The sequence below is a fragment of the Plantibacter sp. Leaf314 genome, assembly GCF_001423185.1.
GTDB lineage: Bacteria > Actinomycetota > Actinomycetes > Actinomycetales > Microbacteriaceae > Plantibacter.
On the sequence record NZ_LMOB01000001.1, the window covers coordinates 798444 to 854819 of the forward strand.

At 68.7% G+C, this 56376-nt stretch carries 54 protein-coding genes, 2 tRNA genes and 1 other RNA gene (2 of these 57 running past the window's edge); 18 read left to right on the plus strand and 39 right to left on the minus strand.

All coding sequences use genetic code 11. The features are described 5' to 3' along the window. The 6 genes from ASF68_RS03735 to ASF68_RS03760 all read left to right on the plus strand — a co-directional run. Window positions 1-722, plus strand: partial view of a DNA polymerase Y family protein gene (locus ASF68_RS03735; RefSeq protein ID WP_056006994.1) — the 3' portion only. Its footprint begins 874 nt before the window's first position; 722 of the gene's 1596 nt are visible here — the last part of the coding sequence; its start codon lies beyond the left edge, outside the window; the stop codon is at window positions 720-722. Window positions 723-766: 44 nt separating this feature from the next. Further along, a complete protein-coding gene (locus ASF68_RS03740; RefSeq protein WP_056006997.1) occupies window positions 767-4189 on the plus strand; it encodes an error-prone DNA polymerase in 3423 nt (1140 codons plus the stop codon). A 154-nt stretch (window positions 4190-4343) separates the two neighbouring features. Further along, complete coding sequence (locus tag ASF68_RS03745; protein WP_082455846.1) at window positions 4344-4820, plus strand: DapH/DapD/GlmU-related protein; 477 nt, start codon at window positions 4344-4346, stop codon at window positions 4818-4820. A gap of 102 nt (window positions 4821-4922) precedes the next feature. After that, a complete protein-coding gene (locus tag ASF68_RS03750; protein ID WP_056007003.1) occupies window positions 4923-6494 on the plus strand; it encodes a polysaccharide biosynthesis tyrosine autokinase in 1572 nt (523 codons plus the stop codon). After that, window positions 6491-7105 (plus strand): hypothetical protein, encoded by a 615-nt coding sequence (locus ASF68_RS03755; RefSeq protein WP_056007006.1) that lies wholly within the window; start codon window positions 6491-6493, stop codon window positions 7103-7105. The genes ASF68_RS03750 and ASF68_RS03755 overlap by 4 nt, the downstream gene beginning before the upstream one ends. Next, the gene (locus ASF68_RS03760) at window positions 7102-7833 is read left to right on the plus strand and encodes a GntR family transcriptional regulator (RefSeq protein ID WP_056007009.1); all 732 of its coding nucleotides are present in this window, start codon (window positions 7102-7104) and stop codon (window positions 7831-7833) included. The genes ASF68_RS03755 and ASF68_RS03760 overlap by 4 nt, the downstream gene beginning before the upstream one ends. 77 nt (window positions 7834-7910) lie before the next feature. On the opposite strand, the gene ASF68_RS03765 is transcribed toward ASF68_RS03760, so the two are convergent. The 4 genes from ASF68_RS03765 to ASF68_RS03780 all read right to left on the minus strand — a co-directional run bounded on the left by ASF68_RS03765 (window position 7911) and on the right by ASF68_RS03780 (window position 11466). Continuing rightward, a tRNA-Gln gene (locus ASF68_RS03765) sits at window positions 7911-7982 on the minus strand. Between the two features lie 91 nt (window positions 7983-8073). Then, window positions 8074-8994: an NAD(P)/FAD-dependent oxidoreductase gene (locus tag ASF68_RS03770; protein ID WP_056007013.1), complete on the minus strand. Its 921-nt coding sequence runs from the start codon at window positions 8992-8994 to the stop codon at window positions 8074-8076. Further along, window positions 8991-10511 (minus strand): glutamate--tRNA ligase, encoded by a 1521-nt coding sequence (gene gltX, locus ASF68_RS03775; protein ID WP_056007016.1) that lies wholly within the window; start codon window positions 10509-10511, stop codon window positions 8991-8993. Before gltX ends, ASF68_RS03770 begins: the two co-directional genes overlap by 4 nt. Continuing rightward, window positions 10504-11466: a LysR family transcriptional regulator gene (locus tag ASF68_RS03780; protein ID WP_056007018.1), complete on the minus strand. Its 963-nt coding sequence runs from the start codon at window positions 11464-11466 to the stop codon at window positions 10504-10506. The genes gltX and ASF68_RS03780 overlap by 8 nt, the downstream gene beginning before the upstream one ends. An 81-nt stretch (window positions 11467-11547) precedes the next feature. Between ASF68_RS03780 and ASF68_RS03785 the strand changes: the two genes are divergently transcribed. Continuing rightward, window positions 11548-12633 carry an aminotransferase class V-fold PLP-dependent enzyme gene (locus ASF68_RS03785; RefSeq protein ID WP_056007021.1) on the plus strand — a complete coding sequence of 362 codons (1086 nt, stop codon included), beginning with the start codon at window positions 11548-11550 and terminating at the stop codon, window positions 12631-12633. On the opposite strand, the gene ASF68_RS03790 is transcribed toward ASF68_RS03785, so the two are convergent. The 4 genes from ASF68_RS03790 to ASF68_RS03805 form a co-directional block, all read right to left on the minus strand. Next, on the minus strand, window positions 12630-13394 hold the full coding sequence (locus tag ASF68_RS03790; RefSeq protein ID WP_056007024.1) for a fumarylacetoacetate hydrolase family protein: 765 nt from the start codon (window positions 13392-13394) through the stop codon (window positions 12630-12632). The genes ASF68_RS03785 and ASF68_RS03790 overlap by 4 nt on opposite strands. Window positions 13395-13472: 78 nt before the next feature. Further along, the gene (locus tag ASF68_RS03795; RefSeq protein ID WP_082455848.1) at window positions 13473-14606 is read right to left on the minus strand and encodes a branched-chain amino acid aminotransferase; all 1134 of its coding nucleotides are present in this window, start codon (window positions 14604-14606) and stop codon (window positions 13473-13475) included. Between the two features lie 43 nt (window positions 14607-14649). After that, window positions 14650-15705 carry a 3-isopropylmalate dehydrogenase gene (locus tag ASF68_RS03800; RefSeq protein WP_056007027.1) on the minus strand — a complete coding sequence of 352 codons (1056 nt, stop codon included), beginning with the start codon at window positions 15703-15705 and terminating at the stop codon, window positions 14650-14652. 101 nt (window positions 15706-15806) lie between these two features. Then, window positions 15807-17330 (minus strand): MFS transporter, encoded by a 1524-nt coding sequence (locus tag ASF68_RS03805; protein WP_235526748.1) that lies wholly within the window; start codon window positions 17328-17330, stop codon window positions 15807-15809. Window positions 17331-17444: 114 nt separating this feature from the next. Between ASF68_RS03805 and ASF68_RS19315 the strand changes: the two genes are divergently transcribed. Continuing rightward, window positions 17445-18002, plus strand: a complete 558-nt coding sequence (locus ASF68_RS19315) for a TetR/AcrR family transcriptional regulator (RefSeq protein ID WP_056007033.1) — start codon at window positions 17445-17447, stop codon at window positions 18000-18002. Window positions 18003-18064: 62 nt separating this feature from the next. Here ASF68_RS19315 and serA read toward each other — a convergent pair whose 3' ends face one another. From serA to ASF68_RS03825, 3 genes are all read right to left on the minus strand, one after another. After that, window positions 18065-19657 carry a phosphoglycerate dehydrogenase gene (gene serA, locus ASF68_RS03815; RefSeq protein WP_056007036.1) on the minus strand — a complete coding sequence of 531 codons (1593 nt, stop codon included), beginning with the start codon at window positions 19655-19657 and terminating at the stop codon, window positions 18065-18067. Window positions 19658-19772: 115 nt separating this feature from the next. Then, window positions 19773-20144, minus strand: coding sequence for a hypothetical protein (locus ASF68_RS03820; RefSeq protein ID WP_157580189.1), 372 nt, complete (start codon window positions 20142-20144; stop codon window positions 19773-19775). A gap of 5 nt (window positions 20145-20149) precedes the next feature. After that, complete coding sequence (locus ASF68_RS03825; protein ID WP_056007042.1) at window positions 20150-20719, minus strand: hypothetical protein; 570 nt, start codon at window positions 20717-20719, stop codon at window positions 20150-20152. Window positions 20720-20789: 70 nt separating this feature from the next. Between ASF68_RS03825 and ASF68_RS03830 the strand changes: the two genes are divergently transcribed. Continuing rightward, entirely contained in the window at window positions 20790-21176 is a 387-nt protein-coding gene (locus ASF68_RS03830) for a DoxX family protein (RefSeq protein ID WP_082498472.1), read from the plus strand. Between the two features lie 45 nt (window positions 21177-21221). Here the strand turns inward: ASF68_RS03830 and ASF68_RS03835 are convergent, their stop codons facing one another. The 6 genes from ASF68_RS03835 to ASF68_RS03860 all read right to left on the minus strand — a co-directional run bounded on the left by ASF68_RS03835 (window position 21222) and on the right by ASF68_RS03860 (window position 27182). Further along, entirely contained in the window at window positions 21222-21977 is a 756-nt protein-coding gene (locus ASF68_RS03835) for a copper homeostasis protein CutC (protein WP_056007045.1), read from the minus strand. A 53-nt stretch (window positions 21978-22030) separates the two neighbouring features. Further along, complete coding sequence (locus ASF68_RS03840; RefSeq protein WP_056007049.1) at window positions 22031-22945, minus strand: carbohydrate ABC transporter permease; 915 nt, start codon at window positions 22943-22945, stop codon at window positions 22031-22033. Next, window positions 22942-23946 (minus strand): carbohydrate ABC transporter permease, encoded by a 1005-nt coding sequence (locus tag ASF68_RS03845; RefSeq protein WP_056007053.1) that lies wholly within the window; start codon window positions 23944-23946, stop codon window positions 22942-22944. Before ASF68_RS03845 ends, ASF68_RS03840 begins: the two co-directional genes overlap by 4 nt. Beyond that, complete coding sequence (ngcE, locus tag ASF68_RS03850; RefSeq protein WP_056007057.1) at window positions 23943-25349, minus strand: N-acetylglucosamine/diacetylchitobiose ABC transporter substrate-binding protein; 1407 nt, start codon at window positions 25347-25349, stop codon at window positions 23943-23945. Before ngcE ends, ASF68_RS03845 begins: the two co-directional genes overlap by 4 nt. 95 nt (window positions 25350-25444) lie before the next feature. Next, entirely contained in the window at window positions 25445-26224 is a 780-nt protein-coding gene (locus ASF68_RS03855; RefSeq protein ID WP_056007060.1) for a sugar isomerase domain-containing protein, read from the minus strand. Window positions 26225-26234: 10 nt separating this feature from the next. Beyond that, a complete protein-coding gene (locus tag ASF68_RS03860) occupies window positions 26235-27182 on the minus strand; it encodes a MurR/RpiR family transcriptional regulator (protein WP_056007063.1) in 948 nt (315 codons plus the stop codon). A gap of 90 nt (window positions 27183-27272) precedes the next feature. On the opposite strand from ASF68_RS03860, the gene ASF68_RS03865 reads away from it, so the two are divergent. From ASF68_RS03865 to ASF68_RS03875, 3 genes are all read left to right on the plus strand, one after another. Then, entirely contained in the window at window positions 27273-28301 is a 1029-nt protein-coding gene (locus ASF68_RS03865; protein WP_162239336.1) for an N-acetylglucosamine kinase, read from the plus strand. Further along, window positions 28298-29299 carry a Gfo/Idh/MocA family protein gene (locus tag ASF68_RS03870; RefSeq protein WP_056007068.1) on the plus strand — a complete coding sequence of 334 codons (1002 nt, stop codon included), beginning with the start codon at window positions 28298-28300 and terminating at the stop codon, window positions 29297-29299. Before ASF68_RS03865 ends, ASF68_RS03870 begins: the two co-directional genes overlap by 4 nt. Before the next feature lie 121 nt (window positions 29300-29420). Further along, window positions 29421-30743: an alpha-L-fucosidase gene (locus ASF68_RS03875; protein ID WP_056011326.1), complete on the plus strand. Its 1323-nt coding sequence runs from the start codon at window positions 29421-29423 to the stop codon at window positions 30741-30743. Between the two features lie 88 nt (window positions 30744-30831). Here ASF68_RS03875 and ilvC read toward each other — a convergent pair whose 3' ends face one another. Genes ilvC through otsA form a run of 6 tightly spaced genes read right to left on the minus strand, consistent with a single transcriptional unit; the run spans window position 30832 to window position 38261 of the window. Then, on the minus strand, window positions 30832-31860 hold the full coding sequence (gene ilvC, locus ASF68_RS03880; protein WP_056007071.1) for a ketol-acid reductoisomerase: 1029 nt from the start codon (window positions 31858-31860) through the stop codon (window positions 30832-30834). A 48-nt stretch (window positions 31861-31908) separates the two neighbouring features. Beyond that, on the minus strand, window positions 31909-32418 hold the full coding sequence (ilvN, locus tag ASF68_RS03885; protein ID WP_056007074.1) for an acetolactate synthase small subunit: 510 nt from the start codon (window positions 32416-32418) through the stop codon (window positions 31909-31911). A gap of 2 nt (window positions 32419-32420) precedes the next feature. Beyond that, entirely contained in the window at window positions 32421-34226 is a 1806-nt protein-coding gene (locus tag ASF68_RS03890; protein WP_056007077.1) for an acetolactate synthase large subunit, read from the minus strand. A gap of 42 nt (window positions 34227-34268) precedes the next feature. Further along, on the minus strand, window positions 34269-35963 hold the full coding sequence (gene ilvD, locus ASF68_RS03895; RefSeq protein WP_056007079.1) for a dihydroxy-acid dehydratase: 1695 nt from the start codon (window positions 35961-35963) through the stop codon (window positions 34269-34271). Between the two features lies 1 nt (window position 35964). Then, window positions 35965-36786 (minus strand): trehalose-phosphatase, encoded by an 822-nt coding sequence (gene otsB, locus ASF68_RS03900; RefSeq protein WP_056007081.1) that lies wholly within the window; start codon window positions 36784-36786, stop codon window positions 35965-35967. Next, a complete protein-coding gene (otsA, locus tag ASF68_RS03905) occupies window positions 36783-38261 on the minus strand; it encodes an alpha,alpha-trehalose-phosphate synthase (UDP-forming) (RefSeq protein WP_082498642.1) in 1479 nt (492 codons plus the stop codon). The genes otsB and otsA overlap by 4 nt, the downstream gene beginning before the upstream one ends. Window positions 38262-38423: 162 nt before the next feature. Here otsA and ASF68_RS03910 point away from each other — a divergent pair, with 162 nt between their 5' ends. The 3 genes from ASF68_RS03910 (at window position 38424) to ASF68_RS03920 (ending at window position 40157) form a co-directional block, all read left to right on the plus strand. Further along, window positions 38424-39257, plus strand: a complete 834-nt coding sequence (locus tag ASF68_RS03910) for a sugar phosphate isomerase/epimerase (protein WP_200936391.1) — start codon at window positions 38424-38426, stop codon at window positions 39255-39257. A gap of 4 nt (window positions 39258-39261) precedes the next feature. Continuing rightward, window positions 39262-39450, plus strand: a complete 189-nt coding sequence (locus ASF68_RS03915; protein ID WP_056007086.1) for a hypothetical protein — start codon at window positions 39262-39264, stop codon at window positions 39448-39450. Window positions 39451-39632: 182 nt separating this feature from the next. After that, the gene (locus ASF68_RS03920) at window positions 39633-40157 is read left to right on the plus strand and encodes a hypothetical protein (protein WP_157580193.1); all 525 of its coding nucleotides are present in this window, start codon (window positions 39633-39635) and stop codon (window positions 40155-40157) included. 369 nt (window positions 40158-40526) lie between these two features. On the opposite strand, the gene ASF68_RS03925 is transcribed toward ASF68_RS03920, so the two are convergent. After that, window positions 40527-40599, minus strand: a tRNA-Lys gene (locus ASF68_RS03925). Window positions 40600-40744: 145 nt separating this feature from the next. Between ASF68_RS03925 and ASF68_RS03930 the strand changes: the two genes are divergently transcribed. Together ASF68_RS03930 and ASF68_RS03935 are read left to right on the plus strand one after the other, a co-directional pair. Then, on the plus strand, window positions 40745-41548 hold the full coding sequence (locus tag ASF68_RS03930) for an inositol monophosphatase family protein (protein WP_235522555.1): 804 nt from the start codon (window positions 40745-40747) through the stop codon (window positions 41546-41548). Between the two features lie 63 nt (window positions 41549-41611). Further along, the gene (locus ASF68_RS03935; RefSeq protein ID WP_056007092.1) at window positions 41612-42595 is read left to right on the plus strand and encodes a DNA topoisomerase IB; all 984 of its coding nucleotides are present in this window, start codon (window positions 41612-41614) and stop codon (window positions 42593-42595) included. Here ASF68_RS03935 and ASF68_RS03940 read toward each other — a convergent pair. From ASF68_RS03940 to prfB, 12 genes are all read right to left on the minus strand, one after another. Next, window positions 42592-42957 carry a hypothetical protein gene (locus ASF68_RS03940; RefSeq protein WP_056007095.1) on the minus strand — a complete coding sequence of 122 codons (366 nt, stop codon included), beginning with the start codon at window positions 42955-42957 and terminating at the stop codon, window positions 42592-42594. The two genes, ASF68_RS03935 and ASF68_RS03940, sit on opposite strands and share 4 nt — an antisense overlap. 15 nt (window positions 42958-42972) lie before the next feature. Next, the gene (mnhG, locus tag ASF68_RS03945; RefSeq protein ID WP_056007098.1) at window positions 42973-43350 is read right to left on the minus strand and encodes a monovalent cation/H(+) antiporter subunit G; all 378 of its coding nucleotides are present in this window, start codon (window positions 43348-43350) and stop codon (window positions 42973-42975) included. Beyond that, on the minus strand, window positions 43347-43610 hold the full coding sequence (locus tag ASF68_RS03950; protein WP_056007101.1) for a monovalent cation/H+ antiporter complex subunit F: 264 nt from the start codon (window positions 43608-43610) through the stop codon (window positions 43347-43349). The genes mnhG and ASF68_RS03950 overlap by 4 nt, the downstream gene beginning before the upstream one ends. Next, complete coding sequence (locus ASF68_RS03955) at window positions 43610-44179, minus strand: Na+/H+ antiporter subunit E (protein WP_056007104.1); 570 nt, start codon at window positions 44177-44179, stop codon at window positions 43610-43612. The genes ASF68_RS03950 and ASF68_RS03955 overlap by 1 nt, the downstream gene beginning before the upstream one ends. After that, window positions 44179-45747: a Na+/H+ antiporter subunit D gene (locus ASF68_RS03960; RefSeq protein WP_056007107.1), complete on the minus strand. Its 1569-nt coding sequence runs from the start codon at window positions 45745-45747 to the stop codon at window positions 44179-44181. Before ASF68_RS03960 ends, ASF68_RS03955 begins: the two co-directional genes overlap by 1 nt. Further along, window positions 45744-46223, minus strand: a complete 480-nt coding sequence (locus ASF68_RS03965) for an NADH-quinone oxidoreductase subunit K (protein WP_056007110.1) — start codon at window positions 46221-46223, stop codon at window positions 45744-45746. The genes ASF68_RS03960 and ASF68_RS03965 overlap by 4 nt, the downstream gene beginning before the upstream one ends. Further along, window positions 46220-49150, minus strand: a complete 2931-nt coding sequence (locus ASF68_RS03970; RefSeq protein WP_056007112.1) for a Na+/H+ antiporter subunit A — start codon at window positions 49148-49150, stop codon at window positions 46220-46222. Before ASF68_RS03970 ends, ASF68_RS03965 begins: the two co-directional genes overlap by 4 nt. 139 nt (window positions 49151-49289) lie before the next feature. After that, window positions 49290-49658: a transfer-messenger RNA gene (gene ssrA, locus ASF68_RS18440) on the minus strand. Between the two features lie 136 nt (window positions 49659-49794). Then, window positions 49795-50271 carry an SsrA-binding protein SmpB gene (gene smpB, locus ASF68_RS03975; RefSeq protein WP_056007115.1) on the minus strand — a complete coding sequence of 159 codons (477 nt, stop codon included), beginning with the start codon at window positions 50269-50271 and terminating at the stop codon, window positions 49795-49797. Between the two features lie 111 nt (window positions 50272-50382). Next, entirely contained in the window at window positions 50383-51297 is a 915-nt protein-coding gene (ftsX, locus tag ASF68_RS03980) for a permease-like cell division protein FtsX (RefSeq protein ID WP_056007118.1), read from the minus strand. Then, window positions 51294-52604 carry a cell division ATP-binding protein FtsE gene (gene ftsE / locus ASF68_RS03985; RefSeq protein WP_056007120.1) on the minus strand — a complete coding sequence of 437 codons (1311 nt, stop codon included), beginning with the start codon at window positions 52602-52604 and terminating at the stop codon, window positions 51294-51296. The genes ftsX and ftsE overlap by 4 nt, the downstream gene beginning before the upstream one ends. Before the next feature lie 100 nt (window positions 52605-52704). Next, window positions 52705-53814 (minus strand): peptide chain release factor 2, encoded by a 1110-nt coding sequence (gene prfB, locus ASF68_RS03990; RefSeq protein WP_056007124.1) that lies wholly within the window; start codon window positions 53812-53814, stop codon window positions 52705-52707. A 46-nt stretch (window positions 53815-53860) separates the two neighbouring features. Between prfB and ASF68_RS03995 the strand changes: the two genes are divergently transcribed. Further along, complete coding sequence (locus ASF68_RS03995) at window positions 53861-55129, plus strand: MFS transporter (RefSeq protein WP_056007127.1); 1269 nt, start codon at window positions 53861-53863, stop codon at window positions 55127-55129. A gap of 24 nt (window positions 55130-55153) precedes the next feature. On the opposite strand, the gene ASF68_RS04000 is transcribed toward ASF68_RS03995, so the two are convergent. The 3 genes in view from ASF68_RS04000 to ASF68_RS04010 are tightly spaced (at most 49 nt apart) and all read right to left on the minus strand, a layout consistent with a single transcriptional unit that may run on beyond the window. Further along, window positions 55154-55618 carry a hypothetical protein gene (locus tag ASF68_RS04000; RefSeq protein ID WP_056007129.1) on the minus strand — a complete coding sequence of 155 codons (465 nt, stop codon included), beginning with the start codon at window positions 55616-55618 and terminating at the stop codon, window positions 55154-55156. Next, window positions 55615-56028: a TadE family protein gene (locus tag ASF68_RS04005; RefSeq protein WP_157580195.1), complete on the minus strand. Its 414-nt coding sequence runs from the start codon at window positions 56026-56028 to the stop codon at window positions 55615-55617. The genes ASF68_RS04000 and ASF68_RS04005 overlap by 4 nt, the downstream gene beginning before the upstream one ends. A 49-nt stretch (window positions 56029-56077) precedes the next feature. Beyond that, window positions 56078-56376, minus strand: the 3' portion of a protein-coding gene (locus tag ASF68_RS04010; RefSeq protein ID WP_235526749.1) for a TadE/TadG family type IV pilus assembly protein. Its footprint extends 127 nt past the window's final position; only the last 299 of its 426 coding nucleotides appear in the window; its start codon lies beyond the right edge, outside the window; the stop codon is at window positions 56078-56080.

Here is a 56376-nt window from a genome sequence, read left to right on the forward strand (position 1 = left end):
CCGCGATCACGATCAGCATGCGCAGCGAACGTGGCGAGCGCTCCACCCGGACCTGGTTGCATCCGCGTTGGTTCACCGCCGGTGACGTCCTCGACCGGGTGCGATGGCAGCTGCAGGGCTCATCGAACATCGACCACGGACTCGCCTCCCCCGTCGAGCTCGTCGAGGTCGTCCCGGAGACCCTCGACGACGCTGCGGAACACGAGGAAGGTCTCTGGGGCAGTGGTCCGGACGAACGCATCCACAGCGGGCTCGCCCGGGTCCAGAGCATGCTCGGTCACGACGGTGTCCTGACTGCCGTGCCGTCCGGTGGGCGTCTCCTCCTCGACCGCCGCATCCTCGTCCCCTGGGGCAGTGTCCCGCCGGGTGGCGGGACCGCCGTGGCCGAACGTCGGAGCCGGCCGTGGCCCGGTACCATCCCCGGAGCAGCTCCCACGACCGTGTTCGACATCGCGGTTCCGGTCGAGGTGGTAGACGCGACGGGCAGAACGGTGGAGGTCGGCGAGCGCGGCACGCTGAGTGCACCACCCGCACGGTTCTCCGCCTTCTCCCACTGGCACGTCGTCGACGGTTGGGCCGGCCCTTGGAGCATCGACGAACGGTGGTGGGACGACGACGCCCACCGACACGTCCACCGTCTCCAGGTCGTGGACGACGAAGGCGACGCCTGGCTGCTCCTCCTGGAGGCGCAGCACTGGAGAGCCGAAGCACGGTACGACTGACCACATCCAGCCAGCACCCCAGCAGCATGACGAGAGGAACCCCCATGGGATGGAACAATCCCCCGGTGTCGTGGTCGGAGTTCGAGCGTCGCCTGTCCGACGCGAGCCGGCCGGCCGCCCTCCCGCTGGGGGCGGACGGCGGCGACAGCCCGGCCTGGTCCCGGAAGCGCGAGCCGTACGCCCCGGAGCCACCCAAGCCTCGGCCGGCGTCGACGACGGTCCCGTACGCGGAACTCCACGCGCACTCGAGCTTCAGCTTCCTCGACGGTGCGAGCCCCCCTGAACGTCTCGTCGAGGAGGCCGCAGCACTCGGGCTGCACGCTCTCGCCCTCACCGATCACGACGGGTTCTACGGGGTCGTCCGCATGGCCGAGGCGGCTGAACGGTTCCCCGACCTCCGGACCGTCTACGGTGCGGAGCTGTCGATCGGACTCGACCGGCCGCAGAACGGCGTCCCGGATCCCGTCGGTCATCATCTGCTCCTGCTCGCCCGTCGGGCCGAGGGCTATCACCGCCTCGCCGGCGCGATCACGGACGCGCAGCTCGCCGAGGGCGCTGAGAAGGGACACCCGATCTACGACCTCGAGCGACTCGCCGCGTCCGTCGCGGGCTTCGTGACCGTCCTCACCGGATGCCGGAAGGGATTCGTCCGCACGGCATTGCGCGAACAGGGTATGGAGGCCGCGGCCGCCGCGGTCGACCGACTCGTCGCGCTGTTCGGTCCGGAGCACGTCGTCGTGGAACTGAGCGACCACGGCCATCCGGAGGACTCGGCGGAGAACGACGCGCTCGCCGAGATCGCCGCCCTGCTCGACCTCACCGTCGTGGCGACCGGGAACGTCCACTACGCGACCCCTGATCAGCATCGGCTGCAGACCGCGTTGTCCGCCGTCAGAGCCCGTCGGAGTCTCGAGGAGCTCGACGGTTGGCTGCCTGCCGCCGGTGCCGCTCATCTCCGGAGCGGTGCCGAGATGGCGGCGCGGTTCGCGAGATACCCCGGGGCGGTCGCACGAAGCGTCGAACTCGCCGACGACCTCGCGTTCAGTCTGCGGGCCGTCCGCCCGAACCTCCCCCGCCAACGCGTCCCGGAGGGGCACACCCCGATGAGTTGGTTGCGGCACCTCGTCCTCGAAGCCGTCCCCGTGAAGTACCCGAACGCCACGCCGGAGCACCTCCGACGCATCGACCGCGAACTCGAGGTCATCGAGCAGAAGGACTTCCCCGGGTACTTCCTGATCGTGCACGACATCGTGAGCTTCGCCCGCAGCCGTGGCATCCTCTGTCAGGGCCGCGGCTCGGCCGCGAACTCGGCCGTCTGCTATCTGCTCGGGATCACCGCCGTCGACTCGATCTTCTACGAGTTGCCCTTCGAGCGGTTCCTCTCCAGCATGCGCGAGGAGGAGCCCGACATCGACGTCGACTTCGACTCGGACCGCCGCGAGGAGGCCATCCAGTACGTGTACGAGACCTACGGACGCCGCAACGCGGCCCAGGTCGCCAACGTCATCAGTTACCGGCCGAAGTTCGCCGTCCGGGACACGGCGAAGGCCCTCGGCTACAGCCCCGGCCAACAGGACGCCTGGTCCAAGCAGGTCGAGCGCTGGGGTGGTGTGATGTCGAGCACCGACCACGACATCCCGGACCGCGTCGTCGGCCTCGCTCAGGAGATGCTGACCCTGCCCCGGCATCTCGGCATCCACTCCGGCGGCATGGTGCTGACCGACCGCCCGGTCGGCGAGGTGTGCCCGATCGAACACGGTCGGATGGACGGCCGTACGGTCCTCCAATGGGACAAGGACGACTGCGCCTGGATGGGACTCGTGAAGTTCGACCTCCTGGGCCTCGGCATGTTGTCGGCCATCCAGTACTGCTTCGACCTCGTCGCCGAACACACCGGAGAGCGCTGGACGTTGGAGACCATCCCGAGGGACGAAGCGGGGGTCTACGACCAGCTCTGCCGGGCCGACACCATCGGCGTGTTCCAGGTGGAGAGCCGTGCACAGATGGGGATGCTCCCCCGGCTTCTCCCCCGACGGTTCTACGACCTGGTCATCGAGGTGGCCATGATCCGCCCGGGCCCGATCCAGGGTGGCGCCGTGCACCCCTACCTGCGACGGAAGACCGGCCAGGAACCCATCACCTACCTCCACCCGAGCCTCGAGCCGGTCCTCGAACGCACCCTCGGCGTCCCCCTGTTCCAGGAGCAGCTGATGCAGATGGCGATGGCCGTCGGCGGGTGTTCCGCCGAAGACGCCGACCTGCTCCGGCGGGCGATGGGATCCAAGCGCGGCGAGGAGAAGATCGAGAGCCTCAAGGACACGCTCTATCTCGGCATGGCCGGTAACGGCATCGTCGGCGCGGACGCCGATGCGGTCTACGCGAAGATCCAGGCCTTCGCGAACTTCGGCTTCGCGGAGAGCCACTCCCTGAGTTTCGCCCTGCTCGTCTACGTGAGCGCGTGGTTGCGACTGCACTACCCCGGCGCCTTCCTGGCGGCACTGCTCCGCGCGCAGCCGATGGGGTTCTATTCGCCCATGACCCTGGTCGCCGACGCCCGACGACACGGCGTCCCGGTGCTCCGCCCCGACCTGCACCGCTCGGGGGCTCAGGCCGGCCTCGAGGCGCTCGATCCGGACGCGGACCCGGGCACGCCGATCGCCCCCGGGGGACGCCCTCGCTGCCTCGAACAGGAGCAGGGACCGACGGGCGACTTCGACCCGCACCTCCCGGACGACTCCGCCGGCCACCGGCGCGACGGAGGACTCGCCGTCCGACTGGGGCTCTCCTCCGTCCAGGGGATCGGTGAGGAACTGGCGAAGCGCATCGTCGCCGAGCGGGAACGCGGCGGGCTCTTCTCGAGCCAAGCCGATCTGGCGAGGCGGATCGGCCTCAGCTCGTCCCAGTTGGAGGCGCTGTCCGCGGCCGGCGCCTTCGAGGGGTTCGGGCTGACGCGTCGCGAGGCGATGTGGGGTGCCGCCCAGGCGAGCAGACACCGACCAGATCAGCTCGAGGGGACGTTCACGACGGTGCAACCGCCACTGCTACCGGTCCCGACACCGGCCGAGCAGCTGATCTCCGACATCTGGGCGACCGGGATGTCGACCGACGACCATCCCATCCGTCATGTACGGACTGAGCTGCGGCGTCGAGGTGCCCTGCGATCCGACGAACTCCTGACGGCGCAGACGGACCGCCGCGTGGAGGTGGGGGGCATCGTGACGCATCGTCAGCGACCGGCGACTGCGAGCGGGATCACCTTCATGAACCTCGAGGACGAAGCCGGGCTCGTCAACGTGATCTGCAGCGTCGGTGTCTGGAACCGGTATCGCCGGGTGGCGAGGGAGGCCCCGGCCATGGTGGTCCGGGGCATGTTGGAGCGCTCACCGGAGGGGATCGTCAACCTGGTGGCGGATCGCCTCGAGGCTCTCCGGATCGGGGCGAACACCCGCTCGCGGGACTTCCAGTGAGCGGTTCCGACCAATCCACATCCCGGTGGGATTCCGAACTCCTCCTACAGCAGAACACGAGACTCATGGGATTCCCAGGCACGGCCGGGGAAGGAATGACCGGGAGCTTCCGGGCGTTGTCCCCAGTGTTGAGTAGACCAGAAGGGGGTCACCCATGGCGAGAGTGTACGAAGAGATCGAAGGCCGCACCGGTGAGGTGGAGCGATACCGCCACCACCCGAACGGCAAGGGCATGGTCGCAGCTCGTGCACTGATCGATCCGACGGCGTTCATCGAACGGACGACGTTCGTCGAGGCGGACGCGGACATCCGCGCCAATGCCTGGATCGGTGCCGGGACCTGGATCGATCGGTCCGCAGTGATCGGTGAGGGTGCCTTCATCGGCGCGAACGTCCACATCGGCGAGCGCTGCGTCATCGGTCGCGGCGCCAGGGTCGGAAGCGATGCGCGCTTGGGGGCGGACGTGCACGTCGCGCACGGCGCCAGCGTCGATCGAGATGCCCGGGTGGCCGATAGCGCCCTCGTCGGCGCAGAACGTCCCGTCATGACGGAACCGACCGTCCGGCAGACGAACCGCGCGCCACGTCGGCCTCGCGCGAGCGGCACCGACCGGTTCGGCAAGGCGGCCTGAGCACTCGTTCCATCACCCCGTGAAGGGCCCGGACTCGATGAGTCCGGGCCCTTCGTCGTCGTTCCACCACGTGCCAGACATCCGATATGCTAATATACCAGGATGGATCTCAAGGATTACCTGCGCATCTTCCGCCACCGGTGGCTGCTCATCGTCGCCATCACAGCCGGCATCGCGGCGCTGGCCCACGGGTACACCCTCGTCACCAAGCCCGTCTATCAGTCGACGGCCCAGTTGTTCGTCGCCGTCAAGAGCGGCGACTCGGTGGGCGAACTCAACCAGGGCAACACCTTCGCGCAGAGCCGCGTCTCCTCCTACGTCATCCTGGCGACCGGCTCCACCGTGCGCACCATGGTGGCCGAACGGCTCGACCTCGACCCCGCCACCCTGGTCGGCGCGATCTCCGCAGCCAACCCCGCCCAGTCGGTGCTGATCAACATCTCGGCCCTCGACAGCGACCCGGTGGCGGCGGCCCGCATCGCCAACACCGCCTCCGAGGTCCTCGTCGACCTGGTCGACGACGTCGAGAGCACTGATGCCGCATCGTCGACCGATGCAGCCGGAGGCCCGACCCCGGTCGGACTCACGATCGTCGAGCAGGCGTCACCGCCCTGGTCCCCGGTCGCACCCAACCCGCTGCAGAACCTCGCCGTCGGCGTGTTCATCGGTCTCGCCCTCGGCGTCGGAACCGCGCTCCTCATCGAGGTCCTGGACACCCGGCTGCGCGGCCGAGCCGCGATCGAGAAACTCACGGACACCAGCATCCTCGGCACCTTCACGGCCGAGCCCGCTGATACACCGCAGCTCATCCTCGGCTCGACGGAGAGTTACAGCCGGCGGGCCGAGAGCTTCCGCCAGCTCCGGACCCACCTGCAGTTCGCCTCCATCGACGGCGGGCTCCGAAGCGTCATGGTCACGTCCTCCATCCCCGGCGAGGGGAAGACCACCACCGCGGCGAACCTCGCTCTCGTCCTCGCCGAGGCGGGGAACTCGGTCCTCCTCGTCGACGCCGATCTGCGACGCCCCCGCCAGCACGAGCTGTTCGGATTGGAGGGCTCGGTCGGGCTGACGACGGTCCTCACCGGACGAATCAGCCTCGACGAGGCGGCGCAGTCCGTCAACGGCGCCGGACGTCTGGCCGTCCTCACCTCCGGGGAGCTCCCACCCAACCCCAGCGAACTCCTCGGGTCTGCCGCCATGGAACGAGCCCTGGCCGAGATGGAGCGCACCTTCGACGTGGTCGTCGTCGACACCCCGCCACTCGTGAACGTCTCGGACCCCACCGCACTGTCGACGCTCGCGAGCGGTGTCCTGCTCGTCGCCTCCGCCGACGGACGCCTGCACCGCGACCAGCTCCGTCAATCCCTCGAGAACCTGAGTTTCGTCCAGGCCAAGCTCCTCGGCGTCGTCCTCAATCGTGTCGAGGCCTCCCGTGGCGGGCAGTCCTACTCGTACTCCTACTACGACCGGATCCCGGAACCCGGGACGACCGCCCCGAAGCGACGCACCCGTCGGAAGACCGCGCCCACGGATGCGCCCGACACCCGCCGTCCCGCTGCGGCACCCGCTCTCCGACGCACGCCCGAACAGCAGCAGGCGCAACGCGAGCTGCCCGGAGTGACGCCCCCGGTCGACAGCTCGTCGAGCCGTCGATCACGACGGGAACGAGTATGAGCGCGACGCCAGACCCGACACCGACTCGGATCCTCATGGTCTGCACAGGCAACATCTGTCGTTCTCCGTACGCCGGGTTCCTGCTGGCCGGCGGGCTTCGCGACATCGACGCGTCCGGGTTCGAGGTGCGGAGTGCGGGGACGAGGGCGATGGGCGGACAACCGATCGATGCCTCGAGCATGGCCCTCCTCGGACCACTCGCCGCTGCGACCGACGGGTTCGTCGCGACGCAGCTGACCGCGGAGATGATCCGTCGCCAGGACGCCGTTCTGACGATGACGAGGGACCAGCGTGGCGCCGTTCTCCGCCTCCAGCCCGATGCGTTGCGGAGGACCTTCACCCTGCGGGAGTTCGGTCGGCTCCTCGACACCGTAGAGATCGCCGAGCTCCCCCGGGACCGCGCGGAGCGGTGGCGACGGCTCCTGCCCGAACTGGCGGCGAACCGGACGAGCGCACGCATCCCGGACCCGGCCGACGACGACGTCATCGACCCCTTCGGTCAGGGCGAATCAGCCTTCCGGGAGATGGCCCGGCAGATCGCGCCGGCGACGGAGCGCATCGTCGCTTTCGAACGGACCGCCGCCGACCTCGCCGAGCGGGATCCCGAATGAACGCCCCGTCGGTCCGGACTGATCCGGTCTCGGATCGCCGTCTCCTGCGCCAGAACGTCTTCGAGCGTCTCCTGGCGGAGATCATCGACGGCCGACTGGCACCAGGACGCCGCCTCCGGGACGACGAGCTCACTGCGCTGCTCGGCGTGTCGAGGACGCCGCTCCGGGAAGCCCTGGCCCGACTCGACGGCCTCGGCCTCGTGCAGACGGCTCCCAATCGGTTCACGCGGGTGGCTCCGCTCGCCAGTGGGTCGCTGTTCGAGGTGATCGACCTGCTCGACGCCCTCGTCCCCCTGCTGGTGCAGCGCATCGTGGAGCGGCTCGATGACGACACCCTCCTCGAGGCGGAGTACCTCGAGCGGCGGATCGCCCGGCTCCCGGTCGAGGAGACGACGCGGGCGGTGGGTCTGCTGTTGAGCTTCGGCGAAGGACTGCTCGACGACCTCGAACTCATCCCCTCGGTCATCACATCAGCGATGATCGCGCTCGTCCGGTACGCGGTGCAGCGACCGGTGGTCCTTATCGACGCCGGCGGGATCCCAGCCGTGCAAGCGGTCCTGCAGGCACTCCTCGACCACGACCCCGCGGCGATGAACCGTCATGCCGAAGCGTTCCTGCGTCGACTCGCCGGAGCGATCCGCGCGACCTGGTCGGATGCGGGAGCGAGCGCTCCGGATGGGGAGTCCGCGGATCAGCAGCAACGCCCGGAGCCGGTCGAGGAGGCCTGACCCGTCCGACGCGACCCTTGATCCAACGACGAAGGCCCGCGATGTTCGCGGGCCTTCGTCGTGATGCTGCTGTCTTGCTGGGGTACCTGGACTCGAACCAAGAACAACTGAACCAGAATCAGTCGTGTTGCCAATTACACCATACCCCACTGTCTGAACCGAAGCCCCGACCGAAGAACAACACTAGCCTACGGAGCCGATCGTCTCAAATCGGTGCGTTCCGGGCGCGTCGCGGCAGGTTCAGCTGGGCACGCCGGCGAGGTCCCGGTTGAGCGCTCGAGCCACCCGCGCACCGTTTCCGGCGGCCACGATGAGCTGTTGCGGGCCGGGTGGTGTGATGTCGCCGGCGGCGTACACCCCGGGCACGGTCGTGCGGCCCCAAGCATCGACGACCACATAGCCGTCGGTGTCGCGGTCGAGCGCGAGCGGCAGCAGGTACTCGAGCGGAGCGGACCATTCCGGCCGCACGAACCCGCCAGACCGCTCGATGAGCGTCCCGTCGGCGAGCATCACCCCGGAGAACCCGTCGCGACCGCCGGCCAGCTCGGCGACCGCACCGCGCTCGACCCGGATGCCCGCAGACGCCAACGCGGCCTCCTCCGGCTCGGTGACGGTGTCGGACCCGTTGGTGAAGACGATGAGATCGGACGACCACTGCGCGATGAGGATCGCCCACTCGGCCAGGTCTGCCGACTCGCCGATGAGGGCGAGCGGTGCGTCCGCCTTCTCGAACCCGTCGCACTCGACGCAGCTGTGCAGGTCCGTCCCGTAGAACGCCCGCATGTTCCCGACCTTCGGCAGGGTCTCCGTGAGCCCGCTGGCCACGACGACGGTGCGGGTCACGACGTCGCGGTCCGGCTCGCCACGGACGCCTTGGGCGACGACCCGGAATCCGTCAGGAGTCGCCTCGACCGTCTGGACCGCCGCGAACTGGATCTCGGCGTTCGCGTAGGCCGCGACCTCCTCGCGCCCCAGCCGCCGCAGATCGAGCGGCGGGACACCGTCGCGCGTGAGGAAGCCGTGGGAGCGGAGCGTCGCGGCATGGCGTGGACGGTTGCCGTCGAGCACGAGGACTCGACGCCGCGCCCGAGCGAGGTTCAGCGCGGCAGAGAGCCCCGCCGGGCCTCCACCGATCACGACGACGTCGTAGGCGTCGCTCATGACGCGAGGTGCGCGGAGAGCCGATCCAGTCGCGCGATCGATTCCGTCTTCCCGAGGATCTCGAGGGATTCGAAGAGCGGCGGCGAGATCCGGCGACCGGATGCCGCGACGCGGAGCGGACCGTAGGCGATCCGGGGCTTCAGGCCGAGCCCCTCGATGAGCGCGCCGGCGAGCGCCTCCTGGATCGAGGCCGCGGTCCACTCGGCCGCGGGGATGAGCTCGAGCGCACCGATGGAGGCCGCGAGGACCTCACCCGCGTTGGCGGGGAGCCCCCGCAGCGCGTCGTCCTGGTAGTCGAGCTCGGCGGCGCCGACGAACAGGAACCCGAGGAGCGCCGGGACCTCGCCCAACAGCGCGATGCGCTCCTGCACGAGCGGTGCGGCCTGCTCGAGGATCGCCTGCTGGACATCGGGAACCGGCTCGCTCACCACGCCGGCATCCACGAGATACGGGACGATGCGGCCGAGGAAGTCCGCGGGCTCCAGCAACCGGATGTGGTCCCCGTTGATCGATTCCGCCTTCTTGAGGTCGAACCGGGCCGGGTTCGGATTCACGTCGACGACGTCGAAGGCCGCGATCATCTCTTCGATCGAGAACACGTCCCGGTCGCCGCTGAGCGACCACCCCAGAAGCGCGAGGTAGTTGATGAGCCCCTCCGGCACGAAGCCGCGGTCCCGGTGGTGGAAGAGGTTCGCCTCGGGATCGCGCTTCGAGAGCTTCTTGTTGCCCTCCCCCATCACGTAGGGCAGGTGACCGAACCTCGGGACGAAGGTGGTGAGGCCGATGTCGATGAGCGCGTGGTACAGCGCGATCTGACGAGGCGTCGACGGCAGCAGGTCCTCGCCGCGGAGCACGTGGGTGATCTGCATGATGGCGTCGTCGACGGGGTTCACGAGGGTGTAGAGCGGCTTGCCGTTCGGACGCACGAGGACGAAGTCGGTGAACGAGCCGGCCGGGAAGGTGATCTCGCCGCGGACGAGGTCGTCGAAGCTGAGGTCGTCGTCCGGGACCCGGAGGCGGAGCGCCGGCTCACGACCTTCAGCTCGGAAGGCTGCACGCTGCTCGTCGGTGAGGTCGCGGTCGAAGTTGTCGTAGCCGAACTGCTTCGGTCGCCCCGCCGCCTCGTTGCGCGCGTCGATCTCCTCGGCGGTCGAGAAGCTCTCGTAGAGGTGCCCGGCCGCGGTCAGTCGCGCGATGACGTCGGCGTAGATGTCGCTGCGCTCGGACTGCCGGTACGGCGCGTGGGGTCCGCCGACGCCGACACCCTCGTCCCAGTCGAGCCGCAGCCAGGTCAGCGCGTCGACGAGCTGTTCGTAGCTCTCCTCGCTGTCGCGGGCCGCGTCGGTGTCCTCGATACGGAAGACGAGCTTGCCGCCCGTGTGGCGGGCGTAGGCCCAGTTGAACAGGGCCGTGCGGACGAGGCCGACGTGCGGCGTGCCGGTCGGTGACGGGCAGAACCGGACGCGGACGTCGGAACCGGAAGCCGTGGAGAAGGGGTGCGTAATCGTGTCAGACATCGACTGTCATCCTACTCGGGCCACCCACGGACGCGGCGATGCGCAGGAGTGCCGCGACCGCCGGGATGCGGTCCGCATGCGCCGCGCTCACGAGGTGCAGCGCGCGATCGTCTCCGTTCCGCGTCGGCCGGACGACGACGCCTTCGGGGAGCCGGGCCGCCGAAAGTGCGAGCGACGGGAGGAGTGCGACGCCGAGGCCTGCCGCGACGAGCGCGGTGACGGCGATCGCGTTGTCGGTCTCGTGGGCGATGTCCGGCTCGAAGCCGCTGGACCGACAGAGTCCCAGGAGGTGACCACGACACCGCGGGCAACCGGCGATCCACCGCTCGCCGGCGAGCGCCGCGAGGTCGACCTGCTCGTCGGCCGCCCGCGGATGGTCGATCGGCAGCACGAGACGCATCGGATCGGAGCCGAGGCGGTGCACCTGCAGCCCGGCGGCGCTCGCACGGTGCGGATCGTCGGGATCGCCCGGATAGCTGAAGGTGATCGCCACGTCGGCCTCACCGGCTCGGACCGCCGCCACGGCTTCCGGCGGTTCGGCCTCGACGAAGGAGACGCCCACACCCGGAACCTCGTCCGACACGCGCGCGAGCAACCGCGGGACGAGCATGGAGGAGGCCGAGGGGAAGGCCACGAGCCGCACCCGTCCGCTCCGCAGCCCGGCGAGCGCCGCCACCTCCTCCGTGGCCGCCCGGAGCGCGCGGTCCACCGCTTCGGCGTGCTCGGCGAGGATCCGGCCCGCGTCGGTCAGGCGGACCCCACGGCCGACGCGCTCGACGACCGGCATGCCGAGACGTTGCTCGAGGCGTCTGAGGTGCTGACTCACGGCCGGTTGGCTCGATCCGAGCTGGTGGGCGGCGGCAGTGATCGAGCCGGTCGCTGCGATGGCCCCGACGACGAGCAGGGACCCCGCGTCGAGCGACGTCGAGGCGGGGAGGGGGGTGAGGGCCGACATGGAAGAAGCATAATGCAGCGTTATGAATCGCATCGTGAGCCTGTCCTTGTCCTATGGATCGTCGACGAAGACACTGGAGCCATGGCCCCCACGACCTTCGACGAAGCGCGGACCTCCTTCCCCGAGGGGTCCGGCTATCTGGCCGCATGCACGCTCGGGCTGCCGACGATCGGGACGGTCGACGCCTTGACCGCCGACCTCTCGGCCTGGCAGGAGACCCGAACGGACGCCGCGTCCTACGGACGGGTCGTCGAGGACGTACGCCGTTCGTACGCGGATCTGGTCGGCGTCTCCGTGCGCGACGTCGCGATCGGGTCTCAGACCTCTGCCATGGTCGCGATGATCGCGGCGTCCGTCCCCGACGGAGCCGAGGTCCTCTGTGTCGAGGGTGATTTCAGCTCGCTCGTCGCGCCGTTCCTCATGCAGGCACACCGAGGCGTCAGGGTGCGTCACGCGCCCCTCGCCGAGCTCGCCGACCACGTCGACGCGTCGACCTGGCTCGTCGCCTACTCCGCGGTCCAGTCGGCGACCGGGGCGGTCGCGGATGCGACGGCGATCCGGGCGGCTGCGCGGGCACACGGCGCACTGACGCTCAACGACCTCACGCAGGCGGCCGGCTGGCTCCCCGTCGACGCCGCCGCCGACGACATCACGGTGTGCCACGCCTACAAATGGCTCTGCGCTCCCCGAGGGGTGGCGTTCCTGACGGTGCGCGAAGCCGTCCTCGACCGCCTGCGACCGAGTCAGGCCGGCTGGTATTCGGGCGAGGACGTCTGGTCCTCGTGTTACGGCCCGTCGCTGCATCTCGCCGACAGCGCACGGCGCTTCGACGTCTCCCCCGCCTGGCAGGCCTGGGTCGGTGCCGCACCGGCCATCGCCCTCTTCGCGGAGCTCGACGCGTCGGCTGTGTACACCCACGACACCGGGCTGGCAGCGGCACTCCGGGCGGGCATCGGCGACCGCCGATCCCTCCTCACCGGTACCCCCTCGGCCATCGTGACCTGGCTGGATCCGGACGGCGAGGATCTCCGCGCCATGCAGTCGGCCGGGATCACCGCCTCCGGCCGGGCGGGTCGGGCCAGGGTGGCGTTCCATCTCTGGAACACCGACGACGACGCCGCTGCGGTACTCGACGCCCTCGAGACCCGGCCGGCCCGGATGCTCTAGGGGCGGCGACCGGTGTTGCGCAGGATCCCGATACCGGAGACCTCGACCTCCACGACCTGACCGTCGGTGAACTCTCCGACGCCGGCCGGTGTCCCGGTCAGGATGACGTCGCCCGGGAGGAGCGTCCAGACGGACGAGGCGTACTCGACGATCGCACCGATCGAGTGGACCATGTCCGACAGCGGTGCGTGCTGGCGGACCTCGCCGTCGACGCGCGTCTCGATGGTCGCACCGTCGAAGGAGAACTCCGTCTCGATGTACGGGCCGAGCGGGCAGAACGTGTCGAAGCCCTTCGCCCGTGCCCACTGGCCGTCGGCCTCCTGCAGATCGCGTGCCGTGACGTCGTTGGCGATCGTGTAGCCGAAGATGACCTCGTCTGCGCGCTCTGCGCTCACGTTCTTCGCGACGCCGCCGATGACGATGGCGAGCTCACCCTCGAAGTCGATGCGCTCGGACTGCTTGGGGAACACGACCGCGTCGCCAGGACCGACCACCGAGGTGTTGGGCTTCAGGAAGAGGAGCGGCTCGGAGGGAGCCTCCCCGCCCATCTCGGCCGCGTGGTCACGGTAGTTCTTGCCGACGGCGACGACCTTGGAACGAGGGATGACCGGCGCGAGCAGGACCGCATCCGCGAGCGGGACGCGCTCCCCCGTCGGTTCGAAGCCCGAGTAGAGCGGATCGCCGTCGAGGACGACGAGATCCGCATCGTCGATGATGCCGTAGCGGATGGCCTGATCGTGACTGAAGCGAGCGATTTTCACCAGGCCAGCCTATCCCGAGGGACGCGGAGGACACGGAAGCCCCGCACGAGGTGCGGGGCTTCCCAGGGTGCTCGGAGCCTATTCGGCGCTCGAGGACGTCTCAGCGTCGAGTCGGGTCATCCACCCGTGGCGGTCCGGCAGACGTCCGTACTGGATGTCCGTCAGCTCCTGCCGCAGGGACATCGTCAGTTCTCCGGCGGGTGCGTCTGCGTCTCCGACGGTGAAGTCCCGTGCCTTCAGCTGCGCGATCGGGGTGACGACCGCGGCGGTGCCACAGGCGAACACCTCGACGATGTCGCCGCTCTCGACGCCCTCACGCCATTCGTCGATCGTGACCCGACGACGCTCGACCGGGTGACCGCGGTCCGCAGCGAGCTGGAGGATGCTGTCGCGGGTGATTCCTTCGAGGATCGAGTCGGACTCGGGCGTGACGAGGGTGCCGTCCTTCTTGACGAGCACGACGTTCATCCCGCCGAGCTCCTCGATGTAGGTCGCCTCCTGCGCGTCGAGGAAGAGGACCTGAGCGCAGCCCTGTTCGTAGGCCTCAGCCTGCGGCAGCAACGACGACGCGTAGTTCCCACCCGTCTTCGCCGCACCGGTGCCGCCCTTGCCGGCGCGGCTGTAGTCGGTCGACAGCCAGATCGACACGGGCGTCACGCCTCCGGTGAAGTAGGCGCCGGCCGGGCTGGCGATGACGTAGTAGTTCACCTTCTTGGCGGGGCGGACGCCGAGGAAGGCCTCCTTGGCGAACATGAAGGGCCGGAGGTACAGGCTGGTCTCCGGCGCGGACGGCACCCACGAGCCGTCGACCGCGATGAGCTGCTTGATCGACTCGACGAAGTACTCGACGGGGAGCTCCGGCAAGGCGAGTCGCTTGGCCGAGCGCTGCAGGCGTCGGCCGTTCGCGTCCGGCCGGAACGACCAGATGGACCCGTCGGCATGGCGGTAGGCCTTCAGCCCCTCGAAGATCTCCTGGGCGTAGTGCAGGACCGCGGCGGCCGGATCGAGTGAGATCGGGCCGTAGGGCTGGACACGGGGCCGGTGCCAACCGCCGTGCTCCGACCAGCAGATGTCGACCATGTGGTCGGTGAAGTGCTGGCCGAACCCGGGGGCGGCGAGGATCGCGTCGCGCTCGGCCGCCGGCACGGGCTGCTCGTTCGGGGTCACGGTGAAGGCGAGTTCGCGCCGTGCCATGGGGAGGTTGATCGTCATGATGGTGTCTTCCGTCTGGATCTGCGTGTCAGGTGGGCGTCGTCTACCGCTTCGCCGCGAGGGCCGCGATCGCATCGCCGACCTCGGTCGTCGAACGCGCTGCGCCCGTGCGGGCGGCGATGTCGGCGGTGACGGCAGTGGCCACTCGTGCCGCCTCGGTCTCGAAGCCGAGATGCGACAGCATCAGGGAGACGGAGAGGATGGCGGCGGTCGGATCGGCCAGCTGCTTCCCGGCGATGTCGGGCGCCGATCCGTGGACGGGCTCGAACATGCTCGGGTACGTGCCGTCCGGGTTGATGTTTCCCGAGGCCGCGAGACCGATGCCGCCGCTGATCGCGCCGGCCAGATCGGTGAGGATGTCGCCGAAGAGGTTGTCCGTGACGATGACGTCAAATCTAGCAGGATCGGTGACGAGGAAGATCGTGGCGGCGTCGACGTGGAGGTAGTCGACCGCCACGTCGGGGAACTCGGCGGACACGGCGTCGACGACGCGCTTCCAGAGCGATCCGGCGAAGACCAGGACGTTGGTCTTGTGCACGAGGGTCAGCTTGCCCCGGCGAGCCACCGCGGCGGCGAACGCGTAACGGACCACGCGCTCCACGCCGTAGGCCGTGTTCACCGAGACCTCGTTCGCGACCTCGTGCGGCGTTCCTTGGCGGATCGCCCCGCCGTTGCCGACGTAGGGCCCCTCGGTCCCCTCGCGGACGACGACGAAGTCGACCGCCCCGGGCTCGCGCAGCGGGCTGGGCACCCCCGGGTACACGACGGTCGGTCGCAGGTTGACGTAGTGGTCGAGGCTGAAGCGGAGCTTCAGGAGCAGGCCGCGTTCGATGTTCGCGTTCGCGAGCCGGGGGTCGCCGGGCACGCCGCCGACGGCGCCGAGGAGGATGGCGTCGTGCGAGGCGATCGCGGCGAGGTCGGCTTCGGTCAGCACCTCGCCCGTCTCGAGGAATCGGGCGGCACCGAGGGAGAACGGGGTCTGCTCGAATCGCGCCTCGCCGCCCTCGATCGCGGCGTCCAGCACCTTGAGCGCCTCGCCCACGACCTCGGGACCGATCCCGTCGCCGGGGATGACTGCGAGCTTGACGGTGCGGGACATGGGACTCCTGAGGGTGCGACGACGGTGTGCGCCCAGCTTAACGCCTGGCACCACGACGCGGTCGTGCCACCCGAGCCCGGGTGGCACGACCGACGCGCGCCTTACCGGACGCGGCGCAGACCGATCGCCGCGACGAGCATGGCGGCGACGATGAGGCCGACCCCGATCCAGGCCGCGACGCCGACGCCGCTGTCGAAGGCGTGCCGTGCCGACTCCATCAGCGCACCGGCCAGGTCGCCCGGGAGCTGCTCCGCGACGGTCGCCGCTCCACCGAGGGTCTCCCCCGCCGCCTGCTGCTGGACGGCGGTGAGCCCGTCCGGCAACACCACCGAGGAGCGGTAGGACGCGGTGAGCACCGTCCCGAGGGTCGCCGTGCCGAGGACCGCACCGAGTTCGTAGGCGGTCTCGGACACGCCGGACGCGGCACCGGCCTTCTCCGGCGGTGCGCTCGCGATCACGAGTTCGTTCGACACCGTCTCGGCGGATCCGATGCCGAGGCCGAGCGCGACGAACGCGAGTCCGATCCCGAAGGCCGAGACGTCGCCACCGGTGATCGCGATGGACGCGTATCCGACGGCCGAGACGACGAGGGCGACGGGCACGACGATCCCCGGGCGGACCCGCTTCGAGATGGGCACGATCACGAGACCGGCGACGATCATCACGATGAGACCGGGCAGCAGGACGAGGCCGGCGTCGAGTGGCGCCAGACCGAGGACCAGCTGCAGGTGCTGCGACACGAAGAACAGACCACCGACGAGCGCGGTCACGCTGAGCAGGTTGATGACCACGGCGCCACTGAACGAGGCTCGCCGGAAGAGACTGAGATCCAACAGCGGGTGCTCGAGCCGGAGCTGTCGCCGGATGAACAGGATGCCGCTCGCGACGCCGACGACCATCGAGACGACGGTGACGACGTCGAAGCCGGCCTCGGCCAGGTGCTTGACGCCGAACACGAGCGGAGTCATCGTCACGAGGATGAGCACGATGCTCGGAACGTCGATGCGACCCGGATCCGGGTCCTTGGACTCGGGGATGAGGAACGGTGCGAGCACGACGAGCGGCAACAGTACCGGCACCGCCAGCAGGAACACCGCGCCCCAGGCGAAGTGCTCGAGGATGACACCACCGACGATCGGTCCGAGCGCACTGCCGGCGGCGAACCCGCTGGCCCACACGGCGATCGCGAACCGTCGCTGGTCGCGGTCGAGGAAGATGTTCCGCAGGAGCGAGAGCGTGGACGGCATCAGCATCGCGCCGAAGAACCCGAGGGCAGCCCGGGCCGCGATCAGGAGCTCTGCGCTGGGCGCGAAGGCGGCAGCGACGGAGACGACACCGAAGCCGATGGACCCGATGAGGAGGAGCCGACGGCGACCGATCCGGTCGCCGAGGCTACCCATCGACACGAGCAGGCCGGCGAGGACGAGCGGGTAGACGTCGACGATCCAGAGCAGCTGCGTCCCGGTCGGGGTGAGCGCGCTCGAGATGGCGGGCAACGCGAAGTTCAGGACCGTGTTGTCCACCGACACCAGGAGCACGGGGAGCATGAGGACGGCGAGCGCGAACCAGGCTCGTCGACCGGCGCGCGGAGCGAGGACGGCGGTGGGTTCGGTTGCGGTGGACACGATGACCTCTTTCGGAGCGTGGAGAACGGCGCCGGTCGGGCGCCGCCCGCTCGACTATACCGTCCAGCCGGTATAGTATCAAGACGAACCCGACCAGCCGAATACGATGGAGCCATGGCGAAGCAGACCGCAGCCCGAGAACGCGTCCTCGACGCCTTCGCCGACCTGCTCATCGAACAGGGCGAACGCGCTGCGACCCTCGATGCCGTCGCCGCCGCGGCCGGGGTCTCCAAAGGTGGACTGCTCTACCACTTCGGCAGCAAGGACGCCCTCGTCGACGGCCTCATCGAGCGACTCGCGGAGATGAGCGAGGCCGACACGGCGCGGATGCTCGCGGCCCCGGAGGGCGTCGTCGAGTACTTCGTGCGGACCTCCGTCGACTGCGGCACCCCGTTCGACCGGACGATCATCGCCGTCGCGCGGCTGGCGCAGGGACAGCACGCGCAGGCGAGCGAGGCCATGTCCCACATCCGGCGCAGCTGGCTGCGCACCGTGGAGGACGCCGTCGGCGATCCCGACACCGCCCGCGCGATCGTGCTGATGTCGGACGGCCTCTACGCCAACACCGCACAACTCGGCATGGGGGTCAGCGACCCCGACGAGGGCAGTGACGAGTCGATCGAACGGCTGCTCGCCGTCATCGCGCGGCTCCTGCCCGCACCCTCCCACTGACCGTCCGGAGACGACGACGCCCCACCCCGGCACCGACCGGGGTGGGGCGTCGTCGATGGGTGCTACTGCTCGGTGATGTCGATCTCGCGCAGGAGCGTGGCGTCGATCGTCTCGCGGATGACCTCGAGCACGTCGTCGGCGACGGGTGAGTCGACCGTCAGCACGCTGAGCGCCGGTCCGCCGGCCTCGTGCCGGGCGATCTGCATGCCGGCGATGTTGATGCCGGCCTCGCCGAACCGCTGGCCGTAGACCGCCACGATTCCGGGACGGTCCGTGTAGACCATGACGATGTGGTGCTTGGCGAACGGCACCTCGACGTCGTACCCGTTGATCTCGACGATCTTCTCGATCTGCTTCGTCCCGGTCAGGGTGCCGGAGACGGAGATCTGCGATCCGTCGCTCAAGGCGCCGCGCAGCGTGATGACGTTCCGGTACTCCTCGCTCACCTCGTCGGTGAGGAGTCGGGCGACGACGCCGCGCTGCTCGGCCAACAGCGGCGCGTTCACGTAGGACACCGTCTCGCTGACGATGTTCGTGAAGATCCCCTTGAGTGCGGCGAGCTTCAGAACGCTGACGTCGTAGCCACTGAGCTCGCCGTGCACCTCGACGTCGACGCTCGTCAGCGACGAGGTCGACAGCGAGGCGAACACCTGTCCGAGCTTCTCCACGAGCGGGATACCGGGACGGACGTACGGGTCGATGACGCCACCGGCGACGTTGACCGCGTCGGGGACGAGTTCGCCACCGAGGGCGAGTCGCACGGATTTGGCGACGGACACGCCGGCCTTCTCCTGTGCTTCGTCCGTCGAGGCGCCGAGGTGCGGCGTGACGATGACGTTCTCGAGGCCGAGCAGCTTCGTGTCCGTGGGCGGCTCGGTGACGAAGACGTCGAGACCGGCGCCGGCGATCACACCGTTCGAGAGCGCCTCGTAGAGGGCGTCCTCGTCGATCAGACCACCGCGGGCGACGTTCACCACGTAGGCCGTCGGCTTCATGAGTGCGAACTGCGGGCCGGCGATCATGCCCGTCGTCTCCGGCGTCTTCGGCATGTGGATCGTGATGAAGTCGGACTGAGCGAGCAGTTCGTCCAACGTGACGAGCTGCACGCCGAGCTGCTGCGCACGCGCCGACGTGACGTAGGGGTCGTAGGCGATGACGTTCGTGCCGAACGCCTGGAGGCGGGCGGTGATGAGCGCGCCGATCCGACCGAGACCGATGATGCCGATGGTCTTCTCGTACAGCTCCGTGCCGGTGTACTTGGAACGCTTCCACTGGCCCTGGGCGAGCGCGGCGTGGGCTGCCGGGATGTGGCGAGCGAGGCTCAGGATGTGGCCGACGGTGAGTTCGGCCGCGGAGATGATGTTCGACGTCGGCGCGTTGACGACCATGACACCCGCCGTCGTCGCGGCCTTGATGTCGACGTTGTCGAGGCCGACCCCGGCGCGGGCGATCACCTTGAGACGGGTCGCCGCCTGGATCGCCTCCTCGTCCACCTTGGTGGCGGAACGCACGAGGATCGCGTCCGCATCGGCGATGGCGTCGAGCAGCGCAGGGCGGTCCGTCCCGTCGACGGAGCGCACCTCGAAGTCGGGCCCGAGGGCGTCGACGGTGGCTGGTGAGAGTTCTTCGGCGATCAGTACGACCGGTTTCGACACGGAACGGTTCCTTCGCAGTAGCAGTGGGGTGGGCAGCGCGTCGGTGTCCGGCGGCCGTCGCAAGCCTATCGGAGGCGCACTCGGCGGTTCGTCGTGTGACGCCGCCGCCGGTGGTTCAGGCGGAGAGGTCGATGAGCTGCTGGGCGCCGAACATCGCGAGGATCGACAGTGAGACGGCCGCGACCACGCAGAGCGCGACGAGGTATCTGACCGCCTGCTCCCCCAGTGAGCGCCCGCGACCCGTCCGGTACGCGATCGCGAAGGCCACGATCGGGAGGAGGAGGCCACCGATGAGGACCACCCAGCCGAGCGGGAGGACCGGGACGCCGAGGCCGTCCGCCGTTCCGAGGATGCCGACGAGGTTGCCGACGCCTTCGAAGACGTCGTAGGCGAAGAACAGGCCGAACAGGACGGCGATGCACCAGCTGAGCCAGGAGGGGCGAGGGGTGGTGGGCTTCGGAGCGGTGTCCGCACGGGTCGAGGGCATCGCGATCACACTCCTCGGAGGAACGGCCAGGGCAGGATGAGCAGGACGCCGAGGAGGAGCATGGCGATCCGGACGAGTGGCCTGCCGCCACGCGTCAGCCAGAGGGTCGCGGCCATCCAGACGGGTCCGGCGGCGACCGCCAGACCCTGCCCGAGGTCGAACATGAAGCGGCCGACCGCGTCGCTCGGGGGTGCGGCGTCCGGCCGGAACGCCGAGATGAGCCAGCCGACGCTGTAGAGCAGGAACACGCCGCCGAAGATGCCGAGGGTCACGAGCATCACCGAGCTCATCTGCTCACGCTCCGCGACGGCAGGCCCGGCCGGCACCCGATCGGCTGCAGCCACCTCGTCCGGCTCGGACTGCTGCTCGGCCTCCACGGGGGTCGCCGGAACGGAGGCCGAGGGAATGGGGGCCGAGGGGACCGATTTGTCGAGCCGCGCGGCCGGAGCGGGGGTCTCGAGCGCCTCACTCGAGGGCGCTCCTCCTCGGCTTCGCTCGCCTGACGCTGAAGGGTCGAGCGTCGGATCGTCGTCTCCGGCCCAGCTCAGCGCGTCGTCGTCCCGCTGCTCCGTCATGCCGCCAGCCTATCGTCGCTGAAGCGTCCTCAGGTGCGACGGCCGGCCCGCGACGGAGCACAATGGCACGGTGAACCCGTTCTCCATCCTGCAGTCCATCCTGACGATCGTCCTCGCGCTCATGTTCGTCGGGATGGGCCTCCTCCACTTCCTCCCCGGCCCGGGGAGGACCATGGCCGCGATGATCCCCGACCGGCTCCGCGGCACGACTGTCACCCCACGGATGCTGGTCCTCTTCACCGGCGTCTGCGAGATCGCCGGCGGTCTCGGCCTGCTGATCCCGGCGACGAGGATCGCCGCGGTCTGCTGCCTGATCGTGTTCCTCATCGCCGTCTTCCCGGCCAACGCCGCCGCCGCCCGGCAGCCCGCCCGGTTCGGTCGCCTCGCGGTCCCCCTCGTGCCGCGGCTGATCGGCCAGCTCGTGCTGATCGCCGCACTCGTCGCCGTGGCGATCTGACGACCCGGACCGATCAACCTGCTGCCGGCGGACGGCCGGCGACCGTCACACCGCGACGGCGGCGCGGCGGACCGCTGCGACGGCTCGGGCGACCGTCGTCGCGTCGGTGATGTCGTAGCTCGGGGATCCGCCGCCAGGACCCGTCTCGGTGACCCGCCCGGCCCGGCGTCGGGCGGAGAGGTGCACCGCGTCGACCCCGGCTCTGGCGAGCGTCGGGATCGCGTCGATCGTCACTCCCCCGCCGGCCATGATCTCCATCGAGCCGTCACCGTTCGACGCCATCGCCGCGAGCTTCTCCGCGCCGTCGATGCTCGCTCGCGCGCCACCCGACGTCAAGAGGCGGTCGACCCCGGCGTCGCGGAGCTCGTCCGCGGCGCGGACCGGGTCGAGCGTCGCGTCGACGGCACGGTGGAACGTCACGGCAAGCGAACCGGCGGCCTGCCGTAGTTGCGCCAACGCCTCCGTGTCGATCGTGCGATCGGCCCGGAGGGTGCCGACGACGATCCCTGCAGCACCCGCCGCCTCCAAGGCGAGGATGTCGCCCGACATGACCTCGATCTCGGCCGGTGTGTAGACGAACCCGCCTTCACGAGGCCGGACCAGGACGTGGACGAAGTCACCGAGCCCGGCCTCGTCCGCCGCCCGGACCGCGGCCATGACGAGGCCGATGGACGGGGTGAGCCCGCCGGACCCGAGGGCCTGGCAGAGCTCGACCCGCTGTGCACCCTCGCGGATGGCGATGCGGACCCCCTCGAGGTCCTGGACAGCGATCTCGACGGCGATTGGCGACTGGGAGCTCATTCGGACCATTGTTCCAGGGATCCCCTCGGTGGCATGACGCGCACGCCGATGCGCTACTTGTCCGTGCCCTGCGAAACCGAACCCTGCAGCTGACGCTGGAAGATCAGATACACGATGAGCACGGGGACGACGGTGATGACGGACGCCGCGAAGAGCGCACCGAAGTCCACCGAATACCCGGCCTGAGCCGCGAACGACGCCATGCCCTGCGTGAGGACGTAGTTCTGCGGGTTCGAGTTGAGCGCCACCGGCAGGAGGAACTGGTTCCACAGGCCCACGAAGTTGAGGATCGCGACGGTCGCGAGCCCTGGCCGCGCCATCGGGAGCATCACCTGGAAGAACGTCCGCCACTCCCCTGCTCCGTCGATCGCGGCCGCCTCGGCGATGGAGACCGGCAGCGACTTGAAGAAGGAGAAGAGGAAGAACACGGTGAACGGGAAGGCGAACGCCGCGTACGTGAGGATGAGTCCCGGGAGCGAGTTGAGCAACCCGAGGCTCTGCAGCACGAAGAACAACGGCACGATCGCGAGGAACACCGGGAAGGTGAGACCGGCGAGCATCAGATAGTAGATCGCTCGGCTCCCGAAGAAGCGGAACCGCGCCAGCACGTACGCGCACATCGAACCGAACAGCATGGTCACGATCAGGGCGCCGAAGACCACCACGATCGAGTTCAGGAAGAAGCTCCCGATGCCGGCCGTCGTCCACGCGTTCACGTAGTTGTCGAAGTTCCAGTTCGACGGCAGGGAGAACGGCGAGGCGAAGATCTCCGAGCTGGTCTTGAACGACGACATGACCGTCCAGAGCAGCGGGACGACGACCACGATGGACCAGATGATCAGCACCGTGTGGGATGCCGTCCCGACGACGCGGTCGCCCGTGGTCGGTTTGCGGCTGGCCGGTGTGCGCGTACCGGGTTTCCCGACGACCGCCGGGTTCGCGGTCGTCGCCGTGGTCTGGACGGTCATTCCGCCACCCCTTCATCGTTGCCGCCGGTGAGCCGGCTGACCAGGAAGACGACGCCGGCGAACATCAGGGTGACGAGCGCGAGCACGACCCCCATGGCGCAGGCGTAGCCGAACTGGCCTTTGGTGAACGCCGTCGTGAACAGCTGCTGCGACATCACGAGCGTGGTGTTCGACGGGCCGCCGCCCGGGTTCAACGCGGCCATGTACACGAACGCGTCGAGGGCGAGGATGCCCATGTAGATGTACGCCGTCTGGATGTTGTCCCGGATCAACGGGATGGTGATCGTGAGCGCGGTCCGCAGGCGACCCGCGCCGTCGATCCGTGCCGCCTCGTACACCTCGGCCGGCACACCCTTGATCGCCGCGATGAAGAGCACCGTGTAGAACCCGATGAGTCCCCAGACGATGACGAACATGGTGGCGATCATCGCCGTGTCCGGCGAACCGAGCCAGGCGAACGAGGCGAACTGGTCGAGACCGATGCCGGTCAGGAAGCCGTTCAACAGCCCGGACGACGGGTCGTAGATCTGCTTCCAGATGAGGCCGATGACGATGGCCGGCACGACGTACGGGAAGAACGTGATCACGCGGTACACGCTGGAGTTGCGGAGGCCGCGGATCGGTCCGTTGCTCGGTCCGCCGATCGTGATGAGGGAGGCGAACAGGAACGCGATCCCGAGGGTCACGAGCGGCAGGACGATCGCGAGCGCGACGCTGTTGCCCATGGACTGGAGGAAGGTCTGGTCCTGGAAGAGCTTCGTGTAGTTCGAGAACCCGACGAAGTCCATGCCCGGGGAGAACCCGGACCAGTTCGTCAACGAGTAGTACGCCGCTTGCGCGAACGGTGAGACCACGAAGACGACGTACCCCACCACCGGCACGATCAGGAAGACCAGGAAGAACGAGACCCGGTCGAACGTGAAGTCCCGGCGGCGCAGCCGCCGGGCGGCGGGAGGGGTGGCCCCTCCCACCTTCCCGATCGGCGTGCCGACGGCCGTCATTTGACGGTGACCTTGTCCACGGAGTCGTCGTTGCGGACCTTGTCGGAGATGTCCTGCATGCCCTTGGTGAGCGTGGCGACGTCGGAACCACCCTGGAGGAACGTGTTCCAGAGGACGAGGAGGTCCGTGTTGAGCCCGTAGAGGTCGATGAAGCTCCAGGAGAACACATCGGTGCCGGCGTCGTTCAGCATCTTCACCTGGGACACGAGCGCCGTCGAACCGAAGCCGTCCTCGGGGATCGTGTCCTTCACGATGGTCGACGAGAAGGTCGTCTTCGCGAAGTTGACCGCAGCGTCGTTGGAGAGCATGGACCGCAGGAACTCCTTGCCACCGCCGACGTTCTTGCCCTGCGACGGGACGATGAACCCTTCACCGGCCGTGCTGTGCAGCGCCGAGTACGGCAGAGCGGAGTCGGCGGAGACCGTCGGCTCGGGCGCGCCGGTCATCTTGAAGCCGTCCTTCGTCTGGGTCTTCATCTCGTTCTCGATCCAACCGCCCGAGGGGTAGAGGATGAAGTCCTCCGAGTTGCTCCACTGCGCCTGCGCCGCGGTGAACTGCGTTCCGGCGCCACCGGGCTTGACGTACCCGGCGTCGATGATCGCCTTGAGGCCCTTGAGCACGTCCTGGACGGCCGGCTTCGACCAGCAGTCCGCCTCGAGGTTCTCGAGCGCCAGACGGACCTCGTCGCCGCCCTCCTTGATCGCCGAGGCGATCGCCATCGTCAGGTAGTAGGTGGCCGCCTCGGTGCCCCAGCCGAACAGGTACTTGCCCTGCTCCTTGGCCTTCGCGCCGAGGTCGAGCGCCTCCGCCCACGTCTTCGGGGGCGTCCAGCCGTTCGCCTCGAAGAGCGCCGCCGAGTACCAGACCGCGTAGACCGTCAACACGTAGTTCAACTGCACGAACTTGCCGTCGAAGGTGCCCGGCTCGACGACACCCGGGTAGAGGGTGTCCTTGATGACCTTGCCCTCGTAGTTCTTCGCCTCGATGACGTCCGTCAGGTCGGCGAGCTGCTCGCGGATGGTGTTGATGCCGATGAGGCCGGCACCGCTGTTGTCGATGACGTCCGGCGGGTTGCCTGCGACGAACCGCGGCTGGAGGGTCTGGGCGATGTTCGTCGCCGCCGTGACCTTGACGGTCGAGCCCTTCTGCTGCTTCTCGACGAGCTTGCCGGCGAACTCGGTGTACTCGATGCCGTACCCGCCCTTGAAGATGACGGCGTCGACCGTCGAGTTGGCTGCCATGCCGAACGGGTTGTCGGCCGTGACCGGTCCGCCGGTGGTGGTCGCCCCGCCTCCACCGCCGACACAGGACGCGAGCGTCCCGCCGAGCGGGAGGAGGATCGCGGTCGCGAGTGCCCCTCGGAGGAAATCGCGGCGTTGGAGCGTTGCTGGCTGCTTGTCCATCGGTCTACCTTCCAGTGATTCGTGTCGTGCCCGGGTGTGGTGCTGTCGGGGTGGTGCGGTCGGGTGTGTGGTGCGGGTGTCGGGGCGCCTCAGGCTCAGGCGTCACGTCGGATCCGGCCTCGGTAACGGTCCTCGAGCACACCGTTGTGCTCGTCGCCGCCTGGGATGTTGGCCGAGATGTAGAGCGGTGGGGTCTCGCCGGTCGCCGCGATCCTGGTCGCGACGCCGATGGTGAGGAGTTGCGCGAGGTACGCGGCCGTGATCGAGGAGACCGCGCCGACCGGGACGCCGTCCTGGACCTCGATGGTCGCGTCCCCGAAGGGGGCGCGGTTGTCGAGGACGACGTCGGCGACCTCGGAGAGCCGCAGTCCGCTCGGGTGCTTGGGCTCGACGCGCGAGGTGTGCTCGAGCGAGGTGACCGCGATGACGGGGTGGCCGTGCTCCTTCGCGAGCAGGGCGAGCCCCACGATCGACCCGTTGACGCCGGAGTTCGAGGCGATGATGAACACGTCGCCCGGCCCCACGGGGGAGATCGCGAACAGTTCCGCCGCGACGTCGCCGCTGCGTTCCAGTGCGGCACCACCGAGGTCGTCGACGGACCGGTCGCCGCGCAGGACGACGTCGCGCAGGGCGATCTTGTTCGTCGGGATCAGCCCGCCCGCACGGCCGGCGATCTCCATCGCGAAGGCCTCGGAGTGGCCGGTACCGAACGCCTGGATGACCGCGCCCTGGTCGAGCGCCGTGATCAGGAGGTCGATCGCGGGGTCGAGCTCGCCGGACCGCGCCGCCCGGGTGATGTCGGCGATACGCGAGGTGACCTCCTCGGTGTACTGGTCGAGGTGATCCGTCCAGCTCGTGGTGGATGCGGTGCTCATGCGGTTCCTCTCAGACGCCAACGGGCGACGGGGTCTCGGAGAGGGCTCCGGCCCTCGTCGGTCGGCGGTGGGGGGCGACCGCGAGCGCGGAGGCCGCGAGGCGCTTGGTCGTGCGTTCGAAGTTCTGCTGGGCGACGAACAGGTAGAGCAGGTCGAGGACGAACAGCTGGCCGTGCTTGGCGGAGAGGTCGTCCGGCTGGAGGAACCGTTCGTGGGCCGAGGTGATGATGGCCAGGGCCGACTCGGCCACGAGCGGGGAATCCGGGTTGTTGCTGATCGCCACGGTGAGCGCGCCGGCGCGGCCGGCCTGGCGGAGCATCTGGATGGTCTCCTCGGTGCGTCCGGTGTTGCTGATACCGAGGGCGACCGTGTCGGGTCCCTGGATCGCCGCGCTCGTGAGGCCCGCGTGCACCTCCGACCAGGCGTGCGTGCTGATGCCGATCCGGTAGAGCCTCGCCTGCATCTCGTCGGCGAGCATCGCACTCCCGCCGACACCGTAGATGTCGACGTTCCGGCTCCTCGCGATCGCTCCGGCGATCTCGAGCATGACGTCGAGGTCGATCACCTCGGCGGTCTCGCGCAGCGTCCGCGTGTGGGCGTTGAGCAGGGTGCTCAGGACGTCGGGCGCCGAATCGTCGGGACCGAACGCCCGACCGATGTCGGTGCGCCAGGAGTCGCGGGCCGTGCTGCGACCGAAGTCCTTCGCGAGGTCGACCCGGAACGGCGCGTACCCCGTGTACCCGATGATGCGGCAGAAGCGGGTGATGGTCGCCGCGGAGACGCCGGTTTCGGCGGCGAGTTCACCGATCGTGAGGGTGAGGGGGGCGTCGGGGTTCTCCAGGAGGTAGTCCGCGATCCGCAGCATGACCCCGGACATCTCCGGCATCCGCGACCGAATCCGGTTGGTCACGCCGGTGGCGTGCTCGACCGGTGGGTCGGTGCGGACGGAAACAGTCATGGAAATTCCTTTTCTCCTTCGTTGGAGGGACGCGAAACTGATTCTTACAGTACGTTGTGGCCCACGGCAACATGTTTCGAGATGATGACGATGATGAAAACAACACTGGCGGTCGATGCCGGCGGCACCTCGTCCCGCGCGGCGCTCGTCGACGCCTCGGCCCGGCGCCTCGGCTCCGGGCGGGCGGGCGGCGGGAATCCGACCTCGTCGGGCGTCGACGCCGCTGCCGCGCAGATCGCCCTCGCGGTCCGTGCCGCGCTCGACCAGGCCGGGAGCACGCCGTCCGGCCCGGCCGTCGAGACCGGGTCGCCCGTGGTGATCACGCAGGCGGGACTGGTGTCCGACGCCTACCGGCGGGCCCTCGACGCGCACCTCAGCCCGCTCGGACTCGGACCGGTCGTCATCGAACCGGATCTCCTGGGCATGTACGGATCCGGCTCGGCGTCTCCCGACGGCATCGTCCTCGTCGCGGGCACCGGGAGCGTCGCCGGACGGATCAGGGACCGCCGGGTCGTCCGCGAGGTCGGTGGCGCCGGGTGGCTCCTCGGCGACGGCGGCTCCGGGTTCTGGATCGCCCGTCGGGTGATCCGCGCGGTCGCCGCCGACCTGGACGACATCGGACCGAGGACCGCGCTCACCCCGTTGCTCTGCCGGATGATCGGCATCACACCGGAGACGACGACCTCCGACCACGCGCACCGTCGCCGATCGTCGGCGCTCGACGCGCTCATCCGGTCCGTGAACGACGGTCCGCCCATCGCCATCGCACGCCTCGCGCCGCTCGCCTTCCTGGCCACTGACGACGAGGTCGCGGTGGCGATCCTCGACGCCGCAGTAGACCGGTTGACGCTGCTCGTGGAGCGCGTCGCGGATCCGGGCTCGGAAGACCACGACGCCGCGCTCGTCGTCGGTGGGAGCGTCCTCGTGGACGGCCTCCTCCCGGCCGTCGGTTCTGCGAGGGACCGCCTGTCGGCCGCGGCCGCGGGAGCCCGACTCGTCCCGGTCGCCGACGGCCTCGTCGGCGCCGCGGCCCTCGGCCTCAGAATGCTGGGCGAGGACGTCGACGACGCGACGCTCGGTCGGCTGCGCGACGACCTGGCGGCGGGGGCGACCCGATGACGCCGGGGCACATCGCCGTCATCGGCACCGGCGCCATGGGGCAGGCGCACGTCCGCGCCCTCGCCGGACTCGGCGCAGCCGACCGGATCGCCTACCTATGCTCGGCGCGCTCTCCGAGGCCCATGCCCGAAGCACCGGGCGCGCGGCTGACGACCTCCGTCGACGAGGTGCTCCACGACGCCTCGGTCGACATCGTCGTCGTCTGCACGCCGACCGACACCCACCGGGACCTCGCGGTCCGCGCGCTCCGAGCCGGCAAGCACGTGCTGCTGGAGAAACCCATCGCCCTCGAACTCGCCGACGCCCACGCGATCCTCCGTGCCGCCGAGGAGGCTGGACGCATCCTCATGGTCGCGCACGTCGTCAGGTTCTTCGGCGGGTACGAGGCGATCGACGACGCCGTGCGCGCCGGCGCCGTCGGCACGCCCCTCGCGGTCACGGCCGAACGATTGAGCGCCCCCGCTCCCCCGTCCCCGTGGTGGCAGGACGAGCGACGCTCCGGCGGCCCGTTGGTGGACTTCGCGATCCACGACTTCGACCAGCTGAACCGGCTCCTCGGCACGCCGCGTGCCGTCTCGAGCCGCCGGACCGGCTCAGACCGACCGATCGAGACGACCGTCGAGTACGCCGACGGCGGCATCGGGCGCGTCCTGACGTCGATGGACCTCCCGCCCGCCTTCGGGTTCAGCTCGGCCATCGAAGTACTCGGCAGCACCGGCCTCCTCGCGCACCGCTTCGTGGGCGCGTCCCCGACGCATCGCGCACCCCTCTCGATCGAGGCGCTCGGTTCCGCGACGCCGAGTCGGCCGTACGAGCTCGACGAGACCGACCCCTATCAGCGACAGATGGCCTCGTTCCTCGACTGCGTCGAGCGAGACGTCGAACCGGTGCGGGTGACCGGGCCGAGCGCGATCGCGGCGCTCGCCGTCGCTCTCGCGGCGAAAACCTCATTGGACACCGGGACACCGGTGCAGCTCGCCGAGCCCACCGACGGCTGAACCGCCGGTAGGACGCTGACGGTGTGTGCCGCCGTTTGCCGCACGATGCGGCCAGACATCCGACCTTTCGTGTTAGCCTGCCCGCATCGCCGTGAACCCGCTCGACGATCGAAAGGCCGCCGTGACCGAGACCAACACCACCAGACCCGACGCCGCCTGGTTCGACGAGGCGAGATTCGGACTCTTCCTGCACTGGGGCCTGTACGCGCTCCCCGCCCGGCACGAATGGGTGCAGACGCGGGAACACCTGTCCGCCGCGCACTACGAGCGCTACCGCGAGCACTTCGACCCCGACCGCTTCGACCCGCGCGCCTGGGCCAGGCAGGCGAAGGCCGCCGGCTTCCGATACGCCGTCCTCACGACGAAGCACCACGACGGCTTCTGCCTCTGGGACTCGGCACTCACCGACTTCACCTCGATGCACACGCCCGCCGGCCGTGACCTCGTGGCCGAGTTCGTGGAGGCCTTCCGGGCCGAAGGGCTCCGCATCGGTTTCTACCACTCGCTGATCGACTGGCATCACCCCGACTTCACCGTCGACGGGATCCACCCGCTCCGGAACGACCCCGAAGCGCTCGCCGCCAACGCCGACCGCGACTGGGGCCGCTACCGCGATTACCTCCACGGTCAGGTGCGCGAACTCCTCACCGGGTACGGCACGGTCGACTACCTGTTCTTCGACTTCAGTTACTCGCAGGGCATCGAGGGACTGCCGGGCAAGGGTGCGGCGGACTGGGGATCCGAGGAACTCGTCTCGATGATCCGCGAGCTGCAGCCGGACATCCTCATCAACGACCGACTGGAGCTCCCGGGTGATGTCACCACTCCGGAGCAGTACCAACCCGTCGAGACACCGGTCGACGCGGACGGTGGACCGCTCCGCTGGGAGGCCTGCCAGACGTTGAACGGGAGCTGGGGGTACGACCGGGACAACCTCGACTACAAGTCACCGGAACTCCTCCTGCGGATGCTCGTCGACTCCGTCTCGAAGAACGGCAACATGCTCCTGAACATCGGACCGACGGCCCGCGGGACGATCGATCCTCGGGCCGTCGAACGCCTGGAGGTGCTGGCCGACTGGTTCGCGCTGCACGAACGCGCGATCCGCGGGTGCGGTCCGTCAGAGTTCGCGAGCCCGTCCGATGTCCGGTACACCCAGCGCGGTGACCGCCTCTACGTGCACGTCTTCGCCTGGCCGTTCGTGCATCTGCACCTGCCGGGACTCGGCGGCAGGGTGCGCTACGCACAACTCCTGTCGGACGGCTCCGAGGTCCCCTTCCAGGTGCATCGACCGGAGCACGACCTGCCGAACCAGCACACCCAGCCGAAGGGGCTCGGTCCGGACACGGTGACGCTGCATCTCCCGATCGGCGAACCCGCCACCCCGATCCCCGTCATCGAGATCTTCCTCGAGCCGGGCACGACCGGAGTGGCAACGGCCTGAGGCCTCCCACAGACGACGAAACGCCCGCCCCGACGGATCGGGGCGGGCGTTCTGACTCGGTGCCGCTGAGCGACAGGACGAGCGGAGACTAGCGGGCGACGCTGCCGTCGACGTAGTCGTCGTCGTTCGAGGCGTTCCACGCGAAGAGCTTCCGCAGCTCGCGACCGGTGGCCTCGATCGGGTGGTCCTCACCCTTCTTACGCAGCTCGAGGAACTCGGGCGCGCCGGCGTCCTGGTCCTCGATGAAGCGCTTCGCGAAGGTGCCGTCCTGGATGTCCTTGAGGACCGCCTGCATGTTGGTCTTAACACTCGGGTCGATGACCCGCGGGCCGGAGACGTAGTCGCCGTACTCGGCCGTGTCGGAGACGCTCCAGCGCTGCTTGGCGATGCCGCCCTCCCAGATGAGGTCGACGATGAGCTTCAGCTCGTGGAGCACCTCGAAGTACGCGATCTGCGGCTGGTAGCCGGCCTCGGTCAGGGTCTCGAAGCCGTACTGGATCAGCTGCGAGACACCGCCGCAGAGGACGGCCTGCTCGCCGAACAGGTCGGTCTCGGTCTCCTCGGTGAAGGTGGTCTTGATGCCGCCGGCACGCAGGCCGCCGATCGCCTTGGCGTAGGACCAGGCGAGCGCCCAGGCGCTGCCGGTCTCGTCCTTCTCGACGGCCACGATGACGGGGACGCCACGGCCGGCCTCGTACTCGCGACGCACGGTGTGACCCGGGCCCTTCGGGGCGACCATGAAGATGTCGACGCCCTCGGGAGCCTCGATATATCCGAAGCGGATGTTGAAGCCGTGGCCGAAGACGAGGGCCTTGCCCGGTGCGAGCTGGTCCTTGATCGACTCGGCGAAGATCGTGCGCTGGAACTGGTCCGGCGCGAGGATCACGATGACGTCGGCCCATGCGGAGGCGTCGGCCACGTTCTTGACGGTGAAGCCCTGCTCCTCAGCCTTGGCGGCCGACTTGGAGCCGTCCTTCAGGCCGACGACGACCTCGACACCGGAGTCGCGGAGGTTGAGCGCGTGTGCGTGCCCCTGCGAGCCGTAGCCGATCACGGCAACCTTCTTGCCCTGGATGAGCGACAGGTCTGCGTCCTGGTCGTAGAAAATCTCAGTCACTGGTGGTTCTCTCCTTGGTTGTGGTTTCGCACGATGTCGCCGAGGCGACTAGTTCTTGAAGACGCGTTCGGTGATGGACTTGGACCCGCGCCCGATGGCGAGGAGGCCCGACTGGGCGATCTCCTTGATGCCGTAGGGCTCGAGCACCTTGAGGAAGGCCGTCGTCTTCCCCGAGTCACCCGTGACCTCGATGACGAGCGCATCCGTGGCCACGTCGACGACGCGGGCGCGGAACAGGTTGACGGCCTCGAGCACCTGGGAACGGGTGGAGTTGTCGACGCGGACCTTGATCAGCAGGTGCTCGCGCTGGACGGACTGCGCCGGATCGAGTTCCACGATCTTGATGACGTTGATGAGCTTGTTGAGCTGCTTCGTCACCTGTTCGAGCGGGAGCTCCTCGACGTCGACGACGACCGTGATCCTGGACAGACCCTCGATCTCGCTGTGACCGACGGCGAGGCTCTCGATGTTGAAGCCCCGGCGGGCGAACAGCCCGGCGACGCGGGTCAGCAGACCGGGCTTGTCCTCGACGAGGAGGCTCAGGACGTGGCTGCTCATGCTCAGGCCTCCTCATCGAACGACGGACTGTGGTCCTTGGCGTACTGGACGTAGCTGTTGCTGACGCCCTGCGGCACCATCGGCCACACCATCGCGTCGGCACTCACGACGAAGTCGATGACGACCGGGCGGTCGTTGGTCTCGAGCGCGAGCTTGATGGCCGCATCGACCTCCTCCTCCTTCGTCACACGGATCGCGAGGCAGCCGTAGGCCTCCGCCAGCTTGACGAAGTCGGGGATGCGGATGGTGTCGTGTCCGGTGTTGAGGTCGGTGTTGGAGTACCGGCCGTCGTAGAAGAGCGTCTGCCACTGGCGGACCATGCCGAGCGAGGAGTTGTTGATGATCGCGACCTTGATCGGGATGTTGTTGATCGTGCAGGTCGCGAGCTCCTGGTTCGTCATCTGGAAGCAACCGTCGCCGTCGATCGCCCACACGTGGCGGTCGGGCTGGGCCACCTTGGCGCCCATGGCGGCCGGGACCGAGTACCCCATGGTTCCGGCGCCGCCGGAGTTGAGCCAGGAGTTCGGGCGCTCGTACTTGATGAACTGGGCGGCCCACATCTGGTGCTGCCCCACACCGGAGGCGAACACACCCTCCGGTCCGGTGAGCTCACCGATGCGGGAGATCACGTGCTGCGGGGCCAGCAGGCCGTCGGTGGGTGCGGCGTAGCCGAGCGGGAACTCCTCGCGGAGACCGTCGAGGTACGCCCACCACTCGGTGATGTCTGGCGTGACCTCGCGGGAGGCTGCTTCGAAGGCCGACTGCAGGTCGACGATGACGTCCTTCGCGTCGCCGACGATCGGGACGTCCGCGATACGGATCTTCGAGATCTCGGCGGGATCGACGTCGACGTGGACGACCTTCGCGTTCGGTGCGAACAGCGAGGCCTTCCCGGTCACGCGGTCGTCGAAGCGAGCGCCGAGGGACACGAGCAGATCGGACTCCTGCAGGGCGAGCACGGCGGGGACGGTGCCGTGCATGCCGGGCATGCCGAGGTGCTGGTGGTGGGAGTCCGGGAACGCTCCGCGGGCCATGAGGGTCGTGACGACCGGCGCGCCGACGGCTTCGGCCAGGGCGAGCAGTTCTTCCGAGGCCTTCGACCGGATGACACCGCCACCGACGTAGAGAACGGGCTTCTTCGCGTTCACCAGGAGCTGTGCTGCTGCCTGGATCTGCTTGCCGTGCGCCTTCGTCACCGGACGGTAGCCCGGAAGGTCGACCTTCGGCGGCCAGATGAACGGCGCCTCGGCCTGCTGGGCGTCCTTGGTGATGTCGACGAGCACCGGACCGGGACGGCCCGTCCCGGCGATCTCGTACGCCGCCGCGATGGCGGCAGGAACGTCCTCCGGCGTCTTCACGAGGAAGGAGTGCTTCGTGATCGGCATGGTGATGCCGACGATGTCCGCCTCCTGGAACGCGTCCGTGCCCATGAGCGTCGAGAACACCTGACCGGTGATCGCGACCATGGGCACCGAGTCCATGTAGGCGTCGGCGATGGCGGTGACGAGGTTCGTCGCGCCAGGACCGGACGTCGCGATGCAGACGCCGATCCCGCCACCGGCCGCGGCGTAGCCTTCGGCCGCGTGGCCGGCACCCTGCTCGTGCCGGACGAGGATGTGACGGAGTTTCGTCGAGTCCATCAGCGGGTCGTACGTCGGCAGGATCGCTCCGCCGGGCAGTCCGAAGATGTCGGTGACCCCGAGCAGCTCGAGCGATCGGACGATCGCCTGCGCTCCGGTCAGGATCTCCGGGGCAGCCGCGGCCGCCGGTGTTCTGGGGTGAGGCACGGGTTGGGACTCCGTGGGCATGATGATTCCTTCAGCGATGAGATGCACGAACGAGATGCTCGGTTACCCCGTGATCGCGCCCTCCGCTGCGGAGTGCACGAGACGAGAGTACTTTGCGAGAACGCCACGGGTATAGCGCGGGGGAAGAGGCGCCCAGCCTTCGCGGCGGGCTTCCAGCTCTGCGTCGTCGACGAGTAGGTCGAGCGAGCGGCCAGCGATATCGACCCGTATCAGATCACCATCGCGCACGAAGGCGATTGGACCTGCGTCCACCGCTTCGGGTGCTATGTGGCCGATGCACAGTCCGGTTGTGCCGCCTGAGAATCGACCGTCCGTCAAGAGTAGTACATCTTTGCCGAGCCCGGCGCCCTTGATGGCTGCCGTGATCGCGAGCATCTCGCGCATCCCCGGCCCGCCCTTCGGGCCCTCGTAGCGGATGATGACGACGTCGCCCTTGTTGATCTTGCCCTCGGTGAGCGCGTCCATGGCACCGCGTTCACGTTCGAAGACCCGCGCGGGCCCTTCGAAGACCTCGGCGTCGAAGCCGGCGGTCTTCACGACGGCTCCCTCGGGGGCGAACGAGCCCTTGAGGATGGTGATGCCGCCGGTCGCGTGGATCGGGTTGTCGAGCGTCCGGATGACCGTGCCGTCGATCGGGTCAGGGTTGATGTCGGCGAGATTCTCGGCGACCGTCTTGCCGGTGACCGTGAGGCAGTCGCCGTGCAGGAGTCCGGCGTCGAGCAGGGCCTTCATGACGACGGGGACGCCGCCGTGGCGGTCGACGTCGTTCATGACGTACTGGCCGAACGGCTTGAGGTCGCCGATGTGCGGGACCTTGTCGCCGATGCGGTTGAAGTCGTCGAGCGTGAGGTCGACCTCGGCCTCGCGGGCGATCGCCAACAGGTGCAGGACGACGTTCGTGGAACCACCGAACGCCATCGCGACGGCGATCGCGTTCTCGAAGGCCTCCTTGGTGAGGATGTCGCGAGCGGTGATGCCGAGGCGGAGCATGTTGACGACGGCCTCACCCGAGCGGTGCGCGAAGTAGTCGCGGCGGCGGTCGGCCGAGGGCGGCGAGGCCGAGCCGGGGAGGCTCATCCCGAGTGCTTCGGCGACCGAGGCCATGGTGTTGGCCGTGTACATGCCACCGCACGCGCCCTCGCCCGGGGCGATGGCGCACTCGATGCGCTTGAGGTCTTCTTCGCTCATGTTCCCGGCCTTGCAGGCCCCGACCGCCTCGAAGGAGTCGATGATCGTGACCTCCTTCTCCGTACCGTCGCTCAGCTTGACCCACCCTGGAGCGATCGAGCCCGCGTACAGGAACACCGAGGAGAGGTCGAGACGCGCGGCCGCCATGAGCATGCCGGGCAGCGACTTGTCGCAGCCGGCGAGCAGGACGGTGCCGTCGAGGCGCTCGGCCATGACGACGGTCTCGACGCTGTCGGCGATGACCTCACGCGACACGAGCGAGAAGTGCATGCCCTCGTGCCCCATCGAGATGCCGTCGGAGACGGAGATCGTGCCGAACTGGAGCGGGTACCCGCCACCGGAGTGGACGCCTTCCTTGGCGCCCTGGGCCAGGCGGTCGAGCGAGAGGTTGCAGGGCGTGATCTCGTTCCACGAGCTCGCGATGCCGATCTGCGGCTTGTCCCAGTCCTCGTCGCCCATGCCGACGGCGCGGAGCATGCCGCGCGAGGTGGTCGCCTCGATCCCGTCGGTGACGGCACGACTGCGTGGTTTGATGTCGATCTCTGGCATTTTAAGAGTCTACGGCTTCCTTGTTGCTTCGATATTCCGCGAGCATGCCGAGGACTCGCGCGATCTCCGAGGGTCCTTCGACCCGGAAATCCGCGGCGGTCACGCCGGTGCCGCTCTTCACCCCGAGGTCTCCCGGGCCGAGCGCTCCGAACGCGTCCTCATCCGTGACGTCGTCGCCCGCATAGAACACGGCGTCTGCTTTCGTGTACCGCCGGAGGTGTTCGACGGCTTCGCCCTTGGTCGCGCTCCTGAGCGAGAACTCGAGGACGTTCTTGCCCTCGCGAACCGTCAGGGCGCCGAACTCGTCCTTGGTGTGGGCGAGTGCTTCGAGGTGGGCGATCCTGGAGTCTTCTTCACTGGCGAGCCTGGTGTGCAGGGCGAACCCTGCCGGCTTCCGCTCGATCCAGACATTATCGTAACCCCCGGCGACGTCCTGGAGGATCCGCTGCAGCGTCTCCCGCTGCTCGCGTTCCTCGTCGTCGAGGGCGAGCGCGTCGTCGGGGTTGTCGAGGCGGATCTCGACACCGTGCGAGCCGGCGAACAGCGCGTGGTCGGGCAGTTCCGCCACCGCCACGAGGCTGTCGATCGCGCGTCCGGACACGAGCGCGACCCGGGTGCCCGGCAGGTCCATGAGCGCGAGGACGGCTTTGCGTGCGGCAGGCAGGGCACGTGCCTGGTCTGGGTCGTCGACCTCGGGCGCCAGGGTGCCGTCGAAATCGAGGGCGACCAGGAGGCTCGGGACGTCGGCCAGGCGGCGCAACTCCGCGCGCAACCCGAGGGGAAGCCCCCCGAGGGTGTCGGTGGGCTCGTCGGTGGTGCTCATGACTGGGTGGTGCTCCCCTGCTCGGTGGTCGATGCCGTGTCGCGGACGCGGTGCAGCTCGTCGAGGAAGGATGCGGACCAGCGGGCGACGTCGTACTCCATCACGCGCTTGCGCAACGCACGCATCCTCCGGCCGCGTTCGGCCTTCGTCATGTGGACCGCCTGCAGGATCGCGGACTTGAGCCCCTCGATGTCGTGCGGGTTGATCTTCAACGCCTGCTTCAGCTCGTCGGAGGCTCCGGCGAACTCGCTCAGCACCAGGACGCCGTCGTTGTCGTAGCGGGCCGCGACGTACTCCTTGGCGACGAGGTTCATCCCGTCGCGCAGGGCCGTCACCAGCATGACGTCGGCGGCGAGGTAGAGGGCGGCCATCTCCTCGCGCGGGTACCCGTGATGGAGGTATTGGATCGCGGTGTGGCCGATCGTGCCGAAGTCGCCGTTGATCCGGCCCACCGTCTGCTCGATGTCGTCGCGCAGCTGGCGGTAGGTCTCGACCCGCTCACGGCTGGGGCTCGCGACCTGGACCAGCGTGACGTCCTCGACCGCGAGCTTGCCCTGCTCGAGGAGTTCCCCGAAGGCCTTCAGGCGGTGGCCGATGCCCTTCGTGTAGTCGAGCCGGTCGACGCCGAGCATGATCGTCTCCGGATTGCCCAGCTCCTCACGGATCTGCTTGGCCCTCGCGATGATCTCCGGGCGCTGGGCGAGCGCCTGGTAGCCCTGGCTGTCGATCGAGATCGGGAAGTGCCTCGCGATGACCGTGCGGTAGGGAGCGCCTCGCTTCGACGCGGCGGGCGCGGCGTCCGTCGTGACGGACACGAGCGCGGCGTCGAGCGGGACCTGGATCGCGGCACCCTTGGTCTCGTAGCCGAACAGACGACGGACCGCCCGGGAGAAGTTCCCGGCGTCCGCCACGCGCTGGAACCCGATGACGTCCGCGCCGAGCAGACCCTCGATGATCTGGCGGCGCCACGGCAGCTGGGAGTAGATCCCGTAGGCCGGGAACGGGATGTGGTTGAAGAATCCGATCGTGAGGTCGGGACGGAGCTCGCGGAGGATCTTCGGTACGAGCTGCAGCTGGTAGTCCTGCACCCACACGGTCGCGCCGTCGGAGGCGGCGGCCGCAGCGGCCTGGGCGAAGCGACGATTGACGGCCACGTAGGAGTCCCACCACTCGCGGTGGTAGCTCGGCGGCGCGATGACGTCGTGGTAGAGCGGCCAGATCGTGTCGTTCGAGAAGCCCTCGTAGTAGCGGGCGATCTCCTCCTCCGACAGCGGCACCGGGATGATCCACATGTCGTCGTTGTCGAACGGCTCGATCTCGAGGTCGGCCGACCCGGCCCACCCGATCCAGGCACCGTCCGCGCCGCGCATGACGGGTTCGAGGGCGGTGACGAGTCCGCCGGGAGAGGTCCGCCAGCTCTCGGCACCGTCTGTATCGACGACACGGTCGACCGGCAGTCGGTTAGAGACCACGATGAAGTCGAAGGTCGACGCTGATCCGCCGTCAGGCGCGGAATATCTGGTGATGATGACCCTCCCGGGTTGCTCGGGTTCGCCCTTCAGGCTAGCAGCGTTCCGCACGGCGAAACCGCGTGTTCAGACGGCGAGCATATGCTTGCGCTGATGATCCGCCACGGCATGAGCACCTCCTGCGTCTACCCCTCCGGCACCAGGCGCGCCTTCGAACTCGCCGCGGAAGCCGGCTACGACGGCGTCGAGGTCATGGTGACCGAGGACCGGGTGACGCAGGACGCGGTCGCGCTCCGGTCGCTGGCCGACGAGACCGGGCTGGACATCCTCTCGATCCATGCTCCGGTGCTCACGAGGACGGCGTTCGTGTGGGGGCGGGACCACCGCGTGAAGCTCCGTCGCTCCGCCGAACTCGCCGACGCCGTGGGCGCCTCGACGGTCGTCGTCCACCCGCCGTTCCGCTGGCAGCGACGGTATGCGGCGGCGTTCGTCGACCTCGTGGCGGAGCTCAGCGAGCAGTACGGCCTGGAGATCGCGGTCGAGAACATGGCGTGCTTCCGGAGCCGGGGGCTCCGCGTGCAGCCGTTCGCATTCGGATACGACCCCGGCCCGCTCGCGTGTGCGGCGCTCACGCTCGACTTCTCGCACGCGGCCCTCGCCGGCGAGGACTCGCTGGAGATCGCCACCCGCTACGGCGACCGGCTCCGACACATCCACCTCTGCGACGGCACGTCCCCGTCACCCCGCGCCGCCTTCCTCGACGAACACCTCCTGCCTGGCGACGGCGACCAGCCGGTCGCCGCGGTGCTCGAGCGGCTCCGCGCGGCGGAGTGGTCGGGCAGCATCGTCGCCGAGGTGCACCTTCCGAGCGGTGGCGACGACGCCAGCCGCGTGGCGCAGCTCCGATCGTCGCTCGCCTTCGCCAAGCGAGCCTTCGCTAGCACACGCCGGCTGCCGGACGAAAGCCCGGATGCGGGGGGCCTCCCCTACCGGCTAGCGTGAAGGCATGCGCAAATACCTTTTCAACGGCAGCATGATCTCCGCGGTCTTCGGCGGCATCTCGGCTCTCCAGGCCACGCGCCAGGGCCCCCGCGACTGGAAGCTCATCCTGCTGTGGCTGAGCTGGGGCATCTCGCTCGCCCTCGCGATCAGCACGGTCCTCGAAGAGAGCAAGCAGGCCGAGATCGGACGCTGATCCGGCGCTACCACGGAGTACCCGGAATGCCGTGAACCCCGGCGTCGTCCGCGTGTCTCCGCGGCGTTCCGTACTCGGTGACCGACAATGAAGGCAGTCCTTTCCAGGGACGATCCGCTTTCGATGAAGGGCCCGCCATGTTCGGTCGCCGACGCCACGCTGCACCTGTCTCCGCATCGAAGTTGACCGAGAAGCAGCTGTTCGACCTGGTGCACGCGCGACTGGCCGGCGAGCTCGGCGCGAACGGCGCCTGGGTGCTGTCTCGGCGCACGCCGAGCTCCGGCGATGAGATCTTCCACGAGGTCTACGCGCAGCAGCTCGCGCACGAGATCGCCACCGACATCGACCTCGAACAGGCCGCGGTCACGGTCCGGGCCGAAGCCGCACCGGCCCGCGGATGGCGCCTCTGGTCACGTCCGCAGGAGCAGCTCGACGCCGTCGAGGTGGAGCTCGAGGTCGCCGCGGGCACCACGTCGCCGGTCGAGCAGGCGGAGCCCGTGGAGACGCTCGTGCCGGCAGCTGGCACCGAGCAGGCCGAGCCCGAGCACTCCCCCGAAGCCGAGGAGGAGCCGGTCGCCGAACCGACCCTCGTGGAGCGGACGCTGCTGGAGCCTCAGCACTACCCGATCACCGTGTGGGCGGAACCCGAGTTCATCGACGCCAGCCTCGTCAACCCGGTTCCCGCGCGGCGGAGTTCCGTCGCCTGAACCGACGCATCGACACGCACGGCCGTCCACCTCGGTGGGCGGCCGTTTCGTCGTCGCAGGACCTGAGCGGGCATGACGCCTCATCGAACCCGAATCGATGAGACGCCACGGCGACGGCGGGCACTGATGCGCGCTGTCGCTACGCCCCGAGCGGTGGGGTGACCACACGGAGGCCGTCGTCGGCAACGGCAGGACCCGATCCCGCCAGCTCGCCGACCCTTTCAGGGTCTCATGCCATGACGCCTCGGGACGCCGATGACGCGAATCCGACGCGGGCTGGCGCGAAACGTTGCAAAATCGGTTCAGCTCCCGCAGGGTGGGCCCGAAACGACGACGGCCCCATCCGAAGATGAGGCCGTCTCTGTGTTGTGCACCCCCCCGGACTTGAACCGGGAACCCACTGATTAAGAGTCAGTTGCTCTGCCAATTGAGCTAGAGGTGCGTGGTTTCGGAGTGTTCCGAACCGAGATATGACACTATCACCGAACCTGCTCCGGTGCGAAATCGAGCCCGTCGGCGTGTCGCGCGGACGGCCCCACGCGTCCGCATGTCCGAGGATCCGATCCGCGCGACCCTATCCTGGACTGGTGACCGACCACTCCCCAGCTTCCTCTGCAGACCTCGAACTCGCCCTCCGGCTGGCCGACGCGGCGGACCGCATCGCCATGGACCGGTTCGAGGCACGCGACCTCGAGATCTCGACCAAGCCGGACCGCTCGCACGTCACGGACGCCGACCTCGCCGTCGAACGGGCCATCCGCGGCATCCTCGAGACCGAACGGCCCGATGACGGGGTGTTCGGCGAGGAGTACGGTGCGCAAGGGCCGACGGACCGCCAGTGGATCATCGACCCGATCGACGGCACGGCGAACTTCCTCCGCGGCGTCCCCAACTGGGCGACACTCATCTCCCTCGCTGTCGACGGGGTACCGGTCGTCGGTGTCGTCAGCGCACCGGCCATGCACGCCCGCTGGTGGGGCGCCATCGGGCACGGGGCATGGGGACTCCGGTTCGGCGAGGTCGAACCGCGCCGGCTCGCCGTCTCCGCGGTCGCAGACCTCGCCGATGCGTCGTTCAGCTTCCAGAGCATCGCGCAGTGGGCCTCCGTGGGGCGTATCCCCCAGCTCCTGGCCCTGTGCGGCTCGCTCTGGCGTGATCGCGCCATCGGCGACATGTGGCCCTACATGCTGCTCGCCGAGGGCTCGATCGACGCCGTGGCGGAGTTCGGGGTCCAGGAGTACGACCTCGGCGCTCACGTGCCCATCGTGCTGGAGGCCGGCGGACGCTTCACGGACATCGACGGCAACCGGTCCATCTCGACACGGAGCTCCCTCGCGACGAACGGGCGCCTGCACGACGCCTTCCTCGCCGAGCTGCCCCCGGTCGACTGACACGATCAGCGGGCACCGCGCAAGCCCGGCGAGCGGTCCGATGACGCGTCGTACGCTGAGCGGATGGTACGACTGAGGCGCAGTGACGTCAGCGGGCAGGGCATCCGACGGGTTCGCTCCGGACGCGGCTTCAGCTATCGCCTGCCCGACGGTTCCCTCCTCGAGGACCAGGAGATCCGTGCCCGTATCGACGGCCTCGTGATTCCGCCCGCCTGGAACGAGGTGTGGATCACCCCCTACGCGAACGGGCACATCCAGGCGACCGGCATCGACACGGCCGGCCGACGCCAGTACCTCTACCATCCCTCGTGGCGCGAACGCCAGGACCGCAACAAGTTCGACCGGGCGCTGGCCCTCGCCGAGGCCCTCCCGGCGGCACGAGGACGGGTCACGCGCGACCTCAGACTCGAGGGCTACCCGCTGGCCCGTGTGTCTGCCGGGGCGTTCCGCATGCTCGACACGGGGTCACTGCGCGTCGGCGGCGAACAGTACGCGGAGGCGAACGGGAGCCACGGCCTGTCGACGCTCGACGGCGCACACGCCCGGGTCAGCGGCGACACCGTCGCCCTGAAGTTCCCGGCCAAGAGCGGACAGCCCTGGGAGTCGGACATCGTGGACGCCGACCTCGCCTCACTCATCCGTTCCTTGAAACGGCGAGGCCCGCATGCCCGGCTCCTCGCTTGGAAGGACGGCAACCGGTGGAGGCACCTCCAGGCGAGCCAGATCAACGACTACGTCCGAGCGCAGACCAACGGTGCGTTCACGGCGAAGGACTTCCGCACCCTCCACGGCACCGTCGCAGCGGCCGAGAGCCTCGCGAAGGCCGGACCGGTCCGGAGCAAGACCGCGCGATCGAAGGTCGTCGCCCAGGCCATGCGGGATGCCGCAGCGGTCCTCGGCAACACCCCGGCGATCGCCAAATCGAGTTACGTCGACCCACGCGTCGTCGACCGCTACGCGCACGGCGAGACGATCCCGCCGGACGGCCGGGGCTCCCCTGAGCTGGCCCTGCGCGTCCTGCTCGTCGGAACGGACGACGGGTCCTAGTCCTCACCGTGTTCGTGGCTGCCGTCGCTGTCATGCGACAGTCGACCGCCAGCGAGGTGCCGCTCGACCTCCGATTCCGGGATGAGCTGCAGCCCGCGCGGCGAATGGGATGTCTCCGAGAGCACCTCGAGCCAGGCCCGATTGAGTTCCGGAGGCCGGCTGCCGAAGAAGCGGAACTGCAGCGGGATGCTCGGAGACAACCACAACGAACGCCGCCCGGAACCGTGTTCGGCGTCGTTCGCCCAGCTGAGGAAGAAGCCCTCCTGCCGACGGAGCTTCGCCCCGATCACGGCCTTGAGGTGTGCGAGCGCGCGGTCGTCGATCTCGTACTCGTCGCCGGATCCGTAGATGAGCATTCCCATGAGGACATTGTGCCGCTACTCGGGCGTATGTCCCGGATGTCGTTCCTCGCCGAGCTCTTCGCGTCCGGCGAGCTCGTCGCGGACGAGCAACGTCTCGTCGAAGTTCCCACTCCGGTACGCCGCGCGCGCGACCATGTGCGCCGAGATGGGCGCCGTCAGACTCTGGAAGACGATGATGGCGATGGCGATCGTGATCGTCCCGACCGTGGGACTGGACACGGCGACATCGGCGATGATGGCGATGAGCCCGAGGATCTGCGGTTTCGTCGCCGCGTGCAGTCGCGAGAGGACGTCGGGGAAGCGCAGGAGACCGACCCCGGCGGCGAAGCACATGATCGCCCCGACGATGACGAGCGCGCCGGTGACGATGTCGCGGATGAGATCGACGGTCATGCGTCGTCCTGCTTCGACATGAACCGCGCGACGCTCACCGAACCGACGATCGCGAACATCGCGAGCGCCAGGAGGACCGGCAGACCGTCGGTATGCCGGTTGACGGCCATCTCCGCCCCGATCGCGCACATCACGGTGGCGACCAGCACGTCGGATGCGATCACGCGGTCGAGGAGGCTGGGCCCGCGGATGATGCGGTAGACCGCGGCGAGGGCGGCGGCGGCGAACAGCACGGACACGACGATGACGACGACGAGCATCACGCACCCCTTCCGGTCGAGACGTGGTCGTGGTCATGGCGGAGCGCGTCCGCCTCGGTGCGCGAACCGATCGCGAGGATGAGACGCCGCTCCGTTCCGAGGACCTCGGCGACGACCTGCTCGATGTCGGAGTCGTCGTGCACGTTCAGGGCGTGCAGGTAGAGCGTCGACGCGGTGCGGTCGAGGTCCACCACGATCGATCCGGGCACGATCGACACCGCTTCGGCCGTCCAACTCATGATGAGGTCGGACGAGGTCCGGAGACGCACCGCGATGAGGGCGTTGCTCGACCGGAAGGACGGACGGAGGACGAGCCAGGTGATCTCGGCGCTCGCGCGGACGATGTCGACGAGCAGGCGGCCGAGGAACACCGCGGTCCGCCAGACGTTGATACGACCGCTCAGCTCGACGGCAGGGAGGTAGAACAGGAACGAGACCAGGAGAGCGACCCCGAGCCCGGTCACGAGCGTGAGGAGGTCGAACATGCCCCAGAGGAGGCACCAGAGCAGCACCAGTCCCGCCGTCAGGAGGGCCTGGCTGACGAACGCGCGACGACGTGACGGTTGCATTACCTCAGGTGCTCCGTTCCGTCGGGGAAGACCGCGGTGATGTAGTTGTCCGGGTCTTCGATGTTCTCGGCGGCCCGCGTCGCGAGGCCGAACAACGGTCCGGCGAACACGGTGAGGGCGAGGGTCAGGGCGACCATGCCGGTCGTCGCGCCGATCATCGGGCGGGAGATGGTCTTGGTGTCGACCGACCCCGAGTCCTCCGGGCTCTCGGCGAGCTGGTCGAGGAGCGGCGACGAGTATCCGGCGACCTCGTCCTTGCCGCGCCAGAACCCCATGTTCCAGACCCGCGCCAGCGCGTAGAGGGTCAGGAGCGAGGTCGCAGCACCGGCCGCGATGAGGATGTAGGAGAGCGGGTCCCCCAGGGCGACACCGGCCTGGAAGAGGCCGATCTTGCCGAGGAACCCGGAGAACGGCGGGATGCCGCCGAGGTTCATCGCCCCGATGAAGAACAGCACCCCGACGATCGGCGAGGCCTTCAGGATCCCGCCGAGCCGGGAGATGGAGGTCGTCCCGCCGATCCGCTCGACGAGCCCGGTCGTGAGGAACAGGGTGGTCTGGACGACGATGTGATGGACGATGTAGTAGATCGTCGCAGCGGTGCCGGCGACCCCACCCACCGCGATGCCGAAGATCATGTACCCGATGTGGCTGACGAGCGTGAACGACAGCAGCCGTTTGATGTCCGCCTGTGCGACCGCGCCGAAGATCCCGATGAGCAGCGTCAGGAAGGCGATCACCATCAAGGGCGTCGCGAGCGGGACCTCCTTGAAGATGAGCGTGTCGGTGCGGATGATCGCGTACACACCGACCTTCGTCAGCAGGCCGGCGAAGACCGCGGTGACCGGCGCCGGTGCGGTCGGGTACGAGTCCGGGAGCCAGAACGAGAGCGGGAACACCGCCGCCTTCACCGCGAAGCCGAGCAGGAGGGCCGCGCAGAGGATCGCCTGGACCTCCATGGGGAGATCGCGGACGCGGTCGGCGACCAGGGCGATCGTGACCGTGCCCGTCGCGCCGTAGATGAGTGCGATCGCTGCGACGAAGAGGAGGGACGACATGAGGCTGATGACGATGTACGTCACGCCCGCACGGATCCGCGCGCCGGTCCCGCCCAAGGTGAGCAGCACGTAGCTGGATGCGAGCAGCATCTCGAACCCGACGTACATGTTGAAGAGGTCGCCGGCGACGAAGGCGTCGAACAGACCGGCCGCCAACACCAGGTAGGTGGGGTGGAAGATCGACACCGGGGTCTCGCGGTCGCCGTCGACGATGCCCTGACCGATGGCGAAGACGAGGACGCCGAGCAGCATGAGCGCCGCGATGAGCAGCATGATCGCCGACAGGCGGTCGACGACGAGGACGATGCCCCACGGCGGGGACCAGCCGCCCAGTTCGACCACGATGGTGCCGCTCTGGTCGACCGCTGCCAGGAGCACGGCGCTGATCACGGTCACCGCGGTGAGCGCGACGACGCTGATGAGGACCTGGGTCTTCCGGCGGTTGCGGAACATGAGCGCGACGGCGGAGCCGATCAGCGGGATCATGACCACCAGGGGCACGAGTGCGTTCATTCGCCCGCTCCCTTCCTGGCCGTGTTCCGATCGTCGCCGTGCTCGTTGCTCTCGTCGAGGACCCGTTGGATGGCCTCGTCGTCTAGGTCGACCTGGTTGAAGACCGCGTCCGTCGCCGCCTCCGTGTCGTCCGCGTGCTCGTCGCTGAGGGTGTCACCCTCGTCGCCGAGCTGCGCCAGCCACCAGGTCCGGTAGATCAGGGCGAGGATGAACGCCGTCACGCCGAAGTTGATGACGATGGCCGTCAGCATGAGCACCTGCGGCACCGGGTCGACCATGCGGTCGTCCGAAGCCGTCCCGGTGACGAGCGGCGCGGTACCGCTCGGTCCGCTCATGATCAGGATCAGGAGGTTCGTCGCGTTGCCGACGAGGACGAACCCGATGAGGAACCGCGTCAGGCTGCGTTCGAGCATGACGTAGACGCCCGTGCCGTACATGACGGCCATCAGGACGACGAGGGTGAGGGAGGCGCTCATCGTTCGACCTCACTCGCCGAGAACTCGTCCGTACTCTGCTCGTCGATGTCGGCTTCCTCCTGTTGACGGTCGACCTCGGCTCCGAGACTGCGCAGGATGTCGAGCGCGAGCCCGACGACCACGAGATAGACACCGATGTCGAAGATGCTCGACGTGCCGAAGGAGAGGTGGCCGAGGATCGGGACGTCGGCCGAGAAGTACGCGGATTGCAGGGCTTCCCCGCCGAAGAACAGCGACCCGACGGCGGTGCCGACCGCGAGGAGCAGGCCGACGCCGAGCACCTTGCCGGCGTCGATGGGAACCGCCTCCCCCAACTCGTACCGGCCACCGGCCAGGTACCGCATCACGAGCGCCAGTCCGGCGAGCAGGCCACCAGCGAACCCACCACCCGGCTCGTTGTGTCCGACGAAGAGGAGGAAGATCGAGACGACGATCGCCGGGTGGAACAGGAGTCGGACGAGCACCTCGAGCAGGATCGAGCGGTTCGCCTCGGCGATGGCACGGCCGCCGATGAGCCACGAGTGGCGTCCGACGGCGTCGCGGGGAGCCTCCATCTCGCTGTCCGCCAGATGCGGGTCCGACACGACCTGCGAGCGCAGGCTGGGCGTCCGACGGCGACGGGCGCCGCTCAAGCGCGGCACCTCCGCACCGCGCTGGGAGACGAACAACAGGCTGGCGATGCCGGTGGCGACGACGACGAGGACGGAGATCTCGCCCATCGTGTCCCACGCGCGGATGTCGACCAGCATGACGTTGACGATGTTCTTGCCGTGTCCCTCTTCGACCGCGAGGCGGGGCAGTTCGGTCGCGATGCTCTCCGCCTGGCGTGCGCCGAGGGCGATCACCCCGATGAGCCCCATGACGGCCCCCGTCAGGGTTCCGATCACGACGCGGCGGGTCCGGTGGACCGGAGCGTTCCGCTGGGCGATCTTGGCGGGGAGCCGACGGAGGACGAGGACGAAGACGACGATGGTGATGGTCTCCACCAGAGCCTGCGTGAGGGCGAGGTCGGGGGCGCCGTGCAGGGCGAACAGCGCCACGAGGCCGAAGCCGGTGACACCCACGAGGAGGACCGCCGCCATGCGTTGCTTCGCCCTGGCCGCAGCGATCGCCGCGGTCGCCATGATGATGGCGATCGCCACCTGTGCCGGGTAGTCCCACAGGCGGACCTCGTCCGGCCAGGCCCGGCCGACGAGTGCGATCGTGCCGAGCGTCAGGACGAAGACCACGAGGATCGTGGACAGATACTGGACGAGCCCGCCGCGCTGCGCGAAGAGGGTGACCTTCGCCGAGAGCCGATCGATCCCCTGTGTCGCGGCCCAGTAGCCCTTCGACGAGTCGATGACCGACGGGAGGCGGTCCTGCAGTCGCGCGACCGGGAGACGCCAGCGGAAGAGCAGCACACCGAGGAGCACGACGACCGCCGAGATCCCGAGGGCGGGCTCGAAGCCGTGCCAGAGCGCGAGGTGGTATCCGCCCTCCCCCACCGAGTCCGCGTAGGGCGCGAGAACGGTGTCGATCGGGGTCGTCGCGAAGCCGAGCACGATGGTGGCGACCGCGAGGACACCGGGAGCGATCAGGATGCTGCCGGACTCCGCGTGCAGCTCGGTCGGTGCCGCGCCACGGCGGTCACCGAACGCGCCCCAGAGGAACCGAGCACTGTAGGCGACCGTCAGGACGGAACCGACGGCGGTCCCGATGATCGCGACCCACCCCCAGACGTCGCCCTCGAGTGCGCCCTCGAGCAACGAGGTGAACACGGCCTCCTTGGCGACGAAGCCGAAGAGTGGAGGAATGCCAGCCATCGATGCGACGGCGATCGCGGCGATCACGGCGAGGACCGGCGTCTGGCGCCCGACACCGGAGAGATGCCGCCAGTCGCGGGTCCCGGCCCGATGGTCGATGATCCCGACCACGAGGAACAGGGCGGCCTTGTAGATCGCGTGAGCGAGCAGCAGCGCCACCGCCGCCAACGCCGAGTCGCGCGTGCCGTAGCCGGAGACCACCATGAGGAACCCGAGCTGGCTGACGGTGCCGTACGCCAGGACGAGTTTGAGATCGTACTGACGGAGCGAACGCCAGGCTCCGGCCACCATCGTCAGGACGCCGAGACCGACGAGCATCGCATCCCAACCCGGGGTGTCGGCGTACCCCGGCGCGAACCGCGCGACCAGGTAGATGCCGGCCTTCACCATCGCCGCCGCGTGGAGATAGGCGCTCACCGGCGTCGGGGCGGCCATCGCGGCTGGCAACCAGAAGTGGAAGGGGACGAGGGCGGACTTCGAGATCGCACCCACGAGGATCAGGAGGATCGCGACGGTGGTCGCCGGACCGGTGAGGCCCTGCTCCACGATCGAGGCGAGGGAGGTGCTCTGCGCCTGCACCGAGATCATGATGACGCCGACCAGCATCACGAGCCCGCCGAAGGTGGTCACCAGCAGCGCCTGCAGCGCCGCTCCACGGCTCTCCTTGCGATCGGTGTAGTGCCCGATCAGCAGGTAGGAGAGCACACTCGTGATCTCCCAGAACATGAACATCACGATGATGTCGTCGGCCGTGACCAGCCCGAACATCGTTCCGGCGAACGCGAAGAGGAACGCGGCGAACCGCCCGAGTCCGGGCTCGTCCGCTGAGAAGTACCGCGCGCAGTACACGAGGACGAGGGCGCCCACCCCGGTCACGACGAGGGCGAGCAACCAGGCGAGCGTGTCCATCCGGAACGACAGCGCGATGCTCAGCTGCGGGATCCACTCGATGGTCTCGACGACGGTGCCGCCGGACGTCACCGTGGAGGTCTGGAAGAGCGTCCAGATGAATGCCGCCGCGGGAATACACGCGATGACGTAGAAGACCTTCGTCGACAGCACTCTCGTGAGTGTGGGCGTGGCGACGGCGATCGCAGCAAAAACAAGCAGGATTGTCGCCATGCAGGTCTCCCGGGTGGTGGCGGCCTCTGGACTCCCAGGCTAGCAGCCCGTCGGGGGCCGCCTGACCTCAAGCACGACGAAAGGCCCCCGCTGAAAGCGGAGGCCCGACGTCGAACCGACGGCGTGCGACAACGACCAGGTGTGGAGATGGGGGGAATTGAACCCCCGTCCACTGCTGTGATTCTGCGCCTTCTACGGGCGTATCCCTTAATGCGTTCTACTCGGCCCCGACCATTGACAAGGGCATCTTGGTCGACGGGCCCAGCCGAGGAAAAGTCCCGGATGACGTCGCGGCTCCGTCATCCAGCAAGTCCCCTAGATGACGCCAGGATCCGAGACGGGGACACGCTCGGTCTGACGGACTATCGGGCTCGCTTAAGCAGCGAGGGCGAAGTCAGTGCGCTTAGAGTTGGCACTTGTTGTTTTGCAGAGATCGTTAACGAGATAACCCTGCATCCTCGACCCGCTTCTCGCAGTTTCGCAGGCAATGTCGAAACCGATCATCCCCATGCGCTCAGCACCCCGTCGCCGAGGTGAAGAGGGTCGTTGTCACACGCTGTCGAGTTGTCAATCCACCGCGAGCGGTGAACGAGCACCTTCCGGTGCAGCTTTCAAGTGTACCGCGCGCCGGCGGTGGTGTCACCCTATTCGCCGAGTCGGTTCCTGGTGGCCATCGCGCGAGCCGCCTCGCGGGTGTCCTGCTTCTCGCGCAGGGCATGCCGCTTGTCGTACTCCTTCTTGCCCTTCGCCACGGCGATCTCGACCTTGGCCTTGCCGTCCTTGAAGTAGATCTTCAGTGGCACCAGCGTGAACCCACCCGGTGCGATCTTGTGCGCGATCTTGTCGATCTGCTCGCGGTGCAGCAGCAGCTTGCGCTTGCGCCGCGGCGGATGGTTCGTCCACGTCCCCTGGCCGTACTCGGGGATGTGCACCGCGTCGAGCCACGCCTCACGGCGGTCGATGAAGGCGTATCCGTCCACGAGCGACGCGCGACCGGCTCGCAGCGACTTCACCTCGGTACCCGTCAAGACCATGCCGGCCTCGTAGGTGTCCTCGATCGTGTAGTCGTGGCGGGCCTTGCGGTTCGTGGCCACGACGTTCTCGCCCCGTTCCCTCGGCACGGTGTACTCCTGACGTTCTGGTTCGGATCCATCGGAACGGACCGGCCGCGATCGCGGCAGCCTGTCAGTCTAACGCAGAGCGAACGGCGCGGTGTCCGCACCGCTCCCCCACTAGACCTTGAGGTACCGCGAGATCGCGAAGTTGGCCGAGATCGCGGCCAACAGCACGCCGACGAGCAGCAGGATCGGCAACACCACGAAGGCGTCTCCGAGATCGACAAAGTTGACGTACCGCATGCGGTCCGCCAGGTATCCCTGGACGAACACCTGGACGATGGTGATCACCGCCCCGGCCGCGAGGACGGAGCCGATGAGTGCCGCGAACACGCCCTCGAGGATGAACGGTGTCTGGATGAACCGGTTCGACGCACCGACGAGCCGCATGATCCCGAGTTCCCGGCGTCTGGAGTAGGCCGACAGCCGGATCGTGGTCGCGATCAGGAGGGCTGCCGCGACGAGCATGAGCGCGGCGATCCCGATCGCGGTGTAACTGGCGATGTTCAGGACCGAGAAGATCTGGTCGAGATACTGGCGCTGATCCGTCACCTGCTCCACGCCCGCGACGCCGGAGAACGCCTCGACGAGCACGTCGGACTGCGACGCGTCCTTCATGTTCACCCAGAACGTCTCGGGGAGCTGATCGGCGGTGACGAACTGCGCGATGTCGTTGCCCTTGAACTGCTCCTGGAAGTTCGTGAACGCCTGCGCCTGATCCTCGAAGTAGAACTTGTCGACGAAGGGGGCGAGGGTCGACGACTCCAACGCGCTCTGCACGGCGGCGCGCTGTTCCTCCGTGGCCGCACCGGCGGCGCAGGTGTCGCCGGCACTGTCGGCGGTGCACAGGTAGATGGCGACCTGAGCGCGGTCGTACCAGTAGTTCTTCATCTGGCCGATCTGCATCTGCAGCAGCACGGCCGTTCCGACGAAGGTCAGGGAGATGAAGGTCACGAGCACGACGGAGACCACCATCGAGACGTTGCGGCGCAGGCCGTTCCAGACCTCGGACCAGATCAGTGCGAGTCTCACTTGGTCGGCCCCACGTTCTGCTCTCCGTCTTCGGAGCCGCGCGCGGCGGCGCGCAGGCCGAGCCGCTCGGCGAGCGACAGGTGTTCGACCTCGATCGGATCGATCTCGTTGCGCGCCGGGAGCCCGATGGGTCCGGTGGCATTGCTCAGGCGTTGTGGCGGCGCGACCTCCGGGACCGCGTCCGCCGGGGGCAGTGCGGTCTCGTCGTCCGGCGTCGCCGCCTCGGCCCCGGTCGTGTCCTGCACCTGCTCTTCGGCTCGCGCGACCGGCGATTCCGGCTCGGCGACCGACGTGACGGCCGGTTCCTCGATCGGGGTCGCGACGGAAACGCGGGTCGTCGACTCCTCGGTGTCGTTCTGAGGCGAGGAGTCGCGCGGGACCGCGCTGGACGCGGCCGTTGCGGCGGGAGCCGTCGGCGTGGCGGCGGTGGCGGCGACCGCGGCGGCTGCCACGGCACTCGTCGTGGGCTCGGAACTCGCTGCGACGGAGGACGTCGTGGTCGTCACCGGGACCGCCGGGGTCTCTGCGACAGCCACCGCGGGCGTCGATGCAGTGACCGGCGCCTGCTGGGCGGACGGGGCGGCGGCCTTCGACGACCCTCGGACGAGCCCGGGGATGGCGGCGGTCGTGCCGTACCCACCGTGTCGTTCGTCACGGACGATCTGGCCGTCCTGCAATTCGATCACCCGGCGCTGCATCTGGTCGACGAAGCCGGCCTCGTGGGTGGCCATGACGACGGTCGTGCCACCGGCGTTGATGCGTTCGAGCAGCTGCATGATCCCCGCGCTGGTCGCCGGGTCGAGGTTGCCCGTCGGTTCGTCGGCGAGGAGGATCTGCGGCTTGTTCACGATCGCCCGCGCGATGGCGACACGCTGCTGCTCACCACCGGAGAGCTCGTGCGGGAGTCGCTGTGCCTTGCCGTCGAGACCGACCATCTTGAGGACGTCGGGGACGGCCTCCTGGACGAATCCGCGTGACTTGCCGATCACCTGCAAGGTGAAGGCGACGTTCTGGTAGACCGTCTTGCTCGGGAGCAGCCGGAAGTCCTGGAAGACGACACCCAGGCTGCGACGGAAGTACGGGACCTTGCGGTTCGAGATCGAACCCAGGTCGTGGCCGAGCACATGGATCTTGCCCTTGCTCGGCTTGTCCTCCTTCAGCATCAGGCGGAGGCAACTCGACTTCCCGGATCCCGAAGCACCGACGAGGAAGATGAACTCTCCGCGAAGGATCTCGAAATCGACGTCGTTGAGGGCGGGACGCGAGGTTCCCGCATACTTCTTGGAGATGTGATCAAACCGAATCATGGCTCCTTGAGCTTAAGGAGCGGCGTGCCGATTACGGGCAGGACACGCCCGCGATCCGTACCCTGTACGAGGGCTGGGCGAACACTATGTCCGGGTCCGGCTACTCGGCTTTCGACATCGAACGCCACCGGATCCCGGCGGCGATGAATCCGTCGAGATCGCCGTCGAACACGGCTGCCGGGTTCCCCTGCTCGTGCTCCGTCCGCAGGTCCTTGACCATCTGGTACGGCGCGAGCACGTACGAGCGCATCTGGTCGCCCCAGCTCGCGGTGATGGTGCCGGCGAGCTCCTTCTTGGTGGCCGCCTCCTGCTCCTTCTGGATGAGGAGGAGTCGTGACTGGAGCACGCGCATGGCCGCGGCACGGTTCTGGATCTGGCTCTTCTCGTTCTGCATGGACACGACCGTGCCCGTCGGCAGGTGGGTGATCCGCACCGCGGAGTCGGTCGTGTTGACCGACTGACCGCCGGGGCCACTCGAGCGGAAGACGTCGACCCGGATGTCCGACTCGGGGATCTCGACGATCTCCGTCTCCTCCATGAGCGGGATGACCTCGACGGCGGCGAAGCTGGTCTGTCGCTTCCCCGCAGCTCCGAACGGGCTCATGCGGACGAGCCGGTGCGTCCCGGCCTCGACGCTGAGGGTGCCGAAGGCGTACGGTGCGTCGACCTCGAAGGTGGCCGACTTGATCCCGGCCTCTTCCGCGTAGCTCGTGTCCATGACGGTGACCGGGTACTTGTGCTGCTCAGCCCATCGCAGGTACATGCGGAAGAGCATGTCGGCGAAGTCGGCCGCGTCGACACCGCCGGCGCCCGCACGGATGGTGACGACGGCCGGACGCGGGTCGTACTCGCCGCTCAACAGGGTCTGGACCTCGAGGTCGCCGAGCACCTTCTGGAGGCTGATGAGCTCCTGGCGGGCTTCCTCGGCCGACTCCTCGTCCTCGGCGTCCGTGGCGAGCTCGATGAGCACCTCGAGGTCGTCGAGACGGTTCGCGATGCTCGTGATCCGGGCGAGCTCGGACTGACGGTGGCTGAGCGCACTCGTCACCTTCTGCGCGTTGGTGGTGTCGTCCCAGAGATCCTGGGCACCCGCCTGCTCGCTCAGCGTCGCGATCTCGGCTTCGAGACGGTCGACGCCGACGACGCTGCGGATGTCGTCGAAGGTCGAGCGGAGGGTACTGATCTGTGTGGAGAGGTCCAAGTCAAACATTTGGGATCAGCCTACCGCGCAGTGCCGCGGGCGTACGATCGAGCAGATGACTTCCGAAGAACGCCCGTTCAACCTGCGCTCCGTCGCGGTCGCGGTCTTCCTCCCCACCCTCCTGTTCTCGATCGGCGAGGGTGCGATCATCCCGGTCATCCCCGCTGTGGCGGGGAACCTCGGCGCGACGCTGGCCGTCGCCGGTGTCATCTCGTCGCTCATCATGCTCGGGGAGCTCGTCGGCGACGTGCCGTCGGGGTGGATCGTCAGCCGGATCGGCGAACGCTTCGCGATGATGTGGGCCGCTCTGCTCGCCGTCGTCGGTGTCGCGACCGCTGCGATCTCACCGAACCCGTTCGTCCTCGCGCTCGGGATCTTCTGCATCGGCCTCGCGACGGCGGTGTTCGGCCTCGCGCGGCATGCCTTCATGACGACGTACGTGCCGATCCGCTACCGCGCGAGGGCCCTCTCCTCGCTGGGCGGGGTCTTCCGCGCCGGCACCTTCATCGGCCCGTTCCTGGCCGCAGGCGTCATCCACCTGACCGGCACCTCGCAGGCGGCGTTCTGGGTCATGGTCGTGTGCTGCGTCGGGTCCGCGGTGACGCTGCTGGTGCTCCCCGACCCGGCCGAGATGTTCGGTCGGCCGAGCCCGACCCGAGGCCCGGAGGGCGAAGCCCGGACCGAGGGTGAGGAGCTCGCGGCAGCGGAGTCGAGCGGGCTGCTCGCGGCGATCCGCGCCCACGGCGTCGTCCTCACGCGGATGGGGACCACCGCCGCGCTCGTCGGGGCCATGCGGTCGTGCCGTGCCGTGCTCCTCCCCCTGTGGGCGGTGAGCATCGGCCTGTCCGAGACCGAGACGGCACTCATCATCGGCGTCGTCGGAGCGGTCGAGTTCGCGTTGTTCTACGCCAGCGGGCAGATCATGGACCGTTGGGGCCGGATCTGGACGGCCGTCCCCTCGATGATCGGTCTGGGCTCGGGGTTCATCATCCTGGCGTTCACGCACGACCTCGACAGCGCCGCAGTCTGGTTCATCGCCGTCGCCCTGGTGCTCGCACTCTCGAACGGTCTCGGCAGCGGAATCCTCATGACCCTCGGATCGGACCTCGCGCCGCCGGACCGCCCGGCGCCGTTCCTCGGTGCCTACCGCTTCCTCGGAGACGCCGGCACCGCCGCCGCTCCGCTGGCGATGTCCGGGATCACCGCGGCCGCATCGATCTCCCTCGCCGCGGGCACCATCGGCGGTGTCGGGCTGATCGGCGCGTTCCTCCTGTTCCGGTTCATCCCCCGCTTCATCGACCGCGGCTCTCGGCCCTTCCCCTGATCGGTAGCGAGCCGTTCGGCGTGGTCACCAGAACACGCTGCGGGCGCTCGCCGTCGCCTCGATCCGCACACCCGCCGGCACGAACAGCGTCAGCATCGGCGGACGCCACTCGGATGCCAACGAGACCTCAGCGCCCCGCCCGTCCGGAGTGACGGCCTCGAGGATCTCGACGCCGGTGAGCGCACCTGGGCCCTCGGCGGCCAGTGTCGCGCGGGCACTCGACGCCACGGCGGCGTCGTCGAGGACCGGCCGGAACGAGCCGTCGGGCAGCATGACGACGTCGTCGATCGAGAACGACTCGGCAGCCGTGGCGGCCAGTCGATCGGCGAGCCCGAGGAGGCGCTTGTGCTCGACGTACAGGGAGGTCGCGGCGATCCCGACGAGCACGACCGCGAGCGTCACCGCGGCGAAGCCGATCGTCAGGAGGATGGTGGATCCTTCGTCGGTGCGGAGGTCGCGGCCGGCCGGACCCGATCGCGTGCCCGTCATCCTGCCTCACCGTCGCGGTCGTCGAATCGTGAGATCGGCGCCGTCGCGGATCCGGACACCGGCACCGCCGCCCACGACCCGACGATGTCGGGCATGAGCGGCAGGGCCACCAGGATGTCGATCCTCACGCTGACGGATCCAGCCCGTTGGCCGCACGGCAGGCCGGCTGGCAGGCAGCCGAGCTGCGCCGAAGCCGCCGATCGGTCGAGCCCGAAGTCGGCCAGCGCGAGTGCGAGTGCATCGTCCACACGAGTCCGACCCGTGGCGTCGTCCGGTGCCCGTGCGTACGCTTTCGCCGCCTGCACGGCGGCACCGTCTGCCGCCAGCACCGCCGCCTGGATCTCCGAGAGCGCCACGATGAGGTAGACCAACGGGACGAGCAGGACCAGGCCGACGGTGATGAACTCCAACGAAGCCGAACCGTCGTCGTCCCGCGCGCCCGCCGATCCGCCGGTCCGGTCACTCGAGCGTCTCCAGCACCGCACGGCCCTCCACCTCCAACGCGCCCGGGAGACCGAGGAGTCCGATGACGGGCAGCGGAGCACGGACGGTCACGGTGACGACGCCGGCGCCACCACGATCGGCAAGCGACGCCCGGATGTCGCCCGTGTAGGCCTCCCCCACTGCCACGGCGACGAGATGCCGTGTCCGGTCGGCACCGTCGAGCAGTTCGGTGTCGGCGAGGGCTCCGAGACGGGCTCCCTCGGCGGCAGCGTCGATGAGGGTGTTCCGCACGTGCAACGCGAGGGCGAGCTGCA

Coding starts and splice junctions, on each gene's coding strand:
- ASF68_RS03740 (WP_056006997.1), top strand. CDS start 767: ATGGGATGGAACAATCCCCCGGTGTCGTGGTCGGAGTTCGAGCGTCGC.
- ASF68_RS03745 (WP_082455846.1), top strand. CDS start 4,344: ATGGCGAGAGTGTACGAAGAGATCGAAGGCCGCACCGGTGAGGTGGAG.
- ASF68_RS03750 (WP_056007003.1), top strand. CDS start 4,923: ATGGATCTCAAGGATTACCTGCGCATCTTCCGCCACCGGTGGCTGCTC.
- ASF68_RS03755 (WP_056007006.1), top strand. CDS start 6,491: ATGAGCGCGACGCCAGACCCGACACCGACTCGGATCCTCATGGTCTGC.
- ASF68_RS03760 (WP_056007009.1), top strand. CDS start 7,102: ATGAACGCCCCGTCGGTCCGGACTGATCCGGTCTCGGATCGCCGTCTC.
- ASF68_RS03770 (WP_056007013.1), bottom strand. CDS start 8,994: ATGAGCGACGCCTACGACGTCGTCGTGATCGGTGGAGGCCCGGCGGGG.
- gltX (WP_056007016.1), bottom strand. CDS start 10,511: ATGTCTGACACGATTACGCACCCCTTCTCCACGGCTTCCGGTTCCGAC.
- ASF68_RS03780 (WP_056007018.1), bottom strand. CDS start 11,466: ATGTCGGCCCTCACCCCCCTCCCCGCCTCGACGTCGCTCGACGCGGGG.
- ASF68_RS03785 (WP_056007021.1), top strand. CDS start 11,548: ATGGCCCCCACGACCTTCGACGAAGCGCGGACCTCCTTCCCCGAGGGG.
- ASF68_RS03795 (WP_082455848.1), bottom strand. CDS start 14,606: ATGACGATCAACCTCCCCATGGCACGGCGCGAACTCGCCTTCACCGTG.
- ASF68_RS03800 (WP_056007027.1), bottom strand. CDS start 15,705: ATGTCCCGCACCGTCAAGCTCGCAGTCATCCCCGGCGACGGGATCGGT.
- ASF68_RS19315 (WP_056007033.1), top strand. CDS start 17,445: ATGGCGAAGCAGACCGCAGCCCGAGAACGCGTCCTCGACGCCTTCGCC.
- ASF68_RS03820 (WP_157580189.1), bottom strand. CDS start 20,144: ATGCCCTCGACCCGTGCGGACACCGCTCCGAAGCCCACCACCCCTCGC.
- ASF68_RS03825 (WP_056007042.1), bottom strand. CDS start 20,719: ATGACGGAGCAGCGGGACGACGACGCGCTGAGCTGGGCCGGAGACGAC.
- ASF68_RS03835 (WP_056007045.1), bottom strand. CDS start 21,977: ATGAGCTCCCAGTCGCCAATCGCCGTCGAGATCGCTGTCCAGGACCTC.
- ASF68_RS03840 (WP_056007049.1), bottom strand. CDS start 22,945: ATGACCGTCCAGACCACGGCGACGACCGCGAACCCGGCGGTCGTCGGG.
- ASF68_RS03845 (WP_056007053.1), bottom strand. CDS start 23,946: ATGACGGCCGTCGGCACGCCGATCGGGAAGGTGGGAGGGGCCACCCCT.
- ngcE (WP_056007057.1), bottom strand. CDS start 25,349: ATGGACAAGCAGCCAGCAACGCTCCAACGCCGCGATTTCCTCCGAGGG.
- ASF68_RS03855 (WP_056007060.1), bottom strand. CDS start 26,224: ATGAGCACCGCATCCACCACGAGCTGGACGGATCACCTCGACCAGTAC.
- ASF68_RS03860 (WP_056007063.1), bottom strand. CDS start 27,182: ATGACTGTTTCCGTCCGCACCGACCCACCGGTCGAGCACGCCACCGGC.
- ASF68_RS03865 (WP_162239336.1), top strand. CDS start 27,273: ATGATGAAAACAACACTGGCGGTCGATGCCGGCGGCACCTCGTCCCGC.
- ASF68_RS03870 (WP_056007068.1), top strand. CDS start 28,298: ATGACGCCGGGGCACATCGCCGTCATCGGCACCGGCGCCATGGGGCAG.
- ilvN (WP_056007074.1), bottom strand. CDS start 32,418: ATGAGCAGCCACGTCCTGAGCCTCCTCGTCGAGGACAAGCCCGGTCTG.
- ASF68_RS03890 (WP_056007077.1), bottom strand. CDS start 34,226: ATGCCCACGGAGTCCCAACCCGTGCCTCACCCCAGAACACCGGCGGCC.
- ilvD (WP_056007079.1), bottom strand. CDS start 35,963: ATGCCAGAGATCGACATCAAACCACGCAGTCGTGCCGTCACCGACGGG.
- otsB (WP_056007081.1), bottom strand. CDS start 36,786: ATGAGCACCACCGACGAGCCCACCGACACCCTCGGGGGGCTTCCCCTC.
- ASF68_RS03910 (WP_200936391.1), top strand. CDS start 38,424: ATGAGCACCTCCTGCGTCTACCCCTCCGGCACCAGGCGCGCCTTCGAA.
- ASF68_RS03915 (WP_056007086.1), top strand. CDS start 39,262: ATGCGCAAATACCTTTTCAACGGCAGCATGATCTCCGCGGTCTTCGGC.
- ASF68_RS03935 (WP_056007092.1), top strand. CDS start 41,612: ATGGTACGACTGAGGCGCAGTGACGTCAGCGGGCAGGGCATCCGACGG.
- ASF68_RS03940 (WP_056007095.1), bottom strand. CDS start 42,957: ATGGGAATGCTCATCTACGGATCCGGCGACGAGTACGAGATCGACGAC.
- mnhG (WP_056007098.1), bottom strand. CDS start 43,350: ATGACCGTCGATCTCATCCGCGACATCGTCACCGGCGCGCTCGTCATC.
- ASF68_RS03950 (WP_056007101.1), bottom strand. CDS start 43,610: ATGCTCGTCGTCGTCATCGTCGTGTCCGTGCTGTTCGCCGCCGCCGCC.
- ASF68_RS03955 (WP_056007104.1), bottom strand. CDS start 44,179: ATGCAACCGTCACGTCGTCGCGCGTTCGTCAGCCAGGCCCTCCTGACG.
- ASF68_RS03960 (WP_056007107.1), bottom strand. CDS start 45,747: ATGAACGCACTCGTGCCCCTGGTGGTCATGATCCCGCTGATCGGCTCC.
- ASF68_RS03965 (WP_056007110.1), bottom strand. CDS start 46,223: ATGAGCGCCTCCCTCACCCTCGTCGTCCTGATGGCCGTCATGTACGGC.
- ASF68_RS03970 (WP_056007112.1), bottom strand. CDS start 49,150: ATGGCGACAATCCTGCTTGTTTTTGCTGCGATCGCCGTCGCCACGCCC.
- ftsE (WP_056007120.1), bottom strand. CDS start 52,604: ATGATTCGGTTTGATCACATCTCCAAGAAGTATGCGGGAACCTCGCGT.
- prfB (WP_056007124.1), bottom strand. CDS start 53,814: ATGTTTGACTTGGACCTCTCCACACAGATCAGTACCCTCCGCTCGACC.
- ASF68_RS03995 (WP_056007127.1), top strand. CDS start 53,861: ATGACTTCCGAAGAACGCCCGTTCAACCTGCGCTCCGTCGCGGTCGCG.
- ASF68_RS04000 (WP_056007129.1), bottom strand. CDS start 55,618: ATGACGGGCACGCGATCGGGTCCGGCCGGCCGCGACCTCCGCACCGAC.